Source organism: Bacillus sp. EB V-12, assembly GCF_056158125.1.
The window spans coordinates 1-57,671 of the sequence record NZ_JBUXJL010000012.1 but is presented as its reverse complement, the minus strand read 5'-3'; the positions used below and the strand labels follow the sequence as shown (position 1 = coordinate 57,671).

Below are 57,671 nucleotides of genomic sequence, written 5' to 3'. Positions count from 1 at the left end.
TAAAATTGCTAATCCAGAAGTTACAATTGCTGTAGTAAATATTAAAAGCATAGCTCGTTTGTTTTGTTTCATGTCACATTCTCCTCTACATATCAAGTACATGCGATCAGCGTGGGATGTAGTTCCTCACTGAGTAAAGTTTCACTTTATATTTTTAGTATAATGAATGGAAAGGTTTGGTACGATCGATAAAGGTGACATGAAGATTACATTGTTGTAATGAAAAAAACATCTTTCTTATTAAGAAAGATGTTTTTGGAAAACTCCCCCACTGAGTAAAGTTTCACCTTATATTGAAGTATTAATCATTTAAGAACAGAACCATATGTTCCTCGTCCCAATATTGACCGTTATGTTTTAATGAACGCTCTTGTACGCCGTAAGTTTGGAAACCTAATGACTCATATAATTTTTTTGCTGCATCGTTACCAACTACAACATCGAGCATAAGTTGTTCTACATGTAATTTATCGGCATTTTCAATAATTGCTTTAATAAGAGCTCGTCCTGCTCCAAGGCCACGCGCTTTTGGGGAAACGAAAACGGAACCGATTTTTGCTTTATGTTCTTGTTTAATAAAAGGCTTTGTTTCTAAAGTAGCAATGCCGATTAAATCATCATCTTTGAAGACCCCTAGAGTATACTTATCCGGATTGCTTAATCGTTTTGCCATAGCAGCTACAGGATCCTCATGTTTCAAAACATCTTCATAGGAAGAGCTAAAAGCTTCCGGGTTCTTCGTTAAACCTTCCATACAAACTTTTAAATATATTTCTGCGTCCTCTGTCGTTAATAAGCGAATTTCCATAGTTGTAACCTCCTTGGTCGATTTCAAATAAAATAAATCCATTACTTTTATAAGAGTGTGTATGTGTTTTGTTAGCAGTCTCTTTTAATTTGTAAAAGAATGAAAAGATATATGCTACAATGTTTTGTTTTTTAATATGTAATGAAATTATATATTAACTTTATTAACTATTCAAGTCTTTAATATATTACATTTTCATAACTAAAATAACTCCTCAATTGAGGAGTTATTTTAGTTATTCGATTGATAACCATCAATTCGATGTGGATGTGTGTAAATATTGCAGGATTCATTTCTGATAAATCCTACGACTGTAATGCCTAAATCGTGAGCGAGTTGCAATGCTAGTTTTGTTGGGGCAGATTTAGATAGAACAATTTCACATCCGATTTTTGAAACTTTGAGTAAAATTTCAGATGAAATACGTCCGCTAAATGCGATAATTTTTCCTTTAACAGATATATCGTTGCGCAAACAATGACCATATATTTTATCTAATGCATTATGTCTGCCAATATCCATTCTTGATAGGAGGATTTTGTTTCGATCACAGAGCGCGGTATTGTGAACACCGCCGGTTTGGCGAAAGGTAGTGGAAGATTGCTGTAACGTATTCATTAAGTAAAAGCATTCTTCAGGAGTAATTTTTACATGTATATCATGTAAGTCTTTTGCTTTTGCCGCATCGTTTACGAAAATAAAACCTTGTCTACCTTTTCCGCAGCAAGAAGTGATGTATCGTTTATTATATAAAGTTTGATAGAGCGGATTCACTTTTGATGATTTTACATGGACAATTCCGTTATCTTTTTGAACCCATATTTCTTCAACATCGTTATAGGAAGAAATAATCCCCTCAGAAATTAAAAAACCAATTACCATATCTTCAATATAATTTGGTGTGCATACGACTGTTACATATTCTTCACCATTCAATTTAATAGTAATAGGAGATTCTGTAACAATCTCGTCAAGTTGTTTTGAAAATGTACCAGATTGATAACGTACAATTGTATAAGTCTCTTGCGTAGGCCCCATATTTAATTCCCCTTTTATATGTATTTCTCTCCCACATTTATCATAAAACAATGGGAAAAATAAAAACACCTATTAACAAGAAGATCACAGATTATTTTGGTTATTATTGTATATGTACGATATAATAGAACTGTAGAATAGTGATATTTTCAAGCTTTCGTAGTTATACCTTATAACATCTAGAATCGACTTCATAAGAAAGTATTTGGGTAGAGCGTTTCAAAAATATGTACAGTAATGCGGTTTTGAAAACGGATTCATAATTGTGTTGTACAGTTGGTTGTAAGGAGAGGGGAAACTATGGCAGAACAGACAGTCCGTGTAACCGTCGATGGTAAAGAATTTTCTGCATCAGGTGAAAAGACGATACTACAATTATTTAACGAGAGTAATTTGGAACATCCTCAAATTTGTCATGTACCAGAAGTAGATCCAATTCAAACTTGTGATACGTGTATTGTAGAAGTAAATGGAAAGTTATTGCGTGCTTGTTCAACGAAATTAGAGAACGGTATGCATATCGAAAGGCAGTCCCAGCGTGCAAAAGAGGCACAGACTGAGGCAATGGATCGAATATTAGAGAATCATCTACTGTATTGTACCGTTTGTGATAACAATAATGGTAACTGTAAAGTCCACAATACAGTACATATGATGGGAATTGAGGAACAGAAATATCCGTATGAGCCAAAAGTAAGTGCGTGTGAAGTGGATATGTCACATCCGTTTTATCGATATGATCCAAATCAATGTATTGCTTGTGGACAGTGTGTAGAAGTATGTCAAAACTTACAGGTTAATGAAACAATATCGATAGACTGGAGCTTAGACCGTCCACGTGTTATATGGGACAATGGTGTAAGTATAAATGACTCATCTTGTGTAAGTTGCGGGCAATGTGTAACAGTATGTCCATGTAATGCGTTGATGGAGAAATCAATGTTAGGTGAAGCTGGATTCATGACTGGATTGAAACCGGATGTGTTAGATCCGATGATTGATTTTGTAAAGGATGTAGAGCCGGGATATAGTAGTATTTTAGCAGTTTCAGAAGTAGAGGCTGCGATGCGTAAGACGAAAGTGAATAAAACAAAAACAGTTTGTACATTTTGTGGTGTAGGTTGTTCATTTGAAGTATGGACGAAAGACCGCCACATTTTGAAAGTGCAGCCTGTTTCAGATGCGCCGGTTAACGGTATTTCCACATGTGTAAAAGGCAAATTTGGATGGGATTTTGTAAACAGTGAAGATCGTATTACAAAGCCATTAATTCGCCAAGGGGATATGTTTGTTGAAGCTTCATGGGAAGAGGCTCTTGAAGTTGTTGCATCCAATATGCAGCATATTAAATCAGAATATGGAAGTGATGCATTTGGGTTTATTTCTTCTTCGAAAGTAACGAATGAAGAAAATTATCTTATGCAAAAACTAGCCCGTCAAATATATGGAACGAATAATGTAGACAACTGTTCCCGTTATTGTCAATCTCCAGCAACAGACGGTTTATTTAAAACTGTCGGTATGGGCGGGGACGCTGGAACAGTGAAAGATATTGCGGAAGCAGGCCTTGTCATTATCGTTGGAGCAAATCCGACAGAAGGACATCCTGTACTTGCAACGCGTGTAAAACGTGCTCATAAATTACATGACCAAAAATTAATTGTGGCGGATCTTCGTAAACATGAAATGGCAGAGCGTGCGGATTTATTCATTCATCCGCGCCAAGGAACTGATTACGTATGGCTCGCTGGTATTACGAAATATATTATTGATCAAGATTGGCACGATAAAAAGTTCATAGCTGAAAATGTGAAGAATTTTGATGAATATAGCAAAATGGTAGAAAAGTATACGCTTGATTATACAGAAGAAATTACGGGGATTTCGAAAGAAAATCTGAAAGAAATGGCTCGTATGGTATATGAAGCAGATGGTACTTGTGTACTTTGGGGAATGGGTGTAACGCAAAATACTGGAGGAAGTACAACTTCAGCAGCAATTTCAAATCTATTGCTTGTTACGGGTAATTATCGTCGTCCTGGTGCAGGAGCATATCCATTACGCGGACATAATAACGTACAAGGCGCTTGTGATATGGCAACATTACCAAACTGGCTTCCAGGTTACCAAGCGGTTTCAGATGATGCGCTCCGTGCGAAATTTGAAAAAGCATACGGTACTACAATTCCGAAAGCACCAGGCTTAAATAATATTGCAATGTTACTTGCGGCAGATGAAGGAAAACTGCGTGGTATGTATGTTATGGGTGAAGAAATGGCTTTAGTAGATTCGAATGCCAACCATGTACAACATATTTTAGCGAATTTAGATTTCCTTGTTGTTCAAGATATGTTCTTATCGAAAACAGCTCGTTTTGCTGATGTTATTTTACCGGCAGCACCAAGCTTAGAAAAAGAGGGAACATTTACGAATACAGAGCGCCGTATTCAAAGATTATATGAAGTATTGAAGCCGCTTGGTGATTCAAAGCCAGACTGGTGGATTTTACAAAAAGTAGCTCGTGCGCTTGGCGGGGACTGGAATTATGAAAGTCCAAGTGAAATCATGGATGAAATTGCATCGCTTGCACCTTTATATTCTCAGGCAACATACGATCGTTTAGAAGGATGGAATAGTTTATGTTGGGGTAGCCATGATGGTAGCGATACACCGCTATTATATGTGGACGGATTTAACTTCCCGGATAAACTAGCTCGTCTATCATTAGATGAATGGGTACCACCAGTTGTAGCGCCAGATGAGTATGATTTACTTTTAAATAATGGTCGTATGTTAGAACATTTCCACGAAGGGAATATGACGAATAAATCGGCTGGTATTTTATCTAAAGTATCTGAAGTGTTCGTTGAAATCTCGCCTGAACTTGCCCTAGAGCGCAATGTGAAAGATGGTGGCCTTGTAGAATTAGCATCACCATTTGGGAAAATTAAAGTACAGGCACTTGTTACAGATCGTGTAACGGGGAAAGAGCTATATTTACCGATGCATGCAACGGTAAATGAAGAGGCAATCAATATTTTAACTGGAACGGCGACAGATCTTTATACGTGTACACCAGCGTACAAACAAACGATGGTAAAGATGCGTGTACTACGTGAAAAAGGGAATCGTCCGTTACCATCTTCAAACCCGAGAGATAAAAAGCGTAATCCGCAAAACGGTGTTGAAATCCAGCAAAAATGGCAAAGAAAACAATACGTATCACTTGTGGACTAGGGGGCGGAGATAGTGGCGAAAGAAATTACTGTAATTAAAAAGAAAGTTGTAACAGAGGAAGAACAGAAACAGCAAGTAGCAGATGAACTTCTAAATGAGCTATCTAATAATTGTGAAGCAGTAGAAGAAACGATGCAGCTTTTAGCACAGTTGCAGAAGGCTGGTATATTAGATGCGGCAATTAGTTTACTTGCTGCGAAGGAAGATGTTTCAAAAATCGCTGTGGAGCAATTAAATCGTGAACCCGTTAAAAATGCGTTAAATAATATGATGGGGGCAGGAGAAGCGTTATCTTCAGTTGACCCAGAAATAACGAAGCAAATTACGTCAAGTTTAGTTACAGGATTGCAATTTGCAACAGATGAATTAAATAGTGGTAAAAAAACAAAAGTGATGGATTTCTTTAAAGTATTAAAAGATCCAGATATCAATAGAGCTATTACATTCGGTTTTAGCTTCTTGAAAGCATTTGGACAAGGGCTAGAGAAAAAATAGAATAAATGAAAAAGTGATGGGAAGTAGCCATCACTTTTTTCATTATATGTATAAGTGTGTTCATGTTAAGCGGAATATATTATTATTATTAAAAAGATGGATTAGAACTGGAAATATGGAATCCATCTCAAATACCGTTTTAGAATTTGGAGGAATATATGCAACACCGTAAAAAACTATCTATACCAGGAGTAATGAGACATTCCTTTCAAACAGTTAAATTTGCCTTTTGGAATGTATTAACTTTTCAACTTGCTTATAAATTATTAGCAGCGATTGTGTTTGTTCCGCTATTTGGAATCATTTTTAATAAGTTATTGTATTTTGGTGGTTATGCAAATGCGACAAATGATGAATTATTAGCGTTTTTAAAGACGCCTTATGGCATCTTAGCAATCGTAATTTTATCATTGTTAGCACTGTTTCTTATCTTTACAGAATTTGCGGTGCTTATTATTATTTCGTATTTCGCTCATAAAAGACAGAAGGTGAAATTACGTCCGATTTTATATAAAACGGTAACGTATTTACCTACTCTTTTCACATATTGCTTACCAGGATTTATTTTATATGCTGTCGTATTGTTGCCTCTTTTAAATATGGGATATGAAACGGCATTAATCCCGCAAATTCAAATTCCTAACTTTATTACAGGAGAGCTGTTTAAGACAACGATGGGACAAGTTGGTTATTACATGTTCTTTGCTGTAGTCGCGTATTTGAATCTTAGATGGATTTTCGTTCTACCTATTGTTGTTTTAGAGCAAAAACCATTTCGCGTGGCAGCACGTAAAAGTGCAACTTTAGTAAAGGAAAGCTTTTTTAAAGTACTATTCTTTTTAGTAGGATTTTTTATTTCAATTGGAATTGTATATGTCATGTTTTTGGGAATGTATTTATTGTGCCTATGGGGTATTTATGAATTTACAAGCCCGAAAGGAACATTTGCATTATTAGCTGAATCAACGATTTCGGTATTTTTAACGAGCACATTGTATTTATTCAGCTTTATCGTGACGCCATTTTATATTATGGCGATTACGCGATTATACTTACAAAAGGTACCGGTTGAAGATGTTTTATTAGAAGAAGGATTAGATTATTCGAAAACGAAAGCAGATAAATGCTTTTTCCAAAAACATCGTTGGAAATTCATTGGCGTATACATTGTAGGGATTATTACTGCGGGAATGGTCGTTGCCTTCATTGTAACGTTTATTTCAAATTCGTATAAAGAACCGATTATTATGGCGCACCGCGGGTATATATCAAAAGGCGTAGAAAATACGAAAGAAGCTGTGCAAGGTGCTATTGATGCAAAAGCAGACTACGCTGAAATAGATGTATTACAAACGAAAGACGGTGAGCTAGCGGTTATACATGATTTGAAGCTGAAACGTCTCGCAAATGCCAATGTACATGTGTCAGATTTAACGATGGCTGAGTTAAGGCAGCTTACCCTTAGTCAAGATGGACTTTCAGGACAAATAAGTACACTTGATGAAATCATTAAGCTAGCAAATGGCAAAATCAAACTTAATATAGAAGTGAAGCTTCATGGGGGCGAAAAAGATTTTGTAAACAAAGTCTTAAAAACGATTAAAGATAATGAATTTGAGAAGCAATGTGTAATTCAAACGTTACACTATCCACTTATTAAAGAGTTTAAGCGTGCAAATCCAGATATAAAAGTAGGGTATATACTGTATGCAAGTAGAGCTAACTTAAAGAATGTGAAGGCTGACTTTTACGTAGCAGAAGAATATATGTTAAATAAGAAATTAGTAAAAGAAGCAAGGAAGTTAAACAAACCAATTTACGTATGGACAGTAAATGATATGGAAAATTTAAAGGCATATTATAAGTTAAACGTAGATGGTATCATAACCGATTACCCTGAAGATGCACGTGAAACAATTAAGATGTTAAAAGAGCAAGAAGCGGAAGAAAGTGATCTGTTTGATAAAATTACTGAAACGACAGATGATTTATTTTCTAAGTTATTTATAAGTTACCCAGCTGCTAGCTAAATGCTAGCAGCTGTTTTTTTGTGAAAAGAATATATCTCTAAAGTATTGAGTAAAGTAATAACTGTATATGTATACGTTATCGCTTAGGTTTCTTACATTGTTAAATTATTGTCAAATAATAAATGATTGCTGTTTATTTTGAAGCAGTATAATAAAAATAGAGTGAAAGATAATGGAATGACACGAAACCTCTAATAGAATCAATGTTTTATATATTTACACTATTCTAAATATAAAAACTTTAGGAAAATGATATGTTAGCGTTTTCATAACTTTTAAGTTATGCTAGAATAAGGACATAAGTTATTAATTATTACAAAAAGAAAAAAGAATCTCTTTTTTCTGTTAATTATAAGGGGGCATTTCATTATGCGTATTGGGGTACCAGCAGAAATTAAAAACAACGAAAACCGTGTGGCAATGACACCAGCAGGTGTTGTACATTTAATTCGTAACAATCACGAAGTATTCATTCAAAAGGGTGCAGGTTTAGGGTCTGGTTTCACAGATGCTCAGTATGTTGAAGCGGGAGCAAAAATTGTTGATACAGCTGAAGAAGCTTGGAATATGGAAATGGTTATGAAAGTTAAGGAACCAATTGAAAGCGAATACAAACACTTCAGTGAAGGCTTAATCTTGTTCACATACTTACACTTAGCTCCAGAGCCAGAATTAACAAAAGCTTTAATCGAGAAAAAAGTTGTTTCTATCGCATATGAAACAGTACAATTAGAAAACCGTTCATTACCATTACTTGCACCTATGAGTGAAGTAGCTGGTCGTATGGCTGCACAAATTGGTGCACAATTCCTTGAGAAAAACAAAGGCGGTAAAGGTATCTTACTTGCAGGTGTTCCAGGGGTTAAACGTGGTAAAGTAACAATCATCGGTGGTGGACAAGCTGGTACAAATGCTGCTAAAATTGCAGTTGGACTAGGTGCGGATGTAACAATCATCGACTTAAGTGCAGAACGTCTTCGTCAATTAGATGACATTTTCGGAAACCAAGTAAAAACTTTAATGTCTAATCCTTACAATATTGCAGAAGCTGTTAAAGAGTCTGATCTTGTAATCGGTGCAGTATTAATCCCAGGTGCAAAAGCTCCAAAACTTGTAACAGAAGAAATGATTAAATCAATGGAACCAGGTTCTGTTGTTGTAGATATCGCGATTGACCAAGGTGGTATTTTCGAAACAACTGACCGTATTACAACTCATGATAACCCAACTTACGAAAAACACGGCGTTGTTCATTATGCAGTTGCAAACATGCCAGGTGCGGTTCCACGTACATCAACTCTTGCATTAACAAACGTAACAGTACCATATGCAGTACAAATTGCTAACAAAGGCTACAAAGAAGCTTGCCTAGGTAACTCTGCATTACTAAAAGGTATTAACACATTAGATGGTTATGTAACATTCGAAGCAGTTGCAGAAGCTCACGGTGTAGAGTACAAAGGTGCTAAAGAATTATTAGAAGCAGAAACAGTATCTTGCTAATAGAAGCATTATACAAAACAAAATCGAACAATATATAAAACAACATGATAAGAGCTAAGAGTGAAGATCTCTTAGCTCTTCTTGGCAAAAGGGGGCATACATCGTGGCCAACCTATTTAAAAAGAAATCCGTTACGCAATTGTTAGGGGAAAGTAAAAGTAAAACTTTGACGAAAACGCTAGGGGCATTTGACCTAACAATGCTAGGGATTGGTGCGATAATTGGTACAGGAGTTCTAGTATTAACTGGATTAGTAGCAGCAAGAGATGCTGGTCCAGCAGTTATTTTTTCATTCATGATTGCAGCCATCGTTTGTGGATTTGCAGCATTATGTTACGCAGAGGTTGCTTCTACACTTCCTGTTTCAGGTAGTGTGTACACATACTCATATGCAACAATTGGTGAGTTTGTAGCTCATTTAATGGGATGGACATTACTATCCGTATATGTTGTAACGACTGCCGCAGTAGCTGGCGGATGGACTGGTTACTTCCATAACTTAGTGAGTGGATTAGGGCTTGAAATTCCAAAAGCACTGCTAACGATTCCGTCTCAAGGTGGTATGGTGAATTTACCAGCAGTTATCGTTACATTAGTTATAACTTGGTTATTATCAAGAGGTACGAAAGAAAGTAAACGCGTGAATAACATAATGGTATTAATTAAAATTGGTATCGTTGTTTTATTCATTGCAGTTGGTGTATTCTACGTGAAACCAGAAAACTGGATACCATTTGCACCGTACGGTTTAAGTGGAGTTTTCGCGGGGGGAGCAGCAGTATTCTTTGCTTTCTTAGGATTTGATGCATTAGCAACTTCTGCTGAAGAGGTAAAAAATCCGCAACGTGATCTACCGATTGGTATTATCGCTTCGTTAGTCATTTGTACAATCATTTATGTTGTAGTTTGTCTCGTTATGACGGGTATGGTTTCTTATAAAGAATTAGATGTACCAGAAGCTATGGCATATGTGTTAGAAGTTGTAGGACAAGATAAAGTAGCAGGTGTAATCGCAATTGGAGCTGTAATTGGTATTATGGCAGTAATTTTTGCTTACATTTATGCAACGACACGTGTATTCTTTGCGATGAGCCGTGACGGTTTATTGCCAGAATCTTTCGCGAAAATTAATAAAAAGACAGAAGCGCCAACATTTACAGTTTGGTTAACAGGAATTGGTAGTGCTTTAATTGCTGGATTTATCGATTTAAAAGAATTGTCGAATTTAGCGAATATTGGAGCGTTGTTAACATTTGCGATGGTTGGTGTGTCAGTTATTATTCTTCGTAAAACACATCCAAAATTACAACGTGGATTTATGGTACCACTTGTACCGATCTTGCCGATTATTTCGATTGCATGTTGTCTATTCTTAATGGTAAATCTACCATTAAAAACATGGATGTACTTCGGTGCTTGGTTAGCAATTGGAGTAGTTGTATACTTTGTTTATTCGAAAAAACATAGTCATTTAAAAGACGATGGAAGTTCGCAGGATAATTTAGAACAAGCTAATTAAAAGCTTAATTAAAAGGGATATAAGTATAGTAAGCCTTGTGCGTCTAGGGAGCGCGCAAGGCTTTTTCTTTTGTTGAAATAAAGGGAATATATATTACTTTGTTGAATTTTTATGTCGGAATATGAAAAAAGGGTGTGCGAATTGTACATCCTTTTTTGTATGAGAATATAGAGGATGCGAAAAATATGTATATGACTTATTAAAATGTGAACGGAAAGTTCATAAAAAAAATCAGATTTCATTGACACATATGAGTAGGCGCTCATATAATAAGAGTATAAGATATATGAATGATTGTTCATATGTTCAATTAAAGAGGTGAGCTATAATGGCTGGAAATAAAGTAGAAACACCACAAGAGACATGTTCTCAAACGATAATTCATGAAGAAGTTGTAGAGCAAGTAAAACAAACAATTCCAACTGATGAAAGTTTAAGTAAAGTAGCAGAACTATTTAAAGTGTTAGGTGACCGTACACGTACGAGAATATTACATGCGCTATTTGAAGCTGAAATGTGCGTTTGTGATTTAGCTTATTTATTAGGAATGACACAATCATCTATTTCGCATCAGCTTCGTGTGTTAAAGCAAGCGAAACTTGTGAAGAATCGTAAAGAAGGAAAGGTTGTTTATTATTCGTTAGCTGACCAGCACGTAATTCATATCTTCGAGCAAGCGTTTGAACACGTAAACGAAGAAGAATAAAAAGAACGCGAGGAGGGAGAACGATGGCTGAAGCGTTAGTGAAAAAGAAACTGATGTTAGAAGGTTTAGATTGTGCGAACTGTGCAATGAAAATTGAAAAAGGTGTTGGGAGTATAGAAGGAGTAAATTCTTGCTCTGTAAACTTCGCAACAAAGACAATGATCTTAGAAACAGCGCAAAATAAAGAAAACGAAGTTGTTACGGAAGCAAAACAACTCGTTACAAAATTAGAACCGCATATTAAAGTGCAAGAAGAACAAAAAAATAAAATTGCTAAAGAAGTATTTATATTAGAAGGTTTAGATTGCGCGAACTGTGCAATGAAAATTGAAAATAAAGTGAAGGAAATGCCAGCTGTCTCAGAAGCAACTGTTGATTTCGTATCGAAGAAACTACGAGTAGAAATTGCGAATAAAAGAGAACTAGAAGCGACTGTAGCAAATATAACAAATGTCGTTCAAAAGTTAGAGCCAGACGTGAAAGTTGTTCGTGAAGAGAAGAACGGTCATGACCACGGGCATAGTCATGATCATGGTGAAGCAAATGTGAAAAAGATGGTAGGGAGATTAGTGGTCGGCGGAATTTTGACAGCAATTGCTGCATTAGCGGGCTTACCACAAATGGTAACAATTCCGTTATTCGTCCTTGCTTATTTATTAATAGGTGGAGATATCGTTTGGAGAGCGGTAAGAAACATAACTCGTGGCCAAGTATTTGATGAAAACTTCTTAATGGCAATTGCAACTGTAGGAGCTTTTGCAATTCAACAATACTCAGAAGCTGTAGCAGTAATGCTATTTTATCAAGTAGGAGAACTATTCCAAAGCATTGCGGTAAACCGCTCTCGAAAATCAATTACTTCATTAATGGATATTCGTCCTGATTATGCGAATGTAAAGGTTGGAAATGAAACGAAACAAGTATCACCAGAAGATGTACAAATTGGCGATTATATTATCGTTAAGCCAGGTGAGAAAGTGCCGTTAGACGGAAAAGTAATTGAAGGAACATCAATGGTAGATACTTCAGCATTAACAGGTGAATCTGTACCACGTGAAGTTGAAGTTGGAAATGATGTATTAAGTGGCTTTGTGAACCAAAACGGTGTGTTGACAATTGAAGTTACAAAAGAATTCGGTGAATCCACTGTATCGAAAATTTTAGATTTAGTTCAAAATGCAAGCAGTAAAAAAGCACCAACGGAAAACTTTATTACGAAGTTTGCACGTTACTACACTCCAGTTGTAGTTATTACAGCGGCGATCATGGCGTTTATTCCACCACTTATTTTAGAAGGAGCTACATTCTCTGAGTGGATTTATAGAGCTTTAGTGTTCTTAGTAATCTCTTGTCCATGTGCGTTAGTTGTATCCATTCCTCTTGGATTCTTTGGAGGTATTGGTGGTGCATCTAAAAGTGGTGTGTTAGTAAAAGGTAGTAACTATTTAGAAGCTTTAAATGATGTAAAATATATTGTTTTTGACAAAACAGGAACATTAACAAAAGGTGTTTTCAAAGTTACAAAAATGGAACCGAGCGAAGGTACTACAAGTGAAGAGTTATTAGAGTATGCGGCATTTGCTGAAGTATATTCTAACCATCCAATTGCCCAATCTATTCGAAAGGCATATGGAAAATCAATTGATGAAAAAATAATCGATGATTATAACGAAATTTCTGGTCACGGTACAGTTGTAAAAGTACAAGGAAAAGAAATTTTTGCAGGTAATGCAAAATTAATGAGAAAAGAAAATATTGAATTTAAGCAACCAGAAACAGTAGGTACATTAGTTCATGTTGCTGTAGATGGAAGATATGCAGGTTATATTGTTATCTCTGATGAGGTAAAAGAGGATTCGAAACAAGCGATTCAAAAATTAAAAGAACTAGGTATTAAAAAGACAGTAATGTTAACTGGTGATGCAAAACCAGTTGGTGAAGCTGTCGGTAAAGAATTAGGCTTAGATGAAGTTCATGCGGAATTACTACCGCAACAAAAAGTAGAAGAGATTGAAAAAATTGATGCAGCGAAGCACGGAAAAGAAAAAATTGCCTTCGTTGGTGACGGTATTAACGATACACCAGTATTAGCCCGTGCAGACGTTGGTATTGCGATGGGTGGTTTAGGGTCAGATGCAGCAATTGAAGCGGCAGACATCGTTATTATGACTGATGAGCCTTCAAAAATTGCGACAGCTGTAAAAATTGCAAAACGCACAAGAAGTATAGTGTGGCAAAATATCATCTTTGCTCTAGGTGTAAAAGGGATCGTTTTATTACTTGGTGCCTTTGGTATTGCAACAATGTGGGAGGCTGTTTTCTCAGATGTTGGTGTAACACTACTTGCAGTGTTAAATGCAATGCGTGTATTACGAGTGAAAGATTTATAAAAAAGAGGACGCAACCTGCGTCCCCTTTTTTATTAGTGATTTTGTTGAAATTGATTCAATAAAATAATATCAAATATTATTTTACTTTTAAATAGTATTATATTAAAATTTACAAATTAAAAACATTCGTCGTATTATTTTAATATATTTTTTACAAATATCCATATAGTATTGAAAAAACCAGAGAAGGAGAAACTTCTCTGGTTACTTTTGTATGTTTTTTTCAACTTGTTCTCGAACAGTTTGAATGTAATTCATTTTATGATCCCAACACTCTTGGCTTAAATCGACAGGGTATTCTTCAGGATTTAAAGTTCGCATATATTCTTCCCAAAATAGAGAGAGACTCTGTTCATTATATTTTTGAATATCTAATATACTTGGTAGTTCATATGTTCTTTCACCGTTAACGAAAATATCTTTATGCAGTTCACGGGCTTCAAAGTTTGTTACGAATTTACTTATATATGTGTGAACTGGATGGAACATTTTTAAGCGCTCTTCTTTTCCAGGTTCTTCAGAATCTAACGCAATATAATCGCCTTCTGCATGATCGTTTACCCGATTGATAATACGATAAATTCGTTTCAGTCCTGGAGTGGTAATTTTTTCAGGGTTAGATGAAATTTTAATCGTATCATTTAATTTTCCGTCAGTATCTTCAATCGCAACTAGTTTGTAAACAGCCCCCAATGCAGGTTGCTCAAAGGACGTAATTAATTTTGTCCCAACGCCCCATACGTCAATTTTTGCTCCTTGAGATTTAAGGTGCATAATTGTGTATTCATCTAAATCGCTAGAAGCGATAATTTTTGTATTTGTAAACCCTGCTTCATCTAATAGTTTTCGTGCCTTTTTCGATAAATAAGCCATATCACCACTATCAAGACGTATGCCATAGAAATCAATACGATCCCCAAATTCTTTTGCAACACGAATCGCATTTGGAACACCAGATTTCAATGTGTCATATGTATCAACGAGAAAGACGCACTTTTTATGAGTTTCAGCGTATTTTTTAAACGCGACGTATTCATCGCGATATGCTTGAACGAAAGAGTGAGCGTGTGTGCCAGCTACAGGAATCCCAAAGCGTTTCCCAGCACGAACGTTGCTTGTAGAGGAGAAACCACCAATAAAGGCAGCACGCGTCCCCCAAAGGGCAGCATCGAACTCATGGGCACGTCTTGTGCCGAACTCTAAAAGCTCATCATTACTTGCAGCATGTTTCATACGTGCTGCTTTTGTGGCAATTAATGTTTGGTAATTCACAATATTTAAGAGGGCAGTCTCAATAATTTGTGCTTCACCAAGTGGTGCATCAACACGTAATAAAGGCTCGTTATTAAATACAACTTCACCTTCTTGCATACTGCGAATCGTCCCAGTGAATTTCATATTTTGTAAATAATGAAGGAATTCTTCTTCAAATTGTAATTCTGCTAAATAAGCGATATCGCTTTCAGTAAAACTGAAATTTTCTATGTACTCTACAATTTTCTCAAGGCCAGCAAAAACAGCGTAGCCGTTCTCAAATGGAAGCTTTCGAAAATATAAATCAAAAACAGAACGGCGATTATGAATACCATCTTTCCAATATGTATAAGCCATGTTGATTTGATATAGGTCTGTATGTAAGGCATAACTATCGTCTTTATAATGAGTCATCGCGAGAACACCTCCATAATTTGGTTATAGTATACCAATTTTTCACCATTCGTAGCAAAGAAGAGATATTGATGTGAAGTCAAGAGAGAAAAAAATGAAATTATGCATATTTTTTAGAAAATTTATATTTATCAATTTATATTTCTCCAGATTTTATGTATTATTAGAGTAATGGGGGTAATGAGAATGGAGGAGGACAATGCAACAAACATTAGAAAAAATAGGCAAACAAGTCTTTTATAAACGGCTCCAGCAAAAAATGACACAAGAAGAATTATGTCAGGGCATTTGTTCTGTCTCATACTTAAGTAAGATCGAAAATGGAAAGATCGAAGCATCAGAAGAAATTCTACAATTGCTCTGCGCAAGACTAGAAATTGCTGTGACGGATTTGAGAGATGTAGAAGAAGATGTGAAGGGGAAGTTGGATGAATGGTTAAATGCACTAGTTCATTTAGACAAGCAACAAGTAGAACGTATATATGAAGAGTTGCAAGGTGAAATGAAGCATGTGTTGGATTTTGAAATTATAAATTATTATAAACTGCTGTATACACGTTATTTAATTATGAAAAGGGATATTTCTGCACTCGAAGAAGAATTAGATAAGTTGAAGAAGGTATATAAAAAATATTCTCCATTTCAGAAGTTGTTATATATGTATAGTAGAGGATTATTGTGCTGTTTACAGTATAGATGGAAGGATGGGCTAGATTACTTATTAAAAACAGAAGTAATGGCCAAAGAACAAGGGTATCATGAAACAGGCTTGTATTATAATATAGCGCTTGCATATACTCATTTAGATATTCATCATCTTGCAATTCATTTTGTAAATATGGCATTAGAAGGATTTCGTAGTGAATATAAGTTTAGAAACATAATTAATTGCCAAATCCTTATTGCGGTAAGTTATACAGAAAAAGGTCAGTATGAAGAAGCTTTAAAAATGTATGAGAGTATATTGAGAGAGGCCACATCTTTTGCTGATAAGGATGTACTATTAGCTATTACTTTAAGTAATATGGGAAGTATCTATTATAAAAAAGGCAAATATCAGCAAGCGAAAAAATATTATTTAGATAGTCTACAACTTCAAAAACAAATAGATTTAAACTATTTAGATACAATATACGAAATGGCATTAGTATGCATTAAATTAGAAGAGTTGGAAGAGGCAAGGACATTAATTGATAAGGGAATTGATGCAGCAAAACAGGAAGAGAGATTTAATGCAAAATTATATTTGCTTTTAATGCTTAGATATAAATATTTTGAAGAAGCAAAAGATTATAAAGCATTTTTGGAAAATGAGGCTATCCCGTTGTATAAATCTGCAGGAAATAAAATAGAATTAAAGAAAGTATACGTTGAACTAGCAGAACATTTTTCCAGTTTATCGAGATTTGAAGAAAGTAATCGATATTATAGGTTAGTTATTGATTTAATGAATGATAATAAGGAGGAATAAACATGAAAAAGATGGTATTTGGAGTATTGGCGTTTATATTGACTCTTACAGTTGCTGGAGGAATACATCAATATAGCAGTAAACCTGATATTGTTGGTCAACAAGCTAAAACTGTTGAACAAGTTAATTTATAATCTCCCCCCTTTCCAATCGGAAAGGGGTTTTTCAATATTTGTTCCTCAAAATTCTACAAAACTTGAGAAAATAATTATTTGAATTTTTAGTATATTAATAGTGGAAACATAATGCTAATATAAAACTACTCTTTTTCAAAAAAATTTTTTATTAGGGGGAAGGTTCATGAAAAAGAAAAGTTTAGCGTTAGTGTTAGCGACAGGAATGGCAGTTACAACATTTGGAGGGACAGGCTCTGCATTTGCGGATTCTAAAAATGTACTCTCTACGAAGAAGTACAATGAGACAGTGCAGTCACCTGAGTTTATTTCTGGTGATCTAACTGAAGCAACTGGCAAGAAAGCAGAATCTGTTGTGTTTGATTACTTAAACGCAGCAAAAGGTGATTACAAGCTAGGGGAAAAGAGTGCACAAGATTCTTTCAAAGTGAAACAAGTGAAGAAAGATGCTGTAACTGATTCAACAGTAGTACGTATGCAACAAGTTTACGAAGGAGTGCCTGTATGGGGTTCTACTCAAGTAGCTCACGTAAGTAAAGACGGTTCTTTAAAAGTATTGTCTGGAACAGTTGCACCTGATTTAGACAAAAAGGAAAAGTTGAAAAATAAAAATAAGATTGAAGGCGCAAAAGCAATTGAAATCGCGCAGCAAGATTTAGGGGTAACACCGAAATATGAAGTAGAACCAAAAGCGGACTTATATGTATATCAAAACGGTGAGGAAACAACATATGCATATGTTGTAAATCTAAACTTCTTAGATCCAAGCCCAGGAAACTACTACTATTTCATTGAGGCAGACAGCGGTAAAGTATTAAATAAGTTTAATACAATTGATCATGTGACGAATGATGATAAGTCACCAGTTAAGCAAGAGGCTCCTAAACAGGATGCGAAAGCTGTTGTAAAGCCTGTAACAGGAACGAATAAAGTAGGAACTGGTAAAGGTGTATTAGGAGATACGAAGTCGCTTAATACAACGTTATCTGGATCATCTTACTACTTACAAGATAATACACGCGGGGCAACGATTTTCACATATGATGCGAAAAACCGTTCAACATTACCAGGAACATTATGGGCAGATGCAGATAATGTTTTCAATGCAGCGTATGATGCAGCAGCAGTAGATGCTCATTACTATGCAGGTAAAACATATGATTACTATAAAGCTACGTTTAATAGAAATTCTATTAATGATGCAGGAGCACCGTTAAAATCGACAGTTCATTACGGAAGTAATTATAACAATGCATTCTGGAACGGATCACAGATGGTATACGGAGATGGTGATGGTGTAACGTTTACTTCATTATCTGGTGGAATTGATGTAATTGGTCACGAGTTAACGCATGCTGTTACGGAAAATAGTTCAAATCTAATTTATCAAAATGAATCTGGGGCTTTAAATGAAGCGATTTCTGATATCTTTGGTACTTTAGTAGAATTCTATGATAACCGTAACCCAGATTGGGAGATTGGTGAAGATATTTACACACCTGGTAAAGCAGGAGACGCACTTCGCTCTATGAGTGATCCTACGAAGTATGGTGATCCAGACCATTATTCTAAGCGTTACACTGGTTCAAGTGATAACGGTGGTGTTCATACAAACAGCGGCATTATTAATAAACAAGCTTATTTATTAGCAAATGGTGGTACGCATTATGGTGTAACTGTAACTGGTATCGGTAAAGATAAATTAGGTGCGATTTACTACCGTGCAAATACACAGTATTTCACGCAATCTACTACATTTAGTCAAGCTCGTGCTGGTGCAGTACAAGCTGCTGCAGACTTATATGGTGCAAATTCTGCTGAAGTAGCAGCAGTTAAGCAATCATTTAGTGCTGTTGGTGTAAACTAAGGCTTTAAGGAAGAGCTAGTAATAAAATACCTCAAAAATAAAGAAGGAGCATAGGCTCCTTCTTTATTTTTTTCTCCATTTTTTCCACAAATAAAACAATCCAATAACGCCTGCGATTGTTACAACCCACTTCGCTTCATTTGTTCCGTTCATGACATGATAGGCAGAATATACTTCGATTAACAATGCCGGTATTTTCCCTATTGTGCTGGCAATACTGAAGGAGAGTAATGACATCTTACCTAGAGCCGCAAATAAAGTCACGATACTTGATGGGATGAAAGGTATCAAGCGAAACGATAGAACGAGTAGAAAGGCCTCTCTACCTTCTACATAAAGAAGACGCTCTACCTTTGGGTATTTATTTACTTTATCGTGAGTGAACTTTTGAAGGCCCATGCGGTAAATATAAAACGAGATAATAGCCCCTAAGGCCTCACCTGCGATCGAAATGATTGTGCCATTTGTTACGCCAAAGAGCTGTATATTAATGGCGGTTAAAAAAATACTAGGGATAAAACCTAAAAGACTAATGATGATGTTAATTAAGATACTAAGTGGAATTGCGATTGAATAGTATTCTGTTAAGAAATTTTGAATCGTTTCAGCCATTGTTTAAAATCCTTTATCTTTTTTTGCATTACACCACATTTCGTTTGTATAGGCAAGGGTAAATTTACATAATGTAGAAAAACGTTGATGAGAAGGGGGTTTTATACCTTATATGGGTATTAGGTATATGAAAATAGGGGTATTTTAAATTATTTTGAAAAACACTATAAAAACCTTTGTACAAAAGAGTTTTATAGTTATATTATCGGTGATTTTATCTGGGAAATAATTATAAAATGTAGGGGGTATATATTATAAAAGGCGAAAAATAGAGGGTTGATGAAATTGCTGGGGTAAATATGGAAAAATAGATGAAAAAAATGAAAACTGATAGATTTTTTCGTTGTGAAATTGACTTTTAGTGAAGTTGCGATAATAATCATGGAAGAGGTGATATGATGAAACGAATAAGTAGTCTTTTCTTCAGTAGTTTATTGGCATTAATGCTGATCTTAAGCGGATGTGCAGGAAAAGAACAAAAAACAGAGAAACAGACAGGGAATCAAGCTACATCGGTAGAAAAAATTAGTGATAATATTTTAGATGAAATGGAAGGACCACCTAAAAATGGTCATACGATTGAAAGACATGTAGGCAAGTCAGAAGAGGATTTGAAGAATCGCTTGAAGACAGATAAAGTGTCAGCCGCAAGTACATACTATGATAAAGAAACAGCGACGAAAGCTGTAAAAGATAGCTTGAAGCAACATGACAAGGAAATTCAAGATTGGTTAAAAAATTCTAAAGAGGCTCGTCTCGTATTAAATACAACTCATTCATTTCCTGTTGGAAAAACGGTAATAAAGAAAAATATGAGTGTAAAAGACAAGTTAGTAAAAACTGTTACTGTTTTAGCAAGAGATAAGTCAGGGGAATTAGGGTTTAAGATTATTACTTCTTATCCATCTGATAAATAAGAAGGGGGAGTACATTATGTATACGACATTACAATACTTTCTTAAATCGTACTGTACGTTAAGTATTCATGAGGATGAAATAGTAAGCGTGATGGAAGAGTTTATTGAACAAGAAGACGAAGAAATTGTTTTGAAATTACGTGATGAATTAATAAATATGAAGAAAAAGAACGCGTGGGAAGAGGCGTGTGTATTAGCTGCGAAGCAAGGAAATCGTATGTGGTCTTTAGAAGAAACGAAAGATCATCTTGAAACTTTTTTACAATTACTGCAAAAGAAAAAGGCGTGATTTAATCACGCCTTTTTCTTTATGTTATTCGGTTGATATTATCTATTCTTTTGGGGCGCTTTTATATACACTTTTTGAAATTTGTCCATTTGATATTACTTCCCCGTTTTGTGTTACTTTTTTATACGTAACCGCTGTGATTTTATCACTAGTCCTACTAATTACTTGAGAAGAAACTTCAACATTTTTACCAGTATTTGTACCGAAAATGCGTGTAGTAATACTACCTCCATTTGAAAATGCTTGAATATAAATATGATTGCCTGTATTATTTTTTAATTTTAAATCTGGACCATAATCTGCTACTGCTGCATCTTGCCCAAGTGGTAAATAATTTACTGGCATAGAATGATTGCTTCGAGAAACAATTCCTAAATCAGCCCTTAAAGCGGCGCTGTATAAAGTACTACTGACTTGGCAAACTCCTCCGCCTGCACTTTGTATTACTTTACCTTGTGAATATACTGCTGCAGATTTGTAACCATGTGCAGCATCAGTTACGCCAACGCGGCCGTTAAAACTAAATGTTTCATCAGGTGCCACAATAACCCCACTTAAAGTATTAGCTGACTTATTTACGTTAAATGATTGATTTCCGTTACGGCCAGCCATTGGAGTAGAATATTCAGCAATGACTTCTTTAATACCCATTTTCTGTATATCTTCTGTAGAACGTTCTGGTTTTATGAATGTAACTGGTAATGTAACATCTGATTTACCAGTAGTAATAGCTTCGTTTGTTAAACTGTTTAGTTTTCCTTTATCAATTTTTTCTCCGTTTTGGCTTTGACTAACATTTACTGTTGAGCCTTCAATGCTTAATTCTGCATTAACAGGATTTTTTAATGTTTCATTATATTTATCTTTTATAAAGGTTTCATAAGCTGTTGCATTTAATTGTGGTGTTAATTTATAGTCACGTTTTAATTCACCGTTTTCAGCTTGCTTGCGCATTTTGTAACGATTCATTACGTTTCCTTCTTGTTCTTTGAATATTTTGTCAATAATATCTTTCTCTTTATAATTTACCCCTAAATCTTTCCATGTGTAAGTTTGTTTATCGTTTTGGAATATGTAGGTAAGGGATTTTTGATCTAATTCAGTTACCCTTTGATTAATAATTGCTTGAATATCTTTCTTATTTTTTCCATCGAGAGAAATACCTTCAAATGTAGTATTTGGTAATGCAGTAGTATCTAATTGATTATTTAATTTGGATACATATTGATATCCCCCAACACCGCCTACACAAAGTAATATGCCCCCAGCAATTGCAGAACCAATCAGTATTTTACTTAGCTTCATTTATTTCCCCCCAGAAATTTATGTATAAATATATGTATTACATTTTTTGTATAAAAATGATGAAAATAACATTATGTACGTACTAGTATACTATTATTTTCACTGTGTGTGTAATGTTTTCATAAAAAATGTTACACCGCTGTAATAATTGTCACTTCTTGTCACAATGTGTATGAAAAATATGTTGAAAAATATAATAAAAAGGCTGTCTAGAAAGATCTAGCAGCCTTTTTATTATAATTTTTTATGTTCATTTTTATTCGTAACACCGAGATGTTTTTGAAGGGTAGTTGAAATAGTATCGACGCTTTTTTCATTTGGAACGTAATAATAAATACCACCTATATATTTATCTGTACCTTCTACTTGCATTTTTTCCATTTTTAAATTTGAATCCATTGAATTTTTTGTAATTGTCATCATATCATCAAAAGTTAAATTGGTTTTTAAATCTTTATCGACAGCGTCTAGTAGGCCACCGATTTTATTAATGGAATTAAGAGATAGTGCCTTTTCAGCAATGGCCTCTAATACAAGCTGTTGACGTTGACCACGCATATAATCACTATCGATATGACGAGTTCTAGCTAGTGCCAGTGCCTCTTCTCCATTTAAATGTTGACGTCCTTTTTTTAGATGAATTGCATCTGCTTCATCTTTACTATTTTGCTCTGTGAATTCAACTGGAACGTCCACAGTAATGCCACCAAGAGAATCAACAATTTTAATAAAGGATTTAAAATTGAATTTTACATAATAATCAACTGGAACATCTAAAAAGTTCTCTACCGTATCAATTGTGCTGTCTACACCACCGAATACGTGCGCATGTGTGATTTTATCGTATTTATCACGTGATTTAATGTAGACGCGTGAGTCACGTGGAATGCTTACAAGTTTAACGGATTTATCGTTTTTATTAATTGTTGCAAGTAATAACGCATCTGTTCGAGTTGCTTTTCCATAATCTTTTTCCCTAATATCACTTTCATCAACACCCATAATTAGTACGGAAATGTTGTCGGTCATAGGTTTAACAGCTTTTTCACGTTTACTGGACTTTTCTCCTCGACCTAGTTCAGCATAAGCATTATTTAAGACGGACTTTGCTTTACTGTATATATGGAAGGAGTAGCCTCCTGCTCCAAGTGCTACAATTAGTAATGGAATAAGAAGGAACCAAAGTAGGCGTTTTTTCTTTGAGCGTCCTTTTTTGGCTCGCGTATTGTTGTTCGTGTCGGATTTCATCATTTTTTCTCCTTTAAAACTATCAAAGTGTATACATTTAGAAGTGTATTCAAACACATAAAAAATATTTTACGCTAAATAAAAGCGATTGTACATGTATAAAAAATAGATGTCTTGATTATTTATAAGACACCTATTCGTTATTGTATACAAAAGATAGGGATAAGAAAATGATAAAATTTTACCTAATTACAACATAATGCTTACGATAATTGCAGATAAAATACTAACGAGAGTAGCTCCATATAGTAATTTAAGGCCAAACCTCGCAACAACGTTTCCTTGTTCTTCGTTTAGTCCTTTTACCGCACCTGAAATAATACCAATGGAAGAAAAATTGGCAAAAGATACAAGGAAAACAGAAATAATACCAACTGTACGGGGAGAAAGGCTATTAGAGATTTTACTAAGGTCCATCATTGCGACAAATTCATTCGTTACAAGCTTCGTTGCCATAATGCTGCCAGCCGCGACAATTTCAGAACTGGGTACACCGATAAGGAATGCGATAGGTGCAAATACATAGCCGATTAATTGTTGGAACGTAATACCGAATATAATGAGGAACAGGTCATTAATACAACTAATTAATGCGACGAATCCGATGAGCATAGCGCCGACAACAATGGCTACACGAAAACCATCAAGAATGTATTCTCCAAGCATTTCAAAAAAGCTTTGTTTTTCACCTTTGATTTCTAAAATATCTTCGTCATCTTTAACGTCGTAAGGGTTAATGATGAGTACGATAATAAAACCGCTAAATAAATTGAGAACGAGTGCAGTTACTACATATTTAGGTTCAATCATTGTCATATAGGCACCTACGATAGACATAGATACGGTTGACATAGCAGAGGCACAAAGTGTATAAAGACGGTGTTTTGGAATTTGAGCTAATTGTTTTTTCACTGTAATAAAAACTTCTGATTGGCCGACAATGGCAGAGGCGATAGCGTTGTAAGATTCTAATTTACCAAGACCATTTATTTTACTAAGAAAGTACCCGATCCAACGAATAAAAAATGGTAGTATTTTGAAATGTTGTAATATACCAATTAAAACAGAAATAAAGACGATTGGTAATAATACAGTAAGGAAAAATGGCATTTCACCTTTATTTGCAAGACCACCAAATACGAAATTTATTCCATCAGCAGCATACTCGAGTAGCTTGGTAAACAAACTGGAAATGATTCTAATAAGTATGAGGCCGATTTCTGTATTTAATAGTAAATAGGTTAAAATTAACTGTATAATAAGCATGATAAAAATTGGTTTAAATTTAATATGCTTCTTATTATTGCTAGCAATATAAGCGAGCAAGAAAACAACAATTAGTGCGACGAAAAAAGTAATGAATTTCATGGTAAGCCCCCTAAAAGAGATATTCTGCTATATATGTTTTTCATTTCAAGGGAGAATATGCATCTTTGGTAAAGAAAGGAATAGAGAGAGCATGAATATATGTAGAGTGCATCACGTTGCAATTATTTGTTCGAATTATGAGTCGTCAAAGGATTTTTATACTAGGATATTAGGGTTTAAAGAGATAAATGAAGTATATAGAAAGGAACGAGATTCTTATAAATTAGATTTATGTGTAGGAGAAGAGTATCAAATCGAATTATTTTCATTTCCAAATCCGCCTGAGCGCAAAAGTTTTCCAGAAGCAGCCGGTCTTAGACATTTAGCATTTGCTGTTACAAATATAGAAGAAGTTGTGAAGCATTTAAACCAATGTGGTGTTGAGACGGAACCGATCCGTATTGATGAAATAACGGGGAAGAAATTCGTCTTTTTCCAAGACCCTGATGCTTTACCTTTAGAATTGTATGAGGTTTGAAAATTGGTGGATTTTATATAGAGTTGCTGTCCAATAATTGAAGAAACTAAAGTGAAACTTCTTTTTAAAAGGAGGTGTAACTTTAGCTAAGAAAGCTAAAGAGCATATGTGGATATTTTAAAATTATTGATGGTAGTCATTCTTATTGGGTTAACAGCATTTTTTGTGGCTGTTGAATTTGCAATTATTAAGGTACGTAGCAGTCGTATTGATCAACTCGTTAGTGAAAAAAGAAGAGGTGCACTGGCAGCAAAAAAGGTAACTTCAAATTTAGATGAATATTTATCGGCCTGTCAGCTAGGCATTACAATTACTGCTTTAGGGCTTGGGTGGTTAGGGGAACCAACCATTAAACATTTACTCGAGCCGTTGTTTTTAAAATTAAAATTCTCACCTGCAATTTCCAGTACAGTTTCATTTATTATTGCCTTTGCAGTAATTACATTTTTACATGTTGTCATTGGGGAACTTGCTCCAAAGACATTTGCTATACAAAAAGCAGAACAAGTTAGCTTATTGTTATCGAAACCACTTATTTATTTTTACCGAGTTATGTATCCGTTTATTTGGGCTTTGAATGGTTCAGCGAGGGTTGTAACTGGTTTATTCGGATTACATCCAGCTTCTGAACATGAAGTAGCTCATTCAGAAGAAGAATTAAGGTTAATCTTATCTGAGAGCTATGAGAGCGGAGAGATTAACCAAAGGGAATTTAAATATGTAAATAATATTTTTGAATTTGATAATAGAGTAGCAAAAGAAATTATGGTACCTCGTACGGAAGTTGTAGGCTTATATGAGGATGAACCATTTGAAACACATATTAAAGTAATCGCGCAAGAAAAGTACACGAGATATCCTGTATTTGGTGAAGATAAAGATGAAATTATTGGGATGGTTAATGTAAAAGATTTATTTATTCGTTATATGGATGGTAATCGGGATGAGGAGTGCTCGATTATGCCATATACAAGGCCAGTTATTGAAGTGCTAGAAAATATTCCAATTCATGATTTACTATTACAAATGCAAAGAAAACACATTCCATTAGCTGTATTGTATGATGAATATGGTGGTACAGCTGGGATTGTTACACTAGAAGATATTTTAGAAGAAATTGTTGGAGAAATTCGAGATGAATACGATGAAGATGAGAATCCTCCTATAGAGCATGTAAGTGAAGGTTATAAAATCGTAGAGGGAAAAGTGCTTATTAGTGAAGTAAATGATTTGCTTGGCATACATTTAATTGCTGATGATGTAGATACAATTGGTGGCTGGATTATGGTACAAAAACAAATCGTTGCTGAAGGAGATATTATTGAGAAACACGGTTTTTATTTTAAAGTCCTTGAAAAGGATATGCATCAAATTAAACGAGTGGAAATAAGGAAAGTAGAAGAATGATTTTCTATAAACTTTAATAAAAAGGATATACAGAAAAATAAATGTTTGCGCTTTCAAAAAAGGTGCTATATAGTGAAGGTGGATACTGAAAAATTCTTCTGAATGATACTCGTGTTTTTAGAGGGCGGATTTTTTGGATAAGGATTTAGAATGAAAAAGTATAGGTGATAAAAATGATAGCAACGAAGGATATACGTATAGAAAAAGATTTTTTAGGTGAAAAAGAAGTACCAAGTGCAGCTTATTATGGTGTACAAACATTACGTGCCGTAGAAAACTTCCCAATTACAGGATATCGCATTCATCCATCACTCATTACAGCAATGGCAATTGTGAAAAAAGCGGCGGCGCTTGCGAATATAGATACTGGTTACTTAGCTAAAGACATTGGGCATGAAATTGCAGAAGCAGCGCAAGAAATTGTTGATGGAAAGTTTCATGATCAATTTATCGTGGATCCTATTCAAGGTGGAGCCGGAACTTCTATTAATATGAATACAAATGAAGTAATTGCGAATAGAGCGTTAGAACGTATGGGATATGAAAAAGGGGCGTATGCGAAAATTAGCCCAAACACTCATGTGAACATGGCCCAATCAACGAACGATGCGTTTCCAACAGGGATTCATATTGCAACTCTTATGATGTTAGAAAAGCTTCTTATTACAATGGAAGAACTTCATTCTGCTTTTCGTAAAAAAGCAAAAGAGTTTGATCATGTTATTAAAATGGGACGCACACATTTACAAGATGCAGTTCCAATTCGCCTTGGACAAGAATTTGAAGCGTATAGCCGAGTGCTTGCGCGTGATATAAAAAGAATTAAACAGTCTCGTCAACATTTATATGAAGTGAATATGGGCGCGACAGCTGTTGGTACAGGATTAAATGCAAATCCTACGTATATTGAACAAGTGGTAAAACATTTAAGAACGTTTAGTGGATTCCCACTTGTTGGTGCAGAGCATTTAGTTGATGCAACGCAAAATACAGATGCATACACAGAGGTATCTGCAGCACTTAAAGTATGTATGATGAACATGTCTAAAATTGCAAACGATCTTCGTATTATGGCGTCTGGTCCACGTGTTGGGTTAGCTGAAATTCAATTGCCAGCACGTCAGCCAGGTTCATCGATTATGCCAGGAAAAGTAAATCCAGTTATGGCAGAAGTGATTAACCAAGTCGCATTCCAAGTAATCGGAAACGATCATACAATTTGCTTAGCATCAGAAGCAGGACAATTAGAGTTAAACGTAATGGAGCCTGTGCTTGTATTTAATTTAATTCAATCTATTAGTATTATGAATAATGGATTCCGTGTATTCCGTGAATATTGTATTGAAGGAATTACGGCAAATGAAGAATTGCTGAAGCAATATGTTGAGAAAAGTGTTGGAATTATTACAGCAGTTAATCCTCATATTGGTTATGAAGTAGCATCTCGTATTGCACGTGAAGCAATTGAAACAGGGAAATCTGTTAGGGAGTTATGTTTAGAACATGGTGTACTGACAGAAGAGGAATTGGATATTATTTTAGATCCATTCGAAATGACTCACCCTGAAATTGCTGGAGCTTCTTTATTAAAAAATAAAAAAATGTAATGTGAAAAACACCGATCCACTTGGATCGGTGTTTTATTTTTAAAAGATATTAAATACAGCGTTTAATTGAAGTAAGCTAATAACAGCTAAGAAGATTAAACTGTATTTCATTGCTGTTTTAAATAGAGCAGATTCTTTACCAACTAGTCCAACTGCGGCACAAGCAACTGCTACAGATTGTGGTGAAACCATTTTTGCCATTGTACCACCTACTACGTTTAAGGCAACGAGTGTAGAAGGAACGATGTTTAACTGGTCTGCTGTTACTGCTTGAAGTGGTGCGAATAAAGAACCACTTGAAACTACTGAACCTGTAATGAATACGCCAATCCATCCTAAGATTGGAGAAAGAACTGGGAATGCATTACCAGTAGAAGAGAATGCAAGTCCAAGTGTAGATGACATACCAGAGTAGTTTTCTACGTAAGCTAAAGCGATAACGCTACAAATTGTATATACTGGAGCTTTTAATTCTTTCATTGTTTCAATCATTAATTCTTTAACCATTTTACCTTTTACGCGGTAAACGATAAGTGAAACGATAATTGCTAGTACAATCGCAGTAGTTGTAGAAGAGAATACATCAAATTTGAAAACAGCTGCGAAAGGTGTATCAGCTTTTGTAATTGGTGTAGTTTTCATAACAGCATTATGAAGACCAGGGAACTGAATGTTAAATACTAAGTTTGCTAACGCACCATCTGGAGCAAATAAAGCTTTAATCGGTTTTAAGTTAAAGATTGTTACAAATGCAGTTAAGAATACGAATGGAGACCAAGCATATAAAATTTGATTGAATGTGTGTGATACTTTAGTTTCTTGTTTTTCTTCTTTAGTAGAAGATTTTGGTTGCCAAACACGTAAGAATAATGCAAGAGAGATCATACTTACAACGGCTGCGAAAATATTAGTAAGTTCTGCGCCTAAGAAGTAAGTTACAGCGAATTGAGTAATAGCGAAAGAAACACCACTTACAAGAATACCTTGCCAAGTTTCTTTAATACCTTTAATTCCATCGACCATTGAAACAAGTAAGAAAGGTAAGATAACACTAATGAAAGGTAAAATAAGAACAGTTTGACGACCAATAGTTAATGCGTCAAGTTGAGTTAATTGTGCTGGTACTGTAACTGGAATACCCATAGCACCCATAGCACCACCAGCAATATTAGCTACTAAACAAATACCTGCTGCTTTTAATGGATTAAAGCCCATACCTACAAGTAGTGCAGCTGTAATAGCAACTGGAACTCCTAGACCAGCTGCGCCTTCTAAGAAAGCACCGAAAGAATAAGCGATTAATAATACTTGTAAACGTTGATCATTTGTAATGCTTGAAATACTATCGCGAATAATATTGAATTGCTCTGTTTTAACAGTTAATTTGTAAAGGAAAATTGCGGCGATAACGATAGTACAAATTGGATAAAATCCAGATAAAACACCGAATCCGGCAGATGCTACAGCTACTGTTGCTGGCATTTTATAAACAAATATTGCAAGGATAATAGCGACAATCACACTATAAAGACCAGCCATGTAACTTTTCATTTTGAATGCCATTAAACAAATGATGAAACAAAAGATTGGAAGTGCTGCGATTAGTGCAGATAACCAAATATTGTTTAATGGGTCATAAATTTGTGTCCAAGTACTCATAATAATGACAACTCCTATCTATTATATGTGAAGAAATTCACATTATTTGTGAAACTATTCACAATCAACTTACATGCTTAGTATATTCTCCTTCAACACTATTGTCAACGTAAAAAAGTATAATTATTCCATAATAGTGTTAAAAGAAAAGCTTTGTTCATAAAGTAGACAAAAAACACACTCAAATGAATTTAAGTGTGCTGTATAAACTATGTGCATATTATTTTGCTTATTCAGATGGCATGTTCCTTATAGGCGTATATTAGATGAAGTCTTTTATATTAAGTATAAAGTTTGATATATGCAATTATCTGTCCTGTTTGATCTAGTGGGGGGAACGGTGAGTGGATTTAATAGGAAGTTTTGCACAACAATCCAACCGCTTGCAATACGAATAAAAAATAAGAAACAAATTTTTAATATCACATCATCTCTTTTTACTGAAAATTCCTTTTAGCGTAACAAAGAGGTTAATTATAGTTCAACTACATTACGATAGGTTATCAATTATAGACGGTATTTTACAATACCGTTACTGTGCATTTCAATGAGGTGAAAATATAACAAAAAGCCTGATAAAACAACGTTTGCAAGCAAAGTATTCGTAGGCCATTATTTTGCTTTTTCGTTATATCATATAGTATAATATTCAAAATCAGCAAGGATTTTTTCCTGAATTTTTGCTGATGAAGATGGAAAAATTTTTCGGCTTTATAGGTTGATAAAGTTATGTCGTAACAGGAAATATAAGAACAGATATATAAATAAATAAAAAGAACATAAAAACGCAAATAAAAACGAAAATGAGGGGAACTTTATGAGCCAAAATCAATTCGAATGTCGTATTTCAGAAGAAGATGTACAAATGTTAAGAGCGTTAGCTCACCCACTTCGTCTACGTCTAGTAATGGAACTTATGCAAAGAGGAACATGTAATGTAACACAGCTACAGGAAGTATTAGAAATTCCACAATCAACTGTTTCACAACATTTAACGAAGTTAAAGCAAAATAAAGTAGTACGCTTTGAAAGACGAGGATTAGAAGTGTATTATCAAATCCATAATGATAAAGTAAGTGCGGTAGTAAAAACATTATTTTCTTAAGATTTGAATATTATGGAAAAAGACGTGTAGAATATACGTCTTTTTTTATTTGTCAGAAAGGTAGCGAGAGAGTAAATATTAGCATGTTAGGAAGAAATGACTATCAATCAACATGCTGCCTTACGGAATATATTCTAAAAGGAAAAGAAAAAATAAAAAGGAGTGTAGTAAGCAAAAGGAGGGATAGTAGTATGGATGTGAAACGTGTGAAACAAATCTTATCTTCTTCAAGTAGAATTGACGTTACATATGAGGGCGTACCAGTATGGATTGAGAGCTGTGATGAGCAGAAGGGGAGTGCTCAAGTGTATGATGTATCTAATCCTGGTGAGAGCGTTCATGTGGACGTGACAGCTTTAGAGGAGAAGTAATAAAAAAGACGCTTCTAATTTTAGAAGCGTCTTTTTGTTATTCCATCATATGTGCAATTTTCTTAGAGAACATAAGAAGTACTAATCCCAGTACAATTACGATAATACCGATGCTTGCGAATACTTCTAAATATCCTAAAGATTGAGTGAAAGCGGCTAATTGTCCTGCTAATAAGTTTGCGAAGCCAGTACCAGCTAACCATACACCCATTAATAATGATGCTAATTTAACAGGAGCGATTGCACTTACCATAGATAATCCGATTGGTGATAAGAATAACTCACCGATTGTGTGGAACATGTAAGTGAATACAATGAATAGTAAGTTTGCTTTCATTGTAATGTTACCTTCATCGCTACCCGTTTTTAAAACAGCTAAAGTTAGAACTAAATATCCAATCCCTAGTAAAATCATACCTAATGCCATTTTTGTTGGGATTTTCAAATCGCCATTTTTTGTTTTTGAAAGCTTAATCCATAACGCAGAAACAGGTAATGCTAGTAAGATAATGAATAGTGGGTTTACAGATTGGAACCAAGGTGTTGGAATTGTAAATCCACCAATTGTACGATCTACGAACTTATCTGTGTAAAGTGTTAAAGAACTACCAGCTTGCTCAAATCCTGCCCAGAAGAATACAACGAAACAAGTTAAAATTAAAATTGCAGCAGTACGTTTTTTCTCTTGTGTTGTTAAAGGTTTTTTCTCAATTGCTTTTGCATTTTTTTCTTTAGATTTTTTTCCTACAACAGTTGTTCCGATAGACCCTAAGTAACGAGGTGCTAAGAAATTAAAGGCAAGCTGCCCAATAATCATACCGATACAAGCTGTTAAGAAACCGTATCTATAATCTGCGAAGTAACCGCAAATGAATGGAGCGATAAGAGCTCCTAAGTTAATTCCCATGTAGAAGATAGTGAAGGCACTATCACGACGAGAATCGTTTTCGCTATATAATTGACCTAATAAAGTCGAAATATTTGGTTTGAAGAATCCGTTACCAATAACTAATAATCCTAATCCTAAGAAAAGTCCAGTTTTTGTGTTCATTGAGAATAATACAAAGTTACCAATTGCCATGATGATACCACCAATAGTAATGGCATGTCGCTTCGTAATGAAATGGTCAGTTAACCAACCACCAATAATAGGTGTGAAGTATACTAACATTGTGAAAATACCGTAAATTTGAACTGCAACTGCTTTATCAAATCCTAAACCGCCGCTTACTAAGCTCGTTGTTAAATAAAGAACTAATAAGCCACGCATTCCGTAATAACTAAATCTTTCCCACGCCTCTGTAAAGAACAACAAGTATAACCCTGGTGGATGTTTTTTTGGTGATTGTTGCTCTCCAGCTTTGTCTAATTTTAAAGCTGCATCCATTTTTGTTTCCCCCTAATCCTGTATAACGGATATTTATGTAATCATTTTAATTTACAAAATATTTAGAAGTCAATAGAATTATATGGAAATAGAAAGAAAATTTCTAAAAAAGTTCTATTTTTCTTCGACCGTTACTGTATTTTGCCCTGAAAACGAGATGATAAGCGTTTTCAAATGTAATAATTGAATTCTAAAAGAAAATAAAATAGTGATTAATCAGAAAATTTAGATTAAAATATTTATTCTGATATAAAGAAAATATATTCTATTTACTTTCTCAATATAACATATTGGGAATAAAAATACAAAACGAAATAATGTGACATTTAAGTGAATTGAAAAATAACCAGCTCCACAGAAGGGAGCTGGTTAAGGAAATATTATTTAACAAAGCGTTTTTCGATGTCATCTAATAGTAGGTTAGCGGCCATTACGCCACCAGCTGTATTCCAAATAACGTCATCAACTTTGTATGCTTTACCATTTTTTACTGCATTTAAATTTTTAAATAGAGGATCGTTTATATACTCTTTTTCTAGTTCAGATCCTTTTTTCTCATTTCCTTTATCGAATGTGAAGTAGAATAATACGTCACCATCCATAGCAGAAATACGCTCTTTAGATACGTTACGCTCTGCAAAATCATCTTTATTTTGATCTCCAGGACGTTTAAATCCAAGTTCTTTTAAAATAACACCAGAGAATGTATCGCCATGATAAATACGAACATCACCAGGCATGAAACGAACCATAGAGATTTCTTGGTTTACTTTATCGCCAAGTTTGCCTTTTAAATCTTTTATACGTGATTCGTAATCAGCTACAACTTTTTGACCTTCTTTTTCTTTATTTAATGCTTCTGCATAAAATTTGAAGTTATCTTTCCATTCACCACGTAATGTTTCTGAGAACACAGTAGGTGCAATTGCTTTTAGTTGTTCGTACACTTTTTCGTGGCGCATTTTATTACCGATAATTAAGTCTGGTTTTAAAGAAGCAATTGTTTCAACGTTAACTTGTCCTTCATCACCAACAACTTTTACATCTTTCATTTTATCCTTAATATGTGGATACCATGGGTCACCAGTCCAAGACTTTACAGCACCAACTGGTTTCACACCTAATTCGAGTAAAGCTTCAGTTCCTTCATTTGTTAAGATAACTACACGTTTTGGATTAGCAGGAACTTCTGTTTTACCCATTGCATGTTCTACAGTAACCACTTCTTTTTTATTATCTTCTTTTGTAGATTCTTCTTTGTTATTTGATTTTCCACAAGCGCTTAAAAGCATTGAAAATGCTAGTAAAAATACAAATACTGTAAACGATTTCTTCCGCATGAAATTCATTATGTACCCCCTACATGTTGAGAATATTTTTCAATAGCAAGCATGATATTAAGCCTTTATCTTTTGATTGTCAATACATATGGGTGAAAATAATTCTCATTTCCGTTGACAATGAGAATTAAGTTGAAATACACTAACAACGTATCATTATACATTGAAGGGGAAACGCTGCATGTTATTAAAAACAAATCGAGCAAAATGGATTGGATTATTTGTTGGAATCATTGCAGTCGTTATTTGTATTTGGGGAAGTATTATTTTTGGATATACAAATACGAGTTGGAAACTAGCATTGGATGCTTTTTTCCATTTTAACGGTTCCAATGAACATATTATTATTCAAAATGTACGTCTGCCTAGGGCGTTAATTGCAGCTAGTGTTGGTGCTAGTTTAGCCATTGCTGGTTGTCTTATGCAAACTTTAACTAAGAATCCACTTGCTTCTCCAGATTTTATTGGATTAAATTCAGGTGCTGCGTTCTTCATAGTTGTAGCAATTGTAATCTTTTCAGTAACATCATTATCAGCTTTCACATGGATTGCCTTTTTAGGAGCGGCGGTTGCAGCTGTACTTGTATTTGCTTCTAGTTCTTTAGGAAAAGAAGGAACTACTCCTCTTAAGTTAACGTTAGCAGGGGTCGCAATTAGTGCGTTATTTTCATCATTAACACAAGGATTACTTGTGTTAAATGAAAAAGCACTTGAAGAGGTATTATTTTGGCTTGCTGGATCTGTGCAAGGGAGAAAGTTAGAAATTTTACAATCTGTATTCCCATATTTATTAATAGGATGGATTGCATCTCTTATGATGGCAGGGAAAGTAAATACATTGATGATGGGAGAAGACGTCGCGAAAGGACTTGGACAACGAACAATTTTAATGAAATCATTAGTGTTACTTATTATTGTACTGTTGTCTGGTGGTTCGGTTGCGGTTGCTGGCCCAATTGGATTTATTGGAATTATTACTCCGCATTTTGCGAGATTTCTTGTTGGAGTTGACCACAGATGGAGAGTGCCTTATAGCGGATTGTTAGGTGCAATACTACTAATATTGGCTGATATAGCAGCAAGATATGTCATTATGCCACAAGAAGTACCAGTAGGAGTTATGACAGCATTTATTGGAGCTCCATTCTTTATTTATATTGCACGTAAGAGAGGGCTTAGCAAATGAAGAAATATATTCCGTTTCGTATAGGAAAAGGTGAGCTCTCGTTTTTAATGTATAAACGAGCTTGTCTCGTCTTGTTAAGTTTACTATTTGTTTTAATAGGATTATTCTTTGCGAGCGCAGGTATGGGAGACATGAAAATTGCTCCTTATGATGTATGGCAAGCGATCACTGGAAATGGCGATGCGATGTCTAACATGGTTGTAAATAAGTTTCGTATGCCGCGTATTTTAATTGCCATCCTCGTAGGAATTGCGCTTGCTGTAGCAGGATGTATTTTACAAGGTCTCGTTCGAAATCCTCTTGCTTCTCCGGATATCATCGGGATTACGGGCGGGGCAAGTGTTGCAGTTGTATTGTTTTTAGCTATATTTAGTGATAAAAATAATGCGCTAACTGTAAGCATTCATTATATGCCGTTAGCAGCCTTTGTTGGGGCAACGATTGTGGCGCTTTTTGTATATTTATTTGCATGGAGAAATGACGGGTTATCGCCGATTAGTCTTGTTTTAATTGGTGTGGGGTTTTGGGCATTAACGAAAGCGGCAACGACTTTGTTTATGTTGTTAGCACCAATTTATCAAGCGAGTCAAGCGAATGTATGGATTACAGGTACTGTTTATGGTTCTTCATGGCAAAACGTTATGGTGCTTGCACCGTGGGTTCTCATTTTAACGGTAATATCATTTATAGCTGCTAGACATTTAAATGCGCAAGAGCTAGGGGATGATATTGCGGTAGGACTTGGTGTTCCTTTAACGAAGTCACGCGTATTCATGTTATTACTTAGTACGGCTTTAATTGGGGGAGCAGTTGCCTTCGCCGGAGGAATTGGATTTGTCGGTTTAATGGCACCTCATATTTCACGAAGGCTAGTTGGTTCTTTATACGGTGCATTACTCCCAGTTGCAGCTATTGTTGGTGCAATTCTAGTACTTGCTGCAGATTTAATTGGGCGTACAGTTTTCACACCACTTGAAATTCCAGCAGGGGTATTTACATCAGCAATTGGTGCACCTTATTTTATTTATTTACTTTATAAAAGTCGGAATTCATAAAGGGAGATGAATATGCAAAAAGCATTGGAGACGAAACGTTTGACGTTGTCTTATGGTGAAACAATTATTATCGATGAGTTGAATTTAGAAATTCCAAAAGGTGAAATTACAATCTTTATCGGTTCCAACGGTTGCGGGAAATCAACTTTATTACGTTCACTAGCTAGATTATTAAAGCCAACAACTGGTGACATTTTGTTAGATAATCAAGCTATTCAAAGTATGCAAACGAAGCAAATTGCTCGTCAAATGGCAATTTTACCGCAAGGACCGCAAGCACCTGAAGGGCTTACAGTATTGCAACTTGTAAAACAAGGACGCTATCCATATCAAACATGGCTGAAACAGTGGTCAGAAAAAGATGAGGAAATGGTACAGAAGGCACTTGCAGCAACAGGTATGACAGAATTTGCTGAGCGTGATGTGCATGCTCTTTCAGGTGGACAACGACAACGTGCTTGGATTGCAATGACGCTTGCACAAGATACAGATATTATTTTACTGGATGAGCCTACTACATATTTAGATATGACTCACCAAATTGAAGTGCTAGATTTATTATTCGAATTAAATGAAACAGAACAAAGAACAATTGTTATGGTATTACACGATTTAAATTTAGCATGTCGCTATGCAGATAACATTGTAGCCATTCAAGATAAACAAATATATGCACAAGGTAAACCTGAAGAAGTGGTAGATGAGAAACTAGTACGTGATGTATTCCGAATGGAGTGTCAAATTAGTACGGATCCGTTGTTTGGAACACCGCTTTGTATACCTCACGGAAGAGGAAGACGTGTAGTTAAAGAAGTTGCTCAGGTAATGAGATAAAAAAACGATGAGTGATTCATCGTTTTTTTATTTGGTACAAGAAAATAAGAGGAAGAGAGGAATACGTAAGCGACGTTTATACTCTTCTTCATTTTGAAAATAGGTTGGATTTGGTGTAGCTTCTTTTAATGATGTAATGGTAAATCCGGCTTGCTGTAATAATGTGAAATAATCTTCCGTTGTACGATGATATTTAATAACTTCTTGGTCAATCCATGGTTCAACCCGTTTGCCTAGTTTAAAGTAATTATCGACGAGCCAACTCGTTCTTTTACCACTTGTTTGTAAGCTTTCAAACGAAGAAGTAATAACGGGATGTTGAACGCTAAAGGTAAAGGTGCCATTTGTTTTTAAAGTTTGAAACACATTTTGAAAAATGGTATCAAGATGTTCAATATAATGTAAGGCGAGTCTAGATGTTACTAAATCAAAAGTGGAAGAGGGGTAGGTATAATCTTTGAGGTTTAAAAAATGAACAGATCCATTTTTATTTTCTAGTTGTTTTTTAGCTTTTTCATACATAAGTTCAGAGCCTTCAATGCCGGTGTAAGAGTAGCATCCCTTTTCTAATAATTCCGCGCCAAACTTAGCATCACCACAGCCTAAATCGAGAATTTGTTTTCCTCGTACATGACCAATGAGCTGAAAGAATACTGGTTTTTCAATGGATTCATTTGGGCTATTTTCTCGGTATCTTCGTTTCATATATTGTTCGAAAAATGCTGTGTTATTGTATACATCAGATTCTGTAAATGCCATGTTTGAAACCTCCGGAAATATTTTTTTAATTCTATCAAATATGAAAAGTAAATAATAGATTTATTGTAATGAATCATATATAATCTAAAATTGTAAGCGGTTACTTTAAACTATTTTTCTATAATAAATTCTGAAAACGTGTTAAGCTAGTAGAGGGATTATTAGAACTATTAAGACAATAATCCGCTTACATGAACGATGGGAGGCTTCACGATGTCTAGTAAAACACTTGCGAAATTTTTAGAAGAAAATTTAGAGGATTTAAAATCAAAGGGGCTTTATAACGTAATTGATCCGCTTGAGAGTTCAAATGGACCGATCATTACAATTGGCGGAAAAGAATATATTAACTTATCTTCAAACAACTATCTTGGATTAGCAACAGATAGCCGTTTGCAAGAAGCAGCAATTGGTGCTATTCATAAGTACGGTGTTGGAGCAGGGGCTGTTCGTACAATTAACGGTACTTTAGATTTGCATATTAAGTTAGAAGAAACAATTGCAAAGTTTAAACATACAGAAGCAGCAATTGCTTATCAATCAGGATTTAACTGTAATATGGCAGCGATTTCAGCTGTTATGGATAAAAATGATGCAATTCTTTCAGACGAATTAAACCATGCTTCTATTATTGATGGTAGTCGTCTATCAAAAGCAAAAATTATTGTTTATAAACATTCGGATATGGAAGATTTACGCCAAAAAGCAATTGCGGCGAAAGAATCAGGTCTTTACAATAAATTAATGGTAATTACAGACGGTGTCTTTTCAATGGATGGAGATGTTGCAAAACTACCAGAAATTGTTGAGATTGCAGAAGAGTTAGATTTAATGACATACGTAGATGATGCACACGGTTCAGGTGTACTTGGAAAAGGTGCAGGAACTGTAAAGCACTTCGGTCTTTCTGATAAAGTTGATTTCCAAATTGGTACATTATCAAAAGCAATTGGGGTAATTGGTGGATATGTAGCAGGGAAACAAAATTTAATTGACTGGTTAAAAGTTCGTTCACGTCCATTCTTATTCTCTACAGCATTAACACCAGCTGATGCAGCAGCTTGCATGAGATCAATTGAAATCTTAATGGAAAGCACAGAGTTACACGATCGCTTATGGGAAAATGGTCGCTACTTAAAACAAGGATTAAAAGAACTTGGCTTTAACATTGGGGAAAGTGAAACGCCAATTACACCTTGTATCATTGGGGACGAAGTATTAACACAAGAATTTAGTAAACGTCTAAATGAAGAAGGTGTATACGCAAAATCTATCGTGTTCCCAACTGTAGCAAAAGGAACAGGGCGCGTTCGTAATATGCCTACAGCAGCTCATACGAAAGAAATGTTAGATGAAGCAATTCTTAAGTATGAAAAAGTAGGAAAAGAAATGGGCATCATTTAAGTAACGACATCTTTTGAATAGCTTGCAAATGAGGAGTGGGGAAAATGAAAAAAATTCTAGTAACCGGTTCTTTAGGGCAAATTGGTTCTGAACTAGTAATGAAACTTCGTGATGTATACGGCGCATCAAATGTTATTGCAACAGATATTCGTGAAACAGATAGTGAAGTAGTAACGTCTGGTCCATTTGAAACGTTAGATGTAACAGATGGACAAAAACTACATGATATCGCAAAGCGTAATGAAGTAGATACAATTATTCATTTAGCAGCTTTACTTTCAGCAACAGCAGAAAAAAATCCGTTATTTGCATGGAATTTAAATATGGGTGGACTTGTAAATGCTCTAGAAGCAGCTCGTGAATTAAACTGTAAGTTCTTCACGCCAAGTTCTATCGGTGCATTTGGTCCATCAACGCCAAAAGATAATACACCGCAAGATACAATTCAGCGTCCTACTACGATGTATGGGGTAAACAAAGTGGCAGGAGAATTACTGTGTGATTATTATCATCAAAAATTTGGCGTAGATACGCGCGGTGTCCGTTTCCCAGGTTTAATTTCTTACGTAGCGCCTCCAGGAGGCGGAACGACTGATTATGCAGTTGAAATTTATTATGAGGCGATTAAAAAAGGTGCATACACCTCATACATTGCTGAAGGAACATATATGGACATGATGTATATGCCTGATGCTTTACAAGCGATCATTTCATTAATGGAAGCTGATCCAAGTAAGCTAGTGCATAGAAATGCATTTAACATTACAGCAATGAGCTTCGAGCCAGAGCAAATTGCAGCGTCAATTCGTAAACACATTCCGACGTTTACAATGGATTATGCAGTAGATCCAGCTCGTCAAACAATTGCTGATAGCTGGCCGAACTCTATTGACGCAACAGCAGCAATGAAAGAGTGGGGCTTTAAAGCAGAATACGATTTAGACAAAATGACAACTGACATGCTGGCTAAGTTAAAAAAAAAGCTCACAGCTGAGTTAGTGATGAATTAATAGGAAGAGTCGATTCTTAGGAATCGGCTCTTCATTATTTTTGGGAGGAGAGAAGTCTTATGCAAAGAGTTGATGTCGTATACGCACTAATACATGACGAAGAAACAGATAAAATATTAATGGTACATAATGTAGAACAAAACGTTTGGTCATTGCCAGGTGGGGCTGTGGAAAAAGGTGAAATATTAGAGGAAGCACTAATAAGAGAAGTGAAAGAAGAGACAGGTTTAACCGCCTTGGCTGGGGGGCTTGTTGCGATCAATGAAAAATTCTTTGAAGAATCAGGGAATCATGCACTATTTTTTACATTCCGAGCGAATGTAGTAAAAGGGGAACTTATTGCGGAAGATGAAGGTGAAATTTCTGCAATAGAGTGGGTAGATCGAACAATTGCGAATGAGCGTTTCCCATACTATGACGGAGGATTTGAATCTTTATTAGAAGTAGCCATTCCATACAAGTTTCAACCAGAAACAAAGTAATTGAACGAAAAAACAGGAGCCACAAGGCTCCTATTTTCTATTCAATCGTCTTCAGTAATAGTTTTTTCAGCAATGGTTTAATCTTCAATCGTAAATCTTCAGCATGATTTGCAACTAAGAAGTGATGGTTATAAATGTTTTTCATCAATTGATAAGTTGCTTCTTTCGCTTCGCCTTCTTCGATGAAGATACCGATTACTTCCATACCACTTTTACGCGCGAGTTTAACAGCTTCATGCGTATCTAAAATTCCGTCTTGTTGATAGTCTAGCGCAGAAGGCTCACCGTCTGTGAAGACTAGTAAGAATTTATGTTTCTCAGGTCTTTTGGCAAGTTTTTCAGAAACGATACGAATAATATATCCGTCGCGGTTATCTTCTTCTTCACGAAGTTGCATAATTTCTGGACCAACGTTTGGCAACGTTGAGTTTTTATAATTTACAACTTCATGGATAACGTTCGGCTTATCTTCAGGTTTAGCGCTAGAGGCATCTTCCCAAAATCCGCTAATAGCGTGTGGGATTTTTAAAGACTTTAAAGCTTCATGGAATAGTACAACACTCTTCTTCGTTTCTTCCATTTTGTTATACATAGAACCAGAACAGTCAACTAATAGTTGGAATGCAACATCGAGTTCTTGTGACTCTTGTCCTTTTTTATAAAACATACGCGGTTGTTTTTCGGTATAAATACGAAGGAATTTCTTACGAAGTCTTCCGTAATATTTATCACTATTCGCATTCGTTTTATTTTCAATTGTTTTTTCGATAATTTTCTTTAATTCTTTTACATCTTTATTGACGACTGATTTGATAGCTTGGTAATCTTTTTTCTCATCTGAGTTTGGTTTGCGAGCTTCTTTAAATGTATGAGAAGCACCTACATTATACTTACCGTATGCACCGTCGTGCTGGCTAGAAGCGTGTGAAGCCCTTGCTTCTTCTGTATCAGCGCCATCAAAGTTGGATTGTGTACTTTTTTGTGAAGTACCTTGTACAGAACCAAGTGCTTGGTCGCCATCTTCTGATTCACGGGCAGTATCACCCATCATATTAGTTTTTGTTCCGCTTTCTAATTCAAAGCGTAAAAAGTTCTCGTTTTCGTTATTTTTATTTTCACGATGCCATGTGGAGAAACTTTCATCCATTTTGTTTTTATTTTCATCGTCATCTATAAGCTGCGTATCATCATTTGCTAAATCTTCGACGCGACAGTTCTTTTCGTCTGCAAGGACAGATAAGTAAAGTGGAGCATGTCCGAAATAGTTGTTAAGCATATCGCTTTCAAGAAGCGCCTCTAAGCGATAGCGAATTTTCTCAACGATATACATAATATCTTCTGTATTACGTGCTTGGAATGTTTCATGTAAAATCGCTTCAATTTGCTCAAAATATTCATTATTAAACATTTCGTATTTATCGCTAGTTAATGAAAGATAGCATAGGCAAAATAGACGATCACCGTGATAATTACGAACACGGTTTATTTCATTTTGAGAGCCGAAATAATTGCGGTACATTTCTTTTCGACGTTTAAAAACATGCTTCGTGCCAGGACGTAAGTTCTTTACGATTTCCTCAACGCGTAAATCTTCTAATAGAACAAATAATTGTGTTAAAAACTTTTTTAGGGGCGATTCTTGCAATTCAATCGCATAAGAACGAATTAAAGTCATGTCCGAGTAATGTTTATTACCAAGTGCTTTTAAGAACACTTCGCTTTTTAATCCGATTATTGTATCTTCTTCTTTTCGATCATCCCAAAAGTGACTAATGACAACTTTCTTTTCAATTTCGTCGTAGTATGCTTTATAGCCATATTCAAGATAGGCATCGTCTTCTTTTAGAAGGGCATACATTAAGTTTTCCATTTGTAGAAACAGCGACGCATCAATTTTTTTGTCACTAAAAATTTGTCTCATAAATTATCCCTCAAAGAAATAACTTTCTGCTAATTCACGGACAGTCATTTGTTCTGTTTCATCATTAAGTTTTGCAATTATGCTTCGTTCAATCGCTCGCATAACAGGAATATATACACCTAAATCACATGCGTCGATAATACCACGAATACTTGCTGCTTCTTCACTTACACGTCCATCGCGAGCTAAAGGCATAAGGTCGCTTGCAAAGGCAACAAACTTTTCAATTGTTGCAACATCATTTAATTTTGATTCTGCTAATAATAGTTCTTTTAATGTATCACCTTGAATGTAAGGAACTTCAATAATAACGAAACGGTTTTTTAACGCTTCATTTAGTTCACTTGTTCCAACGTAACCTTCGTTAATCGCAGCAATTACACGGTATTCGTCATCACCGTATACAACCTCTTGTGTAAATGGGTTTGTAATCATTTTACGGTAATCTAATGCGCCGTGAAGAAGTGGTAACGTTTCAGGTTTTGCCATATTGATTTCGTCAATATATAGGAAGTGACCGTTCTTCATTGCTTTCATAAGAGGACCGTTAACGAATGAAACTTCAGATGCACCATCTTTCGTTTGTAGTGTGTTGTATCCTAAAATACCCTCTACATCTAAGTCGACAGAGCAGTTAATGCTATGCATTGGTTTTTGGAATAAAGAAGAAAGAGTTTCCGCTAGTACTGTTTTACCACTACCAGTCGGTCCTTTTAATAGAATGTTCTTGCCAAGAAGAAGTGCTGTAATCGCATCTTCAATAATGCTATTATCAGACGCTTTATATATTTTCGTTCCGATTAAATGTGCGTTTTCACCAGCTTCTTGCTTATTCTTTTCATGAATCGTAGAAAGCTGTTGTTTTAAATCAGCATGTATATGAAATTGTTCTAACATGTATTTCCCACCTAACATTATTTTCATAAAGTAATACATCTTATGATAACTTGTTTTAATATGGTATGCAAAGAAAAGGAAGGAGGATAAAGGGAAAAGAAAAAGCAATCAAGATGAAGTTGATTGCCTACAGTAAAGGAGAAATGAGCCTCATGAAAGACTCCAATATGCGTTTTTTTATACTTCTTTTTTGGAAAGAGTTCCATTTAATTTCAGTTGAATGTTTAAAATCTTCTTCAAAATCACGTTTAATATCGTGAACTGTTTTTGATTCATAAAGTACACTAATAATTTCGTAATTCAATTCAAAGCTACGTACATCCATGTTCGCTGTTCCAATAGTTGCAATTGTATCATCAACGAGTACAATTTTTGCATGCATAAAACCATCTTTATAACTGTAAATAGAAGCACCAGCTTTTAAAAGCGGAGTGAAATAGGATTGAGATGCTTGATCACTAATGATGCTATCACTTTTACCTGGATATAAAATCCGTACATCTATTCCGGCAATTGCACTTAAGCGTAATAATGTTAAAGTTTCTTGATCTGGAATAAAGTAGGGTGTAGCGATCCAAATGGATTTTTTTGCAGAGCCCATAACAGCTAATAATGTATTACGAATACTTTTATCATCGGAGCTTGGTCCGCTTGCTACGATTTGAACAGCACCTTCTGCATTTGAAATCTCTTTACCTGGGAAGTATTGTCTATTCATGAATTGATCCCAGGAATAAGTATTTAAACCACTAGAGGCATAGAGCCAGTCTTCTAGAAAGATTGCTTGTAATTTATATAATGCTTTTCCTTCTATTTTTAAATGACTATCACGCCAAACAGGAAATTTCTTGGAACGGCCAAGATATTCATCACCGACATTGAGTCCTCCGGTAAAACCAATTTCGCCATCTACAATAACAATTTTTCGATGGTTACGATAATTGACAGTTTCAAGTAACCAAGCTGAAAAAATAGGGTCAAATTCTACAATTTCAATCCCAGCTTCTTTCATAGGTTGCAAAAATCGTCGTCTTAACGTATTACTTCCAAGGCCATCATAAAGGAAGCGTACAATAACACCATCTTTTGCTTTTTGTATTAAAGCATCTCGAACTTTTGTACCAATTTCATCAGATTTATAAATGTAGTATTGAATATGTATATGATGTTTTGCTTGCTCTATAGCTCGCAAAATTTCTGAAAATGTTTGATCTCCGTTTGTTAAAAGTTTTGTAGTTGTTTTATCTGCAGCAGGACCGCCTCCAAATTTTTGTATGACTTCTGTTAAATGTATGGAACGTTCATTTAGTGGGACTGTGAGTAATAACTCTAGTCTTCTTCCTTCTAATATTTCACGGAATAATTTTCTTTGTTCTTCTGAACGATGGAGATGTTTTTTTCTTCTCCAGCGGCTGCGCCCGAAAATAGCGTATAATAGCACACCTATAATAGGAAGAAGTGCTAATACTAAAAACCATGCTAATGTACTTTGTGGAGATCTATTTTCTATAAAAATAACGAATGAAATTCCTACGATTGTGATGGACCATAGAGCACCGACAAATGTATATAACGAGATATACGATGTATTTAATAGGAACAGAACGATAGATACAATTGTAAATATTAATAGTAATTGAACGATAGGCTTCTTCATTTCTATATAATTCCCCTAATCTTTTTTCAATATAGACTTCTTAAATAGAAGATGTAATATGACATCTTTATTATAAGGTGTTTTGCTTTTTTTACAAAATATAGACATTTCACCTATACTTTCCGCATTTGTCCTACATACAGTGTACTATCCCATTTTTTATCCCACTCTTAACGCATATGAAAATGAAAAAATCGAAAAGGAGCGGAGAAACATGAATTATATAGAAAATAATGGATTGTATTATCGAAATCATCATGGAGGACACAATCATGGTGGGCACAATCATAACGGTGGACATCATCACCATGGAGGACACAATCACTATGATCACCATCATCATCACGGAGACGGATGGGGCTGGGGTGGTGGTAGTTCATGGGGAGGCGGATTTTTCCCTGGAAGCTTTGCAGGAGGAGTGTTAGGCGGACTAACAGCTGGTGCATTAACAGGTGCAACAAGTGGAGGGTATTATCCGGCTCCATATCCAGTAGCTTATCCGTCGCCATACCCTGTAACGTATCCAATGCCATACCCAGGTTATCAGCAAATACCATATTCGTATTAAACTAAAAAAGAGGCTATCCTCTTTTTTAGTTTAATACGGTATTTATTTATAAAATACTTCCAAAATTAAGGTGAAAATATGTTAATATTTTGTTATTGTAATTCAAAAACATATACATTGATGTAGAGTTTTATATTATTATTCGTGAATAGTTATGTAGTATGTTCTAATTTCTATTTCGTTATTAAAAACAAAGAGATCAGATGTGAGTGGTATTAGTTGGAAACAAGGCTTGCATAGAGCCACTTAAAGGGATTGCAGTATAATAAGGTACGAAATAATTAGGGAGATGAGAAGCTACTATTTATAATTAGAACGGTATAATATTGCTTTTTATTACAAATAATATTATGTTATTTTAATCGGTCTATTCAAAAAGATAATTTATGTAATGGGCTAGTATTAGAAAATGAAATATCTCTATTTCTATGAAGAGAAACAGGTTGTGTTTTAGTCAGATAGAAGCAAGGAGAGATGCGCATGCTAGAACAGAGAGGTCATGCATTATATGACTCTTCATTGCGAGATTTAAAGTTAGCATTAGATGAGTCTTCAATTGTTGCAATTACAGATCGAAAAGGTCTTATTACATATGTAAATGATAAATTTTGTGAAATCTCTAAATACAAAAGAGAAGAATTAATTGGAAAAGATCACCGTATTTTAAATTCAGGACATCATCCAAAAACCTTTTTTCAAGACTTATGGAAGCGTATTTTGAATGGGAAAGTATGGACAGGTGAGATTCGGAATCGAGCAAAAGATGGTACATATTATTGGGTCAAAACAACAATTGTTCCATTTTTAAATGAAAAAGGAGAGCCATACCAGTTTATCGCAATTCGAAATGATATTAGTAGTAGAAAAGAAGCGGAACATAGATTGCGGCTAAGTGAAAGTCGTTATAGGGAACTTGCCTATCATGATGCTTTAACGAGTTTGCCTAACCGTTTACAATTAATAACGACCGTTAACGAATTGATTGCAGATAAAAAAGAATTTGGTATGATTTACTTTGATTTGGACCGTTTTAAATTAGTAAATGATACATTAGGTCATATGATAGGGGATTTACTTTTAAGTGAAGTTGCTTCAAGGTTGCATTATGTACTAGGAGAGAAAGATGTTCTGGCTAGGCTAGGTGGCGACGAATTTGTGCTGTTAACAAAAAATCATAGACAAGATGATATGAGTCAGTTAGCGACATCTGTGTTGTCATGTTTTCAGGCACCATTTATGCTGGAAGGCCATGAAGTATACATTTCAGCTAGTCTAGGACTTTGTTCTTATCCACAAGACGGACAAGATGTGGAAACGTTATTGAAAAACTCTGACTTAGCTATGTATAGTGCAAAAGAACAGGGGAGAAACGCTGCGTGTTTCTTTACAGATGAGCTACGCGCGAAAATAAATCGTAGAATGAAAGTTGAGTTTGCTTTGCAAAAGGCAATTCGTGATGAAGAGTTAGATGTAGCATTGCAGCCTATTATTGATTTGAAAACGAAGAGATATTCTGGTATAGAAGCTCTAGTACGTTGTATGACAGAAGACGGACCTATTTCACCAAGCGAATTTATCCCTGTAGCTGAAGAGTCTGGACTTATTATAAAACTAGGAGACTGGGTATTAGAAAAATCATGTCGCTTGTTTAAAACATTGCCGAATTATCAAGAAGGACTAAAGTTATCTGTGAATTTATCTATACAACAATTAATGCAGAAACGTTTTATTTTATCAGTACGTAGCATTTTAAAGAGAACTGGTTTTCCTCCGAACCGTTTAATATTAGAAATAACGGAAAGTATTGCAGTCCGCCATTTTGATTATATTATTGCTACATTACAAGAATTAAGAAATATGGGTGTTTTAATTGCTTTGGATGATTTCGGAACTGGCTATTCTTCCTTATATTATTTAAAACAACTACCACTGGATATTGTAAAAATTGATCGTAATTTTATTCGTGAATTTCATTATGATCACGCACAACCAGAACGAACGATTGTAAAATCCGTTATTGAAATTGCTCATAGTTTAAATTTAGCAGTAGTTGCTGAAGGAGTAGAAACAGTAGAGCAAGAGAGTTTGTTACAATCAATGAGCTGTGATTATGTACAGGGATTTTATTATGCGAAACCTTTATCTGTAGGAGAGCTAAAAGAAAAGTTAATTACAGATTTTTAATAAAAAAGAGAAGCCAGCAGCTTCTCTTTATTTAATCCGTTTTTTGTGAGTCTTTCATTAGTACTGGATAAAGAATAAGACCTAATACGAACAATCCAATTCCTAAGAAGAACGTTTTTAAATCAGCAGTTCCCGTTTTGATAACCCAAATGGAGTATACCAACGCCAATGTAGTAATGATTCCATCTTTTACTCGAGATCCTGGCAGTATATCATACGTTTCTCCTGTAATAACTAATTTTAATTGGTACAAGGTAGAAACAAGGTATGGAATTAAATAGGCTAATGTTGCTACGACGATAGCGAAACTATACGCTTCTGAAACAGTACCAGAAATCGTTGAAAATAAGAAAATTTGCGTCATTACATTTGTAATCAATAATGATTTTGCAGGACTACCTTTTTTATTTGTTTTCCCGAAAAACTTAGGGAAAAGTCCATTTTTTGCTGCCTGGTAAGGTACCTCTGAACTAACAACAATCCAGCCAACTGTAGATCCAAATAAAGATATAAGAGCGAGTAAAGCCATTATATATGCACCTTTATTTCCAATTGCTAAATTTAATGCGTCTACTAATGGTTTTTGAGACTCTTTTAAAGCATCTTGCGGAAGAGCTCCCATTGTAAGTAAAGTAATTGACATGTAAATAAGAAGAGCGATAATTAATCCGAAAATCGTAGCTTTTTTTACATCGCGCTGTGATTTTGCACGATTAGAAAGCATAACTGCTGATTCAATACCGATAAATGCCCAGAGTGTTGCAATAGCAGCTGAATTGATTTGTCCACCTAATGAGATTGATTGTCCTGCTTCATTCATAAAGGTTTGACCGTCTCCGAAATTAGAGGCGTTGAAAATGAATAATGTAATTACAATAAACATTGTAAATCCAATAATTTTTGCAATGGTAGCAAGTAGATTCATGTTTCCAGCTCGATCAATATTTTGAGAAAGAATATATTGAATTCCCCACAGCATAAGGCTACATACGAGGAAAGTTAATCCTTTTCCGAGTTCCAGTGAAAATCCATTTATTGAAAAAAGAATTTGCTTACTTTGTAAAACTGGAAAGAATGTTGATAAATATCCAGCAAAGGAAATAATAACAGATGCTGTTGCAGCCCAGTTAGCAGCCCAATATCCCCATGCCATACTATATCCTGCAACTTTACCAGCTTTTTTTGAAGGAAACATCGCTTGAGCATAGCTTTGTGGTCCAGCTTTTAATTCTGGTTTCCGAATCGCTAAATTTCCAAATACAAGTGCAATCATAAATACGCCAAGGCCTGTAATACTCCATGCGAGTGTAGAACCCATTGGCCCTGATACTTGTGCTAAATTTGCTGGAAGCATAAATACGCCACCGCCAACCATATTCCCGATAACAAATGCTGTTAAAACCCATAATCCCCATTTTTTCGTTTCCATTTTTGTTAACTCCTTTGTAGTAAGTTTTGCTTAAACATCATTTTTTACTAGCTTTTTGACAATAAAAAAAGAGCCATGTAGATAAAAAAATACCTACATGGCTCTTTCGCCAAAGCGTAGGTACAACGGGAATAACCCTTGTACCTACGCGTAATTTTTCCGCTAGGTTTCAAGGGTTACGTATGATGATGATGTTTTTGTGCAAATGTAACTACAGTTGTTGTATAAGTAAGCATAGTTCTTTGCTCCCTTTCTCCTCTGATTTTGAAGTTAGTATACTACATGTTTTTTTGAATGAAAAGAAAAATATAAAAATTTTTATAAAAATACGTTTTAAAGATTAAATATTTACCTATATTTTTCTTGTACTGGAAAATAAGTGAGAGATTGGCAGAAGAGTGAAGCATGTTATAATACATATAGAATTAGAAGGTGACAAGGGGCTATTGTAGATGATGAGTAAGTATGAACAAATTTATACAGAAATCAGTAAATCTATTGATAATAAACAATTAAAAGAGGGATGCAAAATCCCATCAGAAACAGAATTAATGAAGCAGTATGAGGCAAGCCGAGGCACGGTAAGAAAAGCTGTAGATTTACTGCAAGAGCGTGGATATGTGCAAAAAATTCATGGGAAAGGTGTTTTTGTTTTAAAGCGAAAAAATATTGAATTTAATTTTGGCGGTATTGTAAGTTTCCAAGAAGAAAATGAACGTTTGGGACGTCATTGTATTACGGAAGTTGTGGAAATGGACAAAGAAAAAGCCACAAAAGAAATTGCGAAATTATTAAATGTAAAAGAAAAAACAGAGATTGACCATATTAAACGTGTACGAAATATTGATGGAGAAAAAGTAATTTTAGATATAAATCATTTTGTATCTGAGTTTATTCCAGGATTAACGAAAGAAATTGCAACTGCATCGATTTATAAATACATCGAGAAAGAGCTTGGGCTACATATTAGTTATTCGCAGAGGGTAATAGAAGTACAGCCATGTACAGAGGATGACAGAAAGTATTTAGATTTAAATGGAACAGACTATGTTGTCGTTGTGAAAAACTTTACACATTTGTATGATGGAAGTCAGTTTGAATATACAGAATCACGCCACCGTTTAGATATTTTTCACTTTTCGGATGTGGCACGCAGGAAGTAAAGAGGTGGAACAAAATATTGTTTCATCTCTTTTTTTTATAAAAAAAACACAAACTCGTATATACGAGTGTTGACTAACTTATATATACGAGTTAATATGTAATTGTAAACGGTATCAAAAAAAGAAAAGAGGGACGGGAATATGGGGAAAGACTATCGTAAAACAGCAGAGGAAGTGTTGCAGTATATTGGTGGGAAAGACAATATTGAACAAGCTGCACATTGTGTGACGAGGCTCCGTATCGCTTTAAAAGATGAAAGTAAAATAGATAATGATAAATTACAGTCTGTTTCATTAGTGAAAGGAGCGTTTCATAACGCTGGTATATTTCAAATTGTAATTGGTCCAGGGGATGTAGATCGTGTTTACGCTGAATTGATAACGCTTGCAGGTATGAAAGAATCGACTGTAGCGGACGTAAAAGACTCTGGAAATCAGAAGTTAAATCCAGCTCAAAAGTTTGTGAAAATATTTTCGGATGTATTTATGCCGATATTACCAGCGATCGTAACAGCTGGTTTACTAATGGGTATTAACAATCTATTAGGCGCAAAGGACTTATTTTTTGATGGGAAAAATTTATTAGATGTTTATCCGAACTTAGGCGGGCTTTGGGATTTAATTAATATGATGGCCAATACAGCATTCGTATTCTTACCAGCACTTGTCGGTTGGTCAGCAACGAAGCGTTTTGGTGGTAGTCCAATACTAGGGATTGTTATGGGATTAATGCTTGTGCACCCAGCCTTATTAAACGCTTGGGACTATGGAAAAGCAGCGACTGGTTTAGAGGGTCAAAAGATTGAGTACTTCAATATTTTAGGACTATTCCAAATTGAGAAGGTAGGATATCAAGGACAAATTTTACCTGTTTTAGTAGCAGCATTTGTATTAAGTAAAGTGGAAATTTTCTTAAAGAAACATGTACCAAATGCAATTCAATTATTAGTTGTACCAATTACAACAATCGTTGTGACAGGTGTGTTAGCACTAGGAATTATCGGTCCGGTTACACGTCATATTGGAGATTTATTAACAGTAGGGTTAGTAGGTGTATATGAAACAGTACCAGTAGTTGGAGCAGTATTATTTGGAGCGTTATATGCACCGCTTGTAATTACAGGTATGCATCATATGTTTATTGCAATTGATTTACAATTGATTGCACAACATGGCGGGACATTTATTTGGCCGATGATCGCTCTTTCTAACATTGCGCAAGGTAGTGCGGCACTTGCGATGTTCTGGATTTCTAAAAATCAAAATGATAAAAGTATGGCATCAACATCAGCCATTTCAGCATACTTCGGTATTACAGAACCAGCGATGTTTGGGGTGAATTTACGAAATAAGTTCCCGTTCTATGCAGCGATTATAGGGTCTGCTGTGGCAGCGATATTCATTACATTAAATGGTGTATTAGCACCTGCTATCGGAATTGGCGGATTGCCAGCATTTATTTCTATTATTCCGAAATCGATTCCAATGTTTATTGTAGGAATGATTATTGCAGTTGTAATCCCATTTACTTTAACTTGGTTATTTGCAAAAAGAGTCAAACAGAAGTAGGAGGAAGTTAAACATGAAGGATTGGCATAAAAGTGTAGTATATCAAATTTATCCGAAGAGCTTTAATAGCTATTACAATAAAGAAACCGGTGATATAAAAGGGGTTACAGAGAAACTAGATTATTTAAAAGAACTCGGAGTAGATTATATTTGGTTAACACCGATATACCAATCACCACAAAATGATAATGGATATGATGTAAGTGATTACTACAGCATTAATCCATCTTACGGAACGATGGAAGAGTTTGAAGAACTTTTAGCAGAAGCGAAAGTACGTAACATTGAGATTATGCTTGATATTGTTGTAAATCATAGTTCGACTGAACATAAGTGGTTTAAAGAAGCGAAGGAAGATAAAAATAGTCCATATCGTAATTACTATATTTGGCGTGATGAAAAAAATAATTGGCAGTCTAAGTTTGGTGGATCTGCTTGGAAATATGATGAGAAGACGGAGCAATATTATTTACATTTATTTGATGAAACACAAGCTGATTTAAATTGGGAAAATGAAAAACTTCGTGAAGAAGTATATGATATGATGCGTTTTTGGCTGGATAAAGGGGTAACAGGATTCCGATTAGATGTCATTAACTTAATTTCAAAAGACCAATGCTTCTTAAACGATGAAGGTAGTACTGCGACAAGTGATGGACGCAAGTATTATACAGATGGTCCGCGTGTTCATGAATATTTACAAGAGATGAACCGAAATGTTTTTGCAGGAAAAGATGTAATTACAGTTGGAGAAATGTCATCTACGACAATTGATAATTGTATTAAATATTCTAATCCTGAGCGCAATGAATTAAGCATGACGTTTAGTTTCCATCATTTAAAAGTAGATTATCCGAATGGTGATAAGTGGACGAAAGCAGAGTTTGATTTTATTAAATTAAAAGAGATTATGTCTAGCTGGCAAATTGAAATGCAAAAGGGCGGAGGATGGAATGCGTTATTTTGGTGTAATCATGACCAGCCTCGCATCGTGTCACGCTTTGGTGATGATGGAAAGTACCGAAACGAATCTGCAAAAATGTTAGCGACAGCCATGCACATGCTGCAAGGAACGCCTTATATTTATCAAGGGGAAGAAATCGGTATGACGAATCCTAAATTTGAGTCCATCGAGCAATATCGTGATGTGGAATCGTTAAATATATACGATATAAAGCTAAAAGAAGGGCTATCAAAAGAAGAGATTATAGGGATTTTAAAGCAAAAATCTCGTGACAACTCCCGTACTCCAATGCAGTGGAATGAAGAGATGAACAGTGGCTTTACAACAAGTACACCTTGGATTTCAGTGGCTGAAAACTTTAAAGAAATAAACGTAGAGAAGGCATTAGAAGATAAAGAGTCCGTATTTTATCATTATAAAAAGTTAATAGAACTTAGAAAAACGTATGATGTTCTTACAGAAGGAGAATATGCTATTTTGGATAAAAATGACCCTAAAATTTGGGCATATACTCGTACTACAGAAAGTGAAGTACTACTTGTTATAAATAACTTCTATGGAGAAGAAATAACGTACTCTGTACCAGCGCACGTTCAATTAGATGGAATGAAACAAGAAGTACTACTGTCGAATTATAAAGATGCTAGCAAGGATATTGCAAAACTTAACTTAAGACCATATGAATCAATTGTGTATCGATATACGAAATAAAAAGGTTGTATGCCCATGCGGCATACAACCTTTTATTTTAGGACACCACTGTACAAAATGTTTACCTCTACCTCAGGTTTGAATTTTACTTTTGCATAATCTTTATTCCAATTTTTCTTCTTCCATAAGTCAGGGTGATAGGCGATAAGGTGTCTGCCGATACCGAAAGCATCACAGTTTGCTTTTTGTAACTTTTTCGTTATCTTTTTAGCTTCTTTCGTAAGTTGTGTAGACAATTCTTTATTTAGTTTTTTTCTTTCATCCATTTTGTAAAGATTATCTCTCGGAGCTTCAAGCGCTATAACTTTTAGTTGGAGCTTAATGTGAGCATAAACATTTCCTTTTTTATCTGTTGTTATTTTTAAGTCGCGTTTTAACTTTCGATTGCTAATTTCCATTGTTAAATAATCAGATGTTTTCTCTGATTCATCGCTAGTAAGCTTTTGGGTTATACGGGCACTTGTTCCCATTTTTCCAGTTAATAATACGAATAAAACAGATTGTTTCAAAGGTAAATGCCCAGTTAATTTATCATTATTAAATAAAGCTAGACCGTTTGTAATCACTTCTTTTCCTTTTATTTTTATAGAAGGGAGGGTAAAGTCTTTACCGGGATCTAACATTTTTGTAGAAGCTGTTTCTAAAGTTTCTTTTGGAAACACACTCATATCTTCTAAACTTTTCACTTTTTTCTTTAGAAAATCTCCAATTAGTAAATTTCCTACTTTCTTTTTTTCTAGTATCTCGGATGTTTCACCATCTACTGCAATAAGTTTTACTAAAGCAGTTGGGTTTGTTGGGTCCCGAAAGCTGACATCTAAATAAGGTAATATACCTTTTTTTAGAATTTTGGTTCCTAGTAATTGAACACCATATTTAAAATAACGAATATTCCCAGTCACATTTTTTTTTAGGGCATCGCTTGTATCCCTTATGTTATGCCCCGTTGCTGAATGTATTTCATTTTCGAATGAAGATTGCTCTCCGCTTGAACTTTTTACGAGCTCGATTGTTTGCTGGAGTTTATTCTCTTCCGTAATATCAGATCCAATACTATAAGCTAACCTTGCTTCCCTTAATGGTTCTTGATCCCAACAGCCAGAAAGGACGGAACTAGCACATAATATAGAAAGTAATTTAACTTTTCTTGTGAACATACTGTTCTCCTTTCTTATTTCGTATCACAGAATAAAGTAGAAATAAAAGAGGGAGGACAACAATAAAAATATACGTGAACTTATCAGTGAAAGTTGAGATTACTTTTAATTCTTCAGGTGTATCTATAAATAAGGCTACACTAAAAGCAATAATACCGACGATTGGAACAGCTTTTTTATGATTAGCAAGATTGAATATATGCCCAACTCCGATTGAAGCAGCGCAATAATAACTAGCAATAGAAGCCACAACTGTTATCATCCATATTGGTATAAATAGTAAATCCGTCCGGTCTATAATCCCAATATGTAAGGAACGTAATAAGTAAGCAACTGGTTCTGGAATAAGCTCAATTTGTTTTGGACTAAATACGATAAAGCAAATCCAAACAGTAAAAGTATAAAAAAGAGTTACAAATCCGTTAGCGATAGAAATGGCCTTCAGTTTTGCGACAGAACTCCCGTTTACTTTTGGGAAAGCGATAAGAATGATTTCAAAACCATACATAGCTGTAATTGTTTCTTTGGATGCTTGAATAATATTCCACCATCCAGCTTCTGTAATTGGAAAAATATAAGAAAAGTCAGCCCGTGAGAGCCCAAGTCCAATTAAAAGTGCCATTGGGAAAATAAGAATAGAAGCCATGACATAAAATCGTACAATTACTTTAAATGTATTATAGGCTACATAGCAACAAGCTATTGTAAATAGGATGAGAATGGCAGACCAAGGAGTGGCTTGTAATATCCAAACTTTAATGACATTACAAGCATTCAACATAACCGTCATACCAATAAGCGTAAAATAAAAAACATAAGCAAAACCTAATAGTTTTCCAAACTTATTACCAAATAGCATACAAACACTTTCATACATATCTGCATCAGGAAATCGTTTTAAAAAAAGCCACATAAGTAAAATAATAAGCTGAATTGCAAGCCCGGCGATGAGAGCAGAAATCCATCCGCCACCTTTTGCTATCGGGTGAAGACGGTTAGGTAGAGAAAGGATACCAACTCCGATTTGGCATTGAATAACGAAAAAGGTAAATTGAACGAGCGAAATTTTACTTTGCGTGTTTGTCACCGTCCTCATCCTCTCTCGTTACATGTTGTCGTTGCATTTTTTTCGGTTTTGGATCATGTGGTCGTTCCCAAAACGACCAAATTGGAAGTCTTACAAAAGAATCTTTCATATCTTTTATCCGCATCGGGGCAACAGGAGAAAGATATGGCGTATGAAATGAATGTAATTGACATAAATGAACGAAAGTTATAATGAGACCGAATGATATTCCGACGTATCCGAATATAGCAGCAAGAATCATTAATGGAAAACGAAGAATTCGAACTGCTGAACTCATATCGTTTGATGGAACGAGAAAAGATGAGATTGCAGTTAAAGCTACAACGATAATCATTGTGTAAGAAACGAGTCCGGCTTTTACAATCGCATCACCAATTACTAAACCACCTACAATACCGATTGTTTGTCCAACTCGGCTTGGTAAGCGAATACCAGCTTCCCGTAATAATTCAAAGATTAATTCCATTAAGAGAGCTTCAAAAATAGGAGGAAGTGGTACTTTCTCTAATGAAGCTTTAATTGTATACACAAGTTCGAGCGGCAATACATCAGGATGGAAGGCTACGGTTGCGATATATATAGCTGGTAAGAGAAAGGCAATCAAGAAGCTTACTAGGCGAATCATTCGGACGAAAGAACCAACAATCCAGCGGTTATTATAGTCATCTGGTGATTGGTAAAAAGCAAATAATGTAACAGGAACGATAAGAGCTGTTGGATCTCCATCAGATAAAATAGCAACTCGTCCTTCCATTAAATTTGCTGCGACTCTATCTGGACGCTCTGTATTTAATTGCTGCGGAAATGGTGAGAAAGACGTATCCTCTATAAATTCTTGTATATATCCTGGAGGCATAAGTGCATCTGTCTTAATCGTTTCTAACCTTCTTTTTACTTCTATAACTAAATCGTCATTCGCTATGTTTTGCATATAAGCAATTGCCACTTTCGTATGCATTTCTTCACCAAGTGTGAAATATTTAATGACGACATGTGGACTTTTTATGAGTTTGCGAATGGAAGCTAAATTGGTTGCTAAGTCTTCTACAAAACCAGTATGCGGTCCACGGACAATTCCTTCATTATCAGGTTCTGCTATATCTCTCTTTAAGGATAGAGCTGTTTCGAAAATACAAAAACTGTCGACGTGTTCATGAAAATATAAGGATTTACCTTGTAATAAAAGCTGCACACCATAATTTAAATTCGTTTCTTTTTTCATATTTAATGTAGAAAAAGCTTTATCTATAGCTAAGTCTGACCGTGTCAATAAAGGCTCAAGAGCTAACTGATGAATTAGATTTGGATCTGCTAAAGATTCGATATATAAGATTATTCCTTTTCCGTTTTGAAAAGGGAGATCTAATTTTTTTATATCATCAGAATGAGAAAGTTTATTTTCAATGTAACTAATGTTCTCCGGAAGTGATGGAAACATATGCTTTTGTTTTTTACTCTCTTGTTGTTCTTTTTTCTCTGTCATAATTTCCACCTCTTTTAAAGTGCAATTCTTTCTGTTAATTTTTGTCGTTTGTGAGAAATTTATGCTTGAATTATTTTTTTTAAAGAGGGTTGAAGGTTACGTTACATTGTCTTTTGTGCATTATTCAATTTCATAGCAGTACTTCTAACATTTGTGTCGAATTAAGAAGATATATAGGAGGGATATATATGG

The 57,671-nt window shown here is 35.1% G+C and carries 46 protein-coding genes; 28 read left to right on the top strand and 18 right to left on the bottom strand.

The genetic code is table 11. The features are described 5' to 3' along the window. Window positions 1-301: 301 nt before the first annotated feature. Window positions 302-808, bottom strand: coding sequence for a GNAT family N-acetyltransferase (locus ACZDYH_RS25955; RefSeq protein ID WP_016125450.1), 507 nt, complete (start codon window positions 806-808; stop codon window positions 302-304). 231 nt (window positions 809-1,039) lie between these two features. Next, on the bottom strand, window positions 1,040-1,846 hold the full coding sequence (fdhD, locus tag ACZDYH_RS25950) for a formate dehydrogenase accessory sulfurtransferase FdhD (RefSeq protein ID WP_016125451.1): 807 nt from the start codon (window positions 1,844-1,846) through the stop codon (window positions 1,040-1,042). 300 nt (window positions 1,847-2,146) lie between these two features. Between fdhD and fdhF the strand changes: the two genes are divergently transcribed. The 7 genes from fdhF to ACZDYH_RS25915 all read left to right on the top strand — a co-directional run bounded on the left by fdhF (window position 2,147) and on the right by ACZDYH_RS25915 (window position 13,726). Continuing rightward, window positions 2,147-5,083 carry a formate dehydrogenase subunit alpha gene (gene fdhF, locus ACZDYH_RS25945; RefSeq protein WP_000840663.1) on the top strand — a complete coding sequence of 979 codons (2,937 nt, stop codon included), beginning with the start codon at window positions 2,147-2,149 and terminating at the stop codon, window positions 5,081-5,083. A 12-nt stretch (window positions 5,084-5,095) separates the two neighbouring features. After that, on the top strand, window positions 5,096-5,578 hold the full coding sequence (locus ACZDYH_RS25940) for a helical membrane plugin domain-containing protein (RefSeq protein WP_434713443.1): 483 nt from the start codon (window positions 5,096-5,098) through the stop codon (window positions 5,576-5,578). Window positions 5,579-5,736: 158 nt separating this feature from the next. After that, window positions 5,737-7,608: a glycerophosphoryl diester phosphodiesterase membrane domain-containing protein gene (locus tag ACZDYH_RS25935; RefSeq protein WP_088362177.1), complete on the top strand. Its 1,872-nt coding sequence runs from the start codon at window positions 5,737-5,739 to the stop codon at window positions 7,606-7,608. Window positions 7,609-7,977: 369 nt separating this feature from the next. Continuing rightward, on the top strand, window positions 7,978-9,111 hold the full coding sequence (ald, locus tag ACZDYH_RS25930; RefSeq protein ID WP_001219742.1) for an alanine dehydrogenase: 1,134 nt from the start codon (window positions 7,978-7,980) through the stop codon (window positions 9,109-9,111). Between the two features lie 103 nt (window positions 9,112-9,214). Beyond that, complete coding sequence (locus ACZDYH_RS25925; RefSeq protein WP_001284893.1) at window positions 9,215-10,630, top strand: amino acid permease; 1,416 nt, start codon at window positions 9,215-9,217, stop codon at window positions 10,628-10,630. A gap of 328 nt (window positions 10,631-10,958) precedes the next feature. Further along, the gene (locus ACZDYH_RS25920; RefSeq protein WP_000918378.1) at window positions 10,959-11,336 is read left to right on the top strand and encodes an ArsR/SmtB family transcription factor; all 378 of its coding nucleotides are present in this window, start codon (window positions 10,959-10,961) and stop codon (window positions 11,334-11,336) included. A gap of 23 nt (window positions 11,337-11,359) precedes the next feature. After that, window positions 11,360-13,726 (top strand): heavy metal translocating P-type ATPase, encoded by a 2,367-nt coding sequence (locus ACZDYH_RS25915; RefSeq protein ID WP_088362176.1) that lies wholly within the window; start codon window positions 11,360-11,362, stop codon window positions 13,724-13,726. A gap of 204 nt (window positions 13,727-13,930) precedes the next feature. On the opposite strand, the gene ACZDYH_RS25910 is transcribed toward ACZDYH_RS25915, so the two are convergent. Then, window positions 13,931-15,394 (bottom strand): nicotinate phosphoribosyltransferase, encoded by a 1,464-nt coding sequence (locus ACZDYH_RS25910; RefSeq protein WP_000150184.1) that lies wholly within the window; start codon window positions 15,392-15,394, stop codon window positions 13,931-13,933. A gap of 199 nt (window positions 15,395-15,593) precedes the next feature. Between ACZDYH_RS25910 and ACZDYH_RS25905 the strand changes: the two genes are divergently transcribed. The 3 genes from ACZDYH_RS25905 (at window position 15,594) to ACZDYH_RS25895 (ending at window position 18,866) form a co-directional block, all read left to right on the top strand. Continuing rightward, entirely contained in the window at window positions 15,594-16,865 is a 1,272-nt protein-coding gene (locus tag ACZDYH_RS25905) for a helix-turn-helix transcriptional regulator (RefSeq protein ID WP_001187938.1), read from the top strand. A 2-nt stretch (window positions 16,866-16,867) separates the two neighbouring features. Next, window positions 16,868-16,999, top strand: coding sequence for a quorum-signaling peptide NprX (gene nprX, locus ACZDYH_RS25900; RefSeq protein ID WP_000738910.1), 132 nt, complete (start codon window positions 16,868-16,870; stop codon window positions 16,997-16,999). Between the two features lie 166 nt (window positions 17,000-17,165). Beyond that, window positions 17,166-18,866, top strand: coding sequence for a M4 family metallopeptidase (locus tag ACZDYH_RS25895; protein WP_000730369.1), 1,701 nt, complete (start codon window positions 17,166-17,168; stop codon window positions 18,864-18,866). Between the two features lie 63 nt (window positions 18,867-18,929). On the opposite strand, the gene ACZDYH_RS25890 is transcribed toward ACZDYH_RS25895, so the two are convergent. Next, entirely contained in the window at window positions 18,930-19,478 is a 549-nt protein-coding gene (locus tag ACZDYH_RS25890; protein ID WP_166695350.1) for a TVP38/TMEM64 family protein, read from the bottom strand. Between the two features lie 398 nt (window positions 19,479-19,876). Between ACZDYH_RS25890 and ACZDYH_RS25885 the strand changes: the two genes are divergently transcribed. Then, entirely contained in the window at window positions 19,877-20,395 is a 519-nt protein-coding gene (locus tag ACZDYH_RS25885; RefSeq protein WP_000822694.1) for an RNase A-like domain-containing lipoprotein, read from the top strand. A 16-nt stretch (window positions 20,396-20,411) separates the two neighbouring features. Then, on the top strand, window positions 20,412-20,684 hold the full coding sequence (locus ACZDYH_RS25880; protein WP_166695351.1) for a hypothetical protein: 273 nt from the start codon (window positions 20,412-20,414) through the stop codon (window positions 20,682-20,684). Window positions 20,685-20,726: 42 nt separating this feature from the next. Here ACZDYH_RS25880 and ACZDYH_RS25875 read toward each other — a convergent pair whose 3' ends face one another. From ACZDYH_RS25875 to ACZDYH_RS25865, 3 genes are all read right to left on the bottom strand, one after another. After that, window positions 20,727-21,989, bottom strand: a complete 1,263-nt coding sequence (locus ACZDYH_RS25875) for a VanW family protein (protein WP_166695352.1) — start codon at window positions 21,987-21,989, stop codon at window positions 20,727-20,729. Between the two features lie 234 nt (window positions 21,990-22,223). After that, window positions 22,224-23,240: an LCP family protein gene (locus ACZDYH_RS25870; protein ID WP_053514408.1), complete on the bottom strand. Its 1,017-nt coding sequence runs from the start codon at window positions 23,238-23,240 to the stop codon at window positions 22,224-22,226. Window positions 23,241-23,426: 186 nt separating this feature from the next. Next, on the bottom strand, window positions 23,427-24,605 hold the full coding sequence (locus tag ACZDYH_RS25865) for a NupC/NupG family nucleoside CNT transporter (RefSeq protein ID WP_474887484.1): 1,179 nt from the start codon (window positions 24,603-24,605) through the stop codon (window positions 23,427-23,429). 91 nt (window positions 24,606-24,696) lie between these two features. On the opposite strand from ACZDYH_RS25865, the gene gloA2 reads away from it, so the two are divergent. The 3 genes from gloA2 (at window position 24,697) to aspA (ending at window position 28,097) form a co-directional block, all read left to right on the top strand. After that, window positions 24,697-25,083: an SMU1112c/YaeR family gloxylase I-like metalloprotein gene (gene gloA2 / locus ACZDYH_RS25860; protein WP_474887483.1), complete on the top strand. Its 387-nt coding sequence runs from the start codon at window positions 24,697-24,699 to the stop codon at window positions 25,081-25,083. Between the two features lie 108 nt (window positions 25,084-25,191). Next, a complete protein-coding gene (locus tag ACZDYH_RS25855) occupies window positions 25,192-26,490 on the top strand; it encodes a hemolysin family protein (RefSeq protein ID WP_000353314.1) in 1,299 nt (432 codons plus the stop codon). Between the two features lie 173 nt (window positions 26,491-26,663). Further along, entirely contained in the window at window positions 26,664-28,097 is a 1,434-nt protein-coding gene (aspA, locus tag ACZDYH_RS25850; RefSeq protein ID WP_000562131.1) for an aspartate ammonia-lyase, read from the top strand. Between the two features lie 39 nt (window positions 28,098-28,136). On the opposite strand, the gene ACZDYH_RS25845 is transcribed toward aspA, so the two are convergent. Further along, window positions 28,137-29,756, bottom strand: a complete 1,620-nt coding sequence (locus ACZDYH_RS25845; RefSeq protein WP_474887480.1) for an L-lactate permease — start codon at window positions 29,754-29,756, stop codon at window positions 28,137-28,139. An 817-nt stretch (window positions 29,757-30,573) separates the two neighbouring features. Between ACZDYH_RS25845 and ACZDYH_RS25840 the strand changes: the two genes are divergently transcribed. Together ACZDYH_RS25840 and ACZDYH_RS25835 are read left to right on the top strand one after the other, a co-directional pair. Continuing rightward, window positions 30,574-30,861 (top strand): ArsR/SmtB family transcription factor, encoded by a 288-nt coding sequence (locus ACZDYH_RS25840; RefSeq protein WP_000081428.1) that lies wholly within the window; start codon window positions 30,574-30,576, stop codon window positions 30,859-30,861. A 191-nt stretch (window positions 30,862-31,052) separates the two neighbouring features. After that, window positions 31,053-31,232 carry an acid-soluble spore protein H gene (locus tag ACZDYH_RS25835; protein WP_000382679.1) on the top strand — a complete coding sequence of 60 codons (180 nt, stop codon included), beginning with the start codon at window positions 31,053-31,055 and terminating at the stop codon, window positions 31,230-31,232. Window positions 31,233-31,269: 37 nt separating this feature from the next. On the opposite strand, the gene ACZDYH_RS25830 is transcribed toward ACZDYH_RS25835, so the two are convergent. Together ACZDYH_RS25830 and ACZDYH_RS25825 are read right to left on the bottom strand one after the other, a co-directional pair. Continuing rightward, window positions 31,270-32,619 carry a peptide MFS transporter gene (locus ACZDYH_RS25830; protein WP_000338311.1) on the bottom strand — a complete coding sequence of 450 codons (1,350 nt, stop codon included), beginning with the start codon at window positions 32,617-32,619 and terminating at the stop codon, window positions 31,270-31,272. A gap of 380 nt (window positions 32,620-32,999) precedes the next feature. Further along, window positions 33,000-33,968 (bottom strand): ABC transporter substrate-binding protein, encoded by a 969-nt coding sequence (locus ACZDYH_RS25825; protein WP_001010272.1) that lies wholly within the window; start codon window positions 33,966-33,968, stop codon window positions 33,000-33,002. A gap of 172 nt (window positions 33,969-34,140) precedes the next feature. On the opposite strand from ACZDYH_RS25825, the gene ACZDYH_RS25820 reads away from it, so the two are divergent. Genes ACZDYH_RS25820 through ACZDYH_RS25810 form a run of 3 tightly spaced genes read left to right on the top strand, consistent with a single transcriptional unit; the run spans window position 34,141 to window position 37,034 of the window. Beyond that, complete coding sequence (locus ACZDYH_RS25820) at window positions 34,141-35,145, top strand: FecCD family ABC transporter permease (protein WP_049107293.1); 1,005 nt, start codon at window positions 34,141-34,143, stop codon at window positions 35,143-35,145. Beyond that, a complete protein-coding gene (locus ACZDYH_RS25815) occupies window positions 35,142-36,200 on the top strand; it encodes a FecCD family ABC transporter permease (protein ID WP_166695355.1) in 1,059 nt (352 codons plus the stop codon). Before ACZDYH_RS25820 ends, ACZDYH_RS25815 begins: the two co-directional genes overlap by 4 nt. 12 nt (window positions 36,201-36,212) lie before the next feature. Further along, on the top strand, window positions 36,213-37,034 hold the full coding sequence (locus ACZDYH_RS25810) for an ABC transporter ATP-binding protein (protein ID WP_001167963.1): 822 nt from the start codon (window positions 36,213-36,215) through the stop codon (window positions 37,032-37,034). 27 nt (window positions 37,035-37,061) lie between these two features. On the opposite strand, the gene ACZDYH_RS25805 is transcribed toward ACZDYH_RS25810, so the two are convergent. Continuing rightward, window positions 37,062-37,793: a class I SAM-dependent DNA methyltransferase gene (locus ACZDYH_RS25805; protein ID WP_434713456.1), complete on the bottom strand. Its 732-nt coding sequence runs from the start codon at window positions 37,791-37,793 to the stop codon at window positions 37,062-37,064. A 213-nt stretch (window positions 37,794-38,006) separates the two neighbouring features. Here ACZDYH_RS25805 and ACZDYH_RS25800 point away from each other — a divergent pair, with 213 nt between their 5' ends. The 3 genes from ACZDYH_RS25800 to ACZDYH_RS25790 are packed head-to-tail and all read left to right on the top strand — an operon-like array spanning window position 38,007 to window position 40,689. Continuing rightward, window positions 38,007-39,197: a glycine C-acetyltransferase gene (locus ACZDYH_RS25800; RefSeq protein ID WP_000095905.1), complete on the top strand. Its 1,191-nt coding sequence runs from the start codon at window positions 38,007-38,009 to the stop codon at window positions 39,195-39,197. 44 nt (window positions 39,198-39,241) lie between these two features. Next, window positions 39,242-40,207, top strand: coding sequence for an L-threonine 3-dehydrogenase (locus ACZDYH_RS25795; RefSeq protein WP_000723125.1), 966 nt, complete (start codon window positions 39,242-39,244; stop codon window positions 40,205-40,207). Between the two features lie 59 nt (window positions 40,208-40,266). After that, on the top strand, window positions 40,267-40,689 hold the full coding sequence (locus ACZDYH_RS25790; RefSeq protein ID WP_001189940.1) for an NUDIX hydrolase: 423 nt from the start codon (window positions 40,267-40,269) through the stop codon (window positions 40,687-40,689). A 37-nt stretch (window positions 40,690-40,726) separates the two neighbouring features. Here ACZDYH_RS25790 and ACZDYH_RS25785 read toward each other — a convergent pair whose 3' ends face one another. From ACZDYH_RS25785 to ACZDYH_RS25775, 3 genes are all read right to left on the bottom strand, one after another. Further along, window positions 40,727-42,610: a vWA domain-containing protein gene (locus ACZDYH_RS25785; protein ID WP_434713459.1), complete on the bottom strand. Its 1,884-nt coding sequence runs from the start codon at window positions 42,608-42,610 to the stop codon at window positions 40,727-40,729. Window positions 42,611-42,613: 3 nt separating this feature from the next. After that, the gene (locus ACZDYH_RS25780) at window positions 42,614-43,507 is read right to left on the bottom strand and encodes an ATP-binding protein (protein ID WP_000892973.1); all 894 of its coding nucleotides are present in this window, start codon (window positions 43,505-43,507) and stop codon (window positions 42,614-42,616) included. Between the two features lie 127 nt (window positions 43,508-43,634). Continuing rightward, a complete protein-coding gene (locus tag ACZDYH_RS25775; RefSeq protein ID WP_000743030.1) occupies window positions 43,635-45,164 on the bottom strand; it encodes a cardiolipin synthase in 1,530 nt (509 codons plus the stop codon). 214 nt (window positions 45,165-45,378) lie between these two features. Between ACZDYH_RS25775 and ACZDYH_RS25770 the strand changes: the two genes are divergently transcribed. Both ACZDYH_RS25770 and ACZDYH_RS25765 read left to right on the top strand, forming a co-directional pair. After that, window positions 45,379-45,732, top strand: a complete 354-nt coding sequence (locus tag ACZDYH_RS25770; protein ID WP_166695356.1) for a cobalt transporter — start codon at window positions 45,379-45,381, stop codon at window positions 45,730-45,732. 480 nt (window positions 45,733-46,212) lie between these two features. Then, window positions 46,213-47,916, top strand: a complete 1,704-nt coding sequence (locus ACZDYH_RS25765; protein ID WP_000893345.1) for a putative bifunctional diguanylate cyclase/phosphodiesterase — start codon at window positions 46,213-46,215, stop codon at window positions 47,914-47,916. A 31-nt stretch (window positions 47,917-47,947) separates the two neighbouring features. Here ACZDYH_RS25765 and ACZDYH_RS25760 read toward each other — a convergent pair whose 3' ends face one another. Then, on the bottom strand, window positions 47,948-49,345 hold the full coding sequence (locus ACZDYH_RS25760) for an amino acid permease (protein ID WP_000448441.1): 1,398 nt from the start codon (window positions 49,343-49,345) through the stop codon (window positions 47,948-47,950). A 452-nt stretch (window positions 49,346-49,797) separates the two neighbouring features. On the opposite strand from ACZDYH_RS25760, the gene treR reads away from it, so the two are divergent. The 3 genes from treR (at window position 49,798) to treC (ending at window position 53,752) form a co-directional block, all read left to right on the top strand. After that, complete coding sequence (treR, locus tag ACZDYH_RS25755) at window positions 49,798-50,508, top strand: trehalose operon repressor (RefSeq protein WP_000987242.1); 711 nt, start codon at window positions 49,798-49,800, stop codon at window positions 50,506-50,508. 141 nt (window positions 50,509-50,649) lie between these two features. Further along, on the top strand, window positions 50,650-52,077 hold the full coding sequence (treP, locus tag ACZDYH_RS25750; protein WP_000513935.1) for a PTS system trehalose-specific EIIBC component: 1,428 nt from the start codon (window positions 50,650-50,652) through the stop codon (window positions 52,075-52,077). Between the two features lie 13 nt (window positions 52,078-52,090). Beyond that, window positions 52,091-53,752: an alpha,alpha-phosphotrehalase gene (gene treC / locus ACZDYH_RS25745; RefSeq protein WP_434713462.1), complete on the top strand. Its 1,662-nt coding sequence runs from the start codon at window positions 52,091-52,093 to the stop codon at window positions 53,750-53,752. A gap of 32 nt (window positions 53,753-53,784) precedes the next feature. Here the strand turns inward: treC and gerKC are convergent, their stop codons facing one another. From gerKC to gerKA, 3 genes are read right to left on the bottom strand one after another with little or no spacing between them, the layout of a single operon-like run. After that, window positions 53,785-54,909 (bottom strand): spore germination protein GerKC, encoded by a 1,125-nt coding sequence (gene gerKC, locus ACZDYH_RS25740; RefSeq protein WP_016121831.1) that lies wholly within the window; start codon window positions 54,907-54,909, stop codon window positions 53,785-53,787. Beyond that, window positions 54,890-55,996: a GerAB/ArcD/ProY family transporter gene (locus ACZDYH_RS25735; protein ID WP_086412270.1), complete on the bottom strand. Its 1,107-nt coding sequence runs from the start codon at window positions 55,994-55,996 to the stop codon at window positions 54,890-54,892. The genes gerKC and ACZDYH_RS25735 overlap by 20 nt, the downstream gene beginning before the upstream one ends. Then, on the bottom strand, window positions 55,977-57,479 hold the full coding sequence (gerKA, locus tag ACZDYH_RS25730) for a spore germination protein GerKA (protein ID WP_434713464.1): 1,503 nt from the start codon (window positions 57,477-57,479) through the stop codon (window positions 55,977-55,979). The genes ACZDYH_RS25735 and gerKA overlap by 20 nt, the downstream gene beginning before the upstream one ends. Window positions 57,480-57,671 lie beyond the last annotated feature (192 nt).

Bases quoted from the DNA above. Each gene is read 5' to 3' on its own strand.
- ACZDYH_RS25920 (WP_000918378.1), top strand. From the start codon at position 10,959: ATGGCTGGAAATAAAGTAGAAACACCACAAGAGACATGTTCTCAAACG.
- fdhD (WP_016125451.1), bottom strand. From the start codon at position 1,846: ATGGGGCCTACGCAAGAGACTTATACAATTGTACGTTATCAATCTGGT.
- gloA2 (WP_474887483.1), top strand. From the start codon at position 24,697: ATGAATATATGTAGAGTGCATCACGTTGCAATTATTTGTTCGAATTAT.
- fdhF (WP_000840663.1), top strand. From the start codon at position 2,147: ATGGCAGAACAGACAGTCCGTGTAACCGTCGATGGTAAAGAATTTTCT.
- ACZDYH_RS25935 (WP_088362177.1), top strand. From the start codon at position 5,737: ATGCAACACCGTAAAAAACTATCTATACCAGGAGTAATGAGACATTCC.
- ald (WP_001219742.1), top strand. From the start codon at position 7,978: ATGCGTATTGGGGTACCAGCAGAAATTAAAAACAACGAAAACCGTGTG.
- ACZDYH_RS25885 (WP_000822694.1), top strand. From the start codon at position 19,877: ATGAAACGAATAAGTAGTCTTTTCTTCAGTAGTTTATTGGCATTAATG.
- ACZDYH_RS25775 (WP_000743030.1), bottom strand. From the start codon at position 45,164: ATGAAGAAGCCTATCGTTCAATTACTATTAATATTTACAATTGTATCT.
- ACZDYH_RS25830 (WP_000338311.1), bottom strand. From the start codon at position 32,619: ATGGATGCAGCTTTAAAATTAGACAAAGCTGGAGAGCAACAATCACCA.
- treP (WP_000513935.1), top strand. From the start codon at position 50,650: ATGGGGAAAGACTATCGTAAAACAGCAGAGGAAGTGTTGCAGTATATT.
- nprX (WP_000738910.1), top strand. From the start codon at position 16,868: ATGAAAAAGATGGTATTTGGAGTATTGGCGTTTATATTGACTCTTACA.
- ACZDYH_RS25890 (WP_166695350.1), bottom strand. From the start codon at position 19,478: ATGGCTGAAACGATTCAAAATTTCTTAACAGAATACTATTCAATCGCA.
- gerKA (WP_434713464.1), bottom strand. From the start codon at position 57,479: ATGACAGAGAAAAAAGAACAACAAGAGAGTAAAAAACAAAAGCATATG.
- ACZDYH_RS25770 (WP_166695356.1), top strand. From the start codon at position 45,379: ATGAATTATATAGAAAATAATGGATTGTATTATCGAAATCATCATGGA.
- ACZDYH_RS25760 (WP_000448441.1), bottom strand. From the start codon at position 49,345: ATGGAAACGAAAAAATGGGGATTATGGGTTTTAACAGCATTTGTTATC.
- ACZDYH_RS25780 (WP_000892973.1), bottom strand. From the start codon at position 43,507: ATGTTAGAACAATTTCATATACATGCTGATTTAAAACAACAGCTTTCT.
- aspA (WP_000562131.1), top strand. From the start codon at position 26,664: ATGATAGCAACGAAGGATATACGTATAGAAAAAGATTTTTTAGGTGAA.
- ACZDYH_RS25810 (WP_001167963.1), top strand. From the start codon at position 36,213: ATGCAAAAAGCATTGGAGACGAAACGTTTGACGTTGTCTTATGGTGAA.
- treR (WP_000987242.1), top strand. From the start codon at position 49,798: ATGATGAGTAAGTATGAACAAATTTATACAGAAATCAGTAAATCTATT.
- treC (WP_434713462.1), top strand. From the start codon at position 52,091: ATGAAGGATTGGCATAAAAGTGTAGTATATCAAATTTATCCGAAGAGC.
- ACZDYH_RS25800 (WP_000095905.1), top strand. From the start codon at position 38,007: ATGTCTAGTAAAACACTTGCGAAATTTTTAGAAGAAAATTTAGAGGAT.
- ACZDYH_RS25895 (WP_000730369.1), top strand. From the start codon at position 17,166: ATGAAAAAGAAAAGTTTAGCGTTAGTGTTAGCGACAGGAATGGCAGTT.
- ACZDYH_RS25795 (WP_000723125.1), top strand. From the start codon at position 39,242: ATGAAAAAAATTCTAGTAACCGGTTCTTTAGGGCAAATTGGTTCTGAA.
- ACZDYH_RS25765 (WP_000893345.1), top strand. From the start codon at position 46,213: ATGCTAGAACAGAGAGGTCATGCATTATATGACTCTTCATTGCGAGAT.
- ACZDYH_RS25870 (WP_053514408.1), bottom strand. From the start codon at position 23,240: ATGATGAAATCCGACACGAACAACAATACGCGAGCCAAAAAAGGACGC.
- ACZDYH_RS25790 (WP_001189940.1), top strand. From the start codon at position 40,267: ATGCAAAGAGTTGATGTCGTATACGCACTAATACATGACGAAGAAACA.
- ACZDYH_RS25915 (WP_088362176.1), top strand. From the start codon at position 11,360: ATGGCTGAAGCGTTAGTGAAAAAGAAACTGATGTTAGAAGGTTTAGAT.
- ACZDYH_RS25865 (WP_474887484.1), bottom strand. From the start codon at position 24,605: ATGAAATTCATTACTTTTTTCGTCGCACTAATTGTTGTTTTCTTGCTC.
- ACZDYH_RS25905 (WP_001187938.1), top strand. From the start codon at position 15,594: ATGCAACAAACATTAGAAAAAATAGGCAAACAAGTCTTTTATAAACGG.
- ACZDYH_RS25785 (WP_434713459.1), bottom strand. From the start codon at position 42,610: ATGAGACAAATTTTTAGTGACAAAAAAATTGATGCGTCGCTGTTTCTA.
- ACZDYH_RS25910 (WP_000150184.1), bottom strand. From the start codon at position 15,394: ATGACTCATTATAAAGACGATAGTTATGCCTTACATACAGACCTATAT.
- ACZDYH_RS25820 (WP_049107293.1), top strand. From the start codon at position 34,141: ATGTTATTAAAAACAAATCGAGCAAAATGGATTGGATTATTTGTTGGA.
- gerKC (WP_016121831.1), bottom strand. From the start codon at position 54,909: ATGTTCACAAGAAAAGTTAAATTACTTTCTATATTATGTGCTAGTTCC.
- ACZDYH_RS25875 (WP_166695352.1), bottom strand. From the start codon at position 21,989: ATGAAGCTAAGTAAAATACTGATTGGTTCTGCAATTGCTGGGGGCATA.
- ACZDYH_RS25955 (WP_016125450.1), bottom strand. From the start codon at position 808: ATGGAAATTCGCTTATTAACGACAGAGGACGCAGAAATATATTTAAAA.
- ACZDYH_RS25815 (WP_166695355.1), top strand. From the start codon at position 35,142: ATGAAGAAATATATTCCGTTTCGTATAGGAAAAGGTGAGCTCTCGTTT.
- ACZDYH_RS25825 (WP_001010272.1), bottom strand. From the start codon at position 33,968: ATGAATTTCATGCGGAAGAAATCGTTTACAGTATTTGTATTTTTACTA.
- ACZDYH_RS25840 (WP_000081428.1), top strand. From the start codon at position 30,574: ATGAGCCAAAATCAATTCGAATGTCGTATTTCAGAAGAAGATGTACAA.
- ACZDYH_RS25835 (WP_000382679.1), top strand. From the start codon at position 31,053: ATGGATGTGAAACGTGTGAAACAAATCTTATCTTCTTCAAGTAGAATT.
- ACZDYH_RS25880 (WP_166695351.1), top strand. From the start codon at position 20,412: ATGTATACGACATTACAATACTTTCTTAAATCGTACTGTACGTTAAGT.
- ACZDYH_RS25805 (WP_434713456.1), bottom strand. From the start codon at position 37,793: ATGGCATTTACAGAATCTGATGTATACAATAACACAGCATTTTTCGAA.
- ACZDYH_RS25845 (WP_474887480.1), bottom strand. From the start codon at position 29,756: ATGAGTACTTGGACACAAATTTATGACCCATTAAACAATATTTGGTTA.